General features: G+C 54.1%; 62 protein-coding genes (2 of these 62 cut by a window edge). 21 read left to right on the top strand and 41 right to left on the bottom strand.

All coding sequences use genetic code 11. The features are described 5' to 3' along the window. Positions 1 to 832, bottom strand: partial view of a cystathionine gamma-synthase gene (gene metB, locus AC6HVW_RS23275; RefSeq protein ID WP_021181896.1) — the 5' portion only. The gene continues 329 nt to the left of window position 1, outside the view; the window shows 832 of its 1161 coding nt (coding positions 1-832); the start codon lies at positions 830 to 832; its stop codon lies off the left edge, out of view. Between the two features lie 317 nt (positions 833 to 1149). Between metB and metJ the strand changes: the two genes are divergently transcribed. Then, positions 1150 to 1467, top strand: coding sequence for a met regulon transcriptional regulator MetJ (gene metJ / locus AC6HVW_RS23270; RefSeq protein WP_006317756.1), 318 nt, complete (start codon positions 1150 to 1152; stop codon positions 1465 to 1467). A gap of 72 nt (positions 1468 to 1539) precedes the next feature. On the opposite strand, the gene rpmE is transcribed toward metJ, so the two are convergent. Next, a complete protein-coding gene (rpmE, locus tag AC6HVW_RS23265; protein ID WP_024482871.1) occupies positions 1540 to 1755 on the bottom strand; it encodes a 50S ribosomal protein L31 in 216 nt (71 codons plus the stop codon). A 199-nt stretch (positions 1756 to 1954) separates the two neighbouring features. Here rpmE and priA point away from each other — a divergent pair, with 199 nt between their 5' ends. From priA to rraA, 7 genes are all read left to right on the top strand, one after another. Next, a complete protein-coding gene (gene priA / locus AC6HVW_RS23260; RefSeq protein WP_071683726.1) occupies positions 1955 to 4150 on the top strand; it encodes a primosomal protein N' in 2196 nt (731 codons plus the stop codon). A gap of 280 nt (positions 4151 to 4430) precedes the next feature. Next, the gene (cytR, locus tag AC6HVW_RS23255; RefSeq protein WP_021181893.1) at positions 4431 to 5459 is read left to right on the top strand and encodes a DNA-binding transcriptional regulator CytR; all 1029 of its coding nucleotides are present in this window, start codon (positions 4431 to 4433) and stop codon (positions 5457 to 5459) included. 195 nt (positions 5460 to 5654) lie between these two features. Then, complete coding sequence (ftsN, locus tag AC6HVW_RS23250) at positions 5655 to 6584, top strand: cell division protein FtsN (RefSeq protein WP_497569707.1); 930 nt, start codon at positions 5655 to 5657, stop codon at positions 6582 to 6584. 102 nt (positions 6585 to 6686) lie between these two features. Further along, a complete protein-coding gene (gene hslV, locus AC6HVW_RS23245) occupies positions 6687 to 7217 on the top strand; it encodes an ATP-dependent protease subunit HslV (protein WP_024482875.1) in 531 nt (176 codons plus the stop codon). Positions 7218 to 7229: 12 nt separating this feature from the next. Next, entirely contained in the window at positions 7230 to 8564 is a 1335-nt protein-coding gene (hslU, locus tag AC6HVW_RS23240) for an ATP-dependent protease ATPase subunit HslU (protein WP_024482876.1), read from the top strand. 97 nt (positions 8565 to 8661) lie between these two features. After that, the gene (locus tag AC6HVW_RS23235; RefSeq protein ID WP_024482877.1) at positions 8662 to 9579 is read left to right on the top strand and encodes a 1,4-dihydroxy-2-naphthoate polyprenyltransferase; all 918 of its coding nucleotides are present in this window, start codon (positions 8662 to 8664) and stop codon (positions 9577 to 9579) included. A gap of 104 nt (positions 9580 to 9683) precedes the next feature. Then, complete coding sequence (gene rraA / locus AC6HVW_RS23230) at positions 9684 to 10169, top strand: ribonuclease E activity regulator RraA (RefSeq protein ID WP_021181888.1); 486 nt, start codon at positions 9684 to 9686, stop codon at positions 10167 to 10169. Positions 10170 to 10223: 54 nt separating this feature from the next. On the opposite strand, the gene zapB is transcribed toward rraA, so the two are convergent. Beyond that, positions 10224 to 10463 carry a septal ring assembly protein ZapB gene (zapB, locus tag AC6HVW_RS23225; RefSeq protein WP_021181887.1) on the bottom strand — a complete coding sequence of 80 codons (240 nt, stop codon included), beginning with the start codon at positions 10461 to 10463 and terminating at the stop codon, positions 10224 to 10226. Positions 10464 to 10984: 521 nt separating this feature from the next. Between zapB and AC6HVW_RS23220 the strand changes: the two genes are divergently transcribed. The 3 genes from AC6HVW_RS23220 to glpX all read left to right on the top strand — a co-directional run bounded on the left by AC6HVW_RS23220 (position 10985) and on the right by glpX (position 14514). Next, positions 10985 to 11830, top strand: coding sequence for an MIP/aquaporin family protein (locus tag AC6HVW_RS23220; RefSeq protein WP_059199388.1), 846 nt, complete (start codon positions 10985 to 10987; stop codon positions 11828 to 11830). Between the two features lie 43 nt (positions 11831 to 11873). Further along, positions 11874 to 13382: a glycerol kinase GlpK gene (gene glpK / locus AC6HVW_RS23215; RefSeq protein WP_021181885.1), complete on the top strand. Its 1509-nt coding sequence runs from the start codon at positions 11874 to 11876 to the stop codon at positions 13380 to 13382. Positions 13383 to 13503: 121 nt separating this feature from the next. Continuing rightward, positions 13504 to 14514, top strand: a complete 1011-nt coding sequence (gene glpX / locus AC6HVW_RS23210; protein ID WP_497569706.1) for a class II fructose-bisphosphatase — start codon at positions 13504 to 13506, stop codon at positions 14512 to 14514. A 32-nt stretch (positions 14515 to 14546) separates the two neighbouring features. Here the strand turns inward: glpX and emrD are convergent, their stop codons facing one another. Next, the gene (gene emrD / locus AC6HVW_RS23205) at positions 14547 to 15731 is read right to left on the bottom strand and encodes a multidrug efflux MFS transporter EmrD (protein ID WP_071683730.1); all 1185 of its coding nucleotides are present in this window, start codon (positions 15729 to 15731) and stop codon (positions 14547 to 14549) included. Between the two features lie 308 nt (positions 15732 to 16039). Between emrD and AC6HVW_RS23200 the strand changes: the two genes are divergently transcribed. Continuing rightward, the gene (locus AC6HVW_RS23200; protein ID WP_071683731.1) at positions 16040 to 16663 is read left to right on the top strand and encodes a helix-turn-helix transcriptional regulator; all 624 of its coding nucleotides are present in this window, start codon (positions 16040 to 16042) and stop codon (positions 16661 to 16663) included. A 4-nt stretch (positions 16664 to 16667) separates the two neighbouring features. After that, positions 16668 to 17414, top strand: coding sequence for a ferredoxin--NADP(+) reductase (gene fpr, locus AC6HVW_RS23195; RefSeq protein ID WP_497569705.1), 747 nt, complete (start codon positions 16668 to 16670; stop codon positions 17412 to 17414). 1 nt (position 17415) lies between these two features. Here fpr and AC6HVW_RS23190 read toward each other — a convergent pair whose 3' ends face one another. Then, entirely contained in the window at positions 17416 to 17835 is a 420-nt protein-coding gene (locus AC6HVW_RS23190) for a DUF805 domain-containing protein (protein ID WP_021181880.1), read from the bottom strand. A 195-nt stretch (positions 17836 to 18030) separates the two neighbouring features. Here AC6HVW_RS23190 and AC6HVW_RS23185 point away from each other — a divergent pair, with 195 nt between their 5' ends. Continuing rightward, positions 18031 to 18618: a DUF1454 family protein gene (locus AC6HVW_RS23185; protein ID WP_071683789.1), complete on the top strand. Its 588-nt coding sequence runs from the start codon at positions 18031 to 18033 to the stop codon at positions 18616 to 18618. Positions 18619 to 18745: 127 nt separating this feature from the next. Beyond that, entirely contained in the window at positions 18746 to 19513 is a 768-nt protein-coding gene (gene tpiA / locus AC6HVW_RS23180; protein ID WP_071683733.1) for a triose-phosphate isomerase, read from the top strand. A gap of 65 nt (positions 19514 to 19578) precedes the next feature. Here the strand turns inward: tpiA and AC6HVW_RS23175 are convergent, their stop codons facing one another. The 3 genes from AC6HVW_RS23175 to fieF form a co-directional block, all read right to left on the bottom strand. After that, positions 19579 to 20568 carry a sulfate ABC transporter substrate-binding protein gene (locus AC6HVW_RS23175; RefSeq protein WP_071683734.1) on the bottom strand — a complete coding sequence of 330 codons (990 nt, stop codon included), beginning with the start codon at positions 20566 to 20568 and terminating at the stop codon, positions 19579 to 19581. Between the two features lie 179 nt (positions 20569 to 20747). Further along, positions 20748 to 21710, bottom strand: a complete 963-nt coding sequence (pfkA, locus tag AC6HVW_RS23170; protein WP_021181876.1) for a 6-phosphofructokinase — start codon at positions 21708 to 21710, stop codon at positions 20748 to 20750. Positions 21711 to 21943: 233 nt separating this feature from the next. Beyond that, a complete protein-coding gene (gene fieF, locus AC6HVW_RS23165) occupies positions 21944 to 22846 on the bottom strand; it encodes a CDF family cation-efflux transporter FieF (RefSeq protein ID WP_071683735.1) in 903 nt (300 codons plus the stop codon). Between the two features lie 492 nt (positions 22847 to 23338). Between fieF and AC6HVW_RS23160 the strand changes: the two genes are divergently transcribed. Further along, the gene (locus tag AC6HVW_RS23160) at positions 23339 to 23845 is read left to right on the top strand and encodes a zinc ribbon domain-containing protein (RefSeq protein WP_497569704.1); all 507 of its coding nucleotides are present in this window, start codon (positions 23339 to 23341) and stop codon (positions 23843 to 23845) included. A gap of 75 nt (positions 23846 to 23920) precedes the next feature. Here the strand turns inward: AC6HVW_RS23160 and AC6HVW_RS23155 are convergent, their stop codons facing one another. From AC6HVW_RS23155 to AC6HVW_RS23045, 23 genes are all read right to left on the bottom strand, one after another. Beyond that, on the bottom strand, positions 23921 to 24259 hold the full coding sequence (locus AC6HVW_RS23155) for a hypothetical protein (protein WP_497569703.1): 339 nt from the start codon (positions 24257 to 24259) through the stop codon (positions 23921 to 23923). 847 nt (positions 24260 to 25106) lie between these two features. Next, the gene (locus AC6HVW_RS23150) at positions 25107 to 26804 is read right to left on the bottom strand and encodes a hypothetical protein (RefSeq protein ID WP_497569702.1); all 1698 of its coding nucleotides are present in this window, start codon (positions 26802 to 26804) and stop codon (positions 25107 to 25109) included. Further along, positions 26801 to 27361: a baseplate complex protein gene (locus tag AC6HVW_RS23145; RefSeq protein ID WP_209529630.1), complete on the bottom strand. Its 561-nt coding sequence runs from the start codon at positions 27359 to 27361 to the stop codon at positions 26801 to 26803. Before AC6HVW_RS23145 ends, AC6HVW_RS23150 begins: the two co-directional genes overlap by 4 nt. After that, positions 27358 to 28062 carry a hypothetical protein gene (locus tag AC6HVW_RS23140; protein ID WP_497569701.1) on the bottom strand — a complete coding sequence of 235 codons (705 nt, stop codon included), beginning with the start codon at positions 28060 to 28062 and terminating at the stop codon, positions 27358 to 27360. The genes AC6HVW_RS23145 and AC6HVW_RS23140 overlap by 4 nt, the downstream gene beginning before the upstream one ends. Continuing rightward, a complete protein-coding gene (locus tag AC6HVW_RS23135) occupies positions 28062 to 28823 on the bottom strand; it encodes a tail fiber assembly protein (RefSeq protein WP_497569700.1) in 762 nt (253 codons plus the stop codon). Before AC6HVW_RS23135 ends, AC6HVW_RS23140 begins: the two co-directional genes overlap by 1 nt. Next, the gene (locus AC6HVW_RS23130) at positions 28823 to 30685 is read right to left on the bottom strand and encodes a phage tail-collar fiber domain-containing protein (RefSeq protein WP_497569699.1); all 1863 of its coding nucleotides are present in this window, start codon (positions 30683 to 30685) and stop codon (positions 28823 to 28825) included. The genes AC6HVW_RS23135 and AC6HVW_RS23130 overlap by 1 nt, the downstream gene beginning before the upstream one ends. A gap of 11 nt (positions 30686 to 30696) precedes the next feature. Beyond that, complete coding sequence (locus AC6HVW_RS23125) at positions 30697 to 32466, bottom strand: phage tail protein (RefSeq protein WP_497569698.1); 1770 nt, start codon at positions 32464 to 32466, stop codon at positions 30697 to 30699. Continuing rightward, positions 32459 to 33643, bottom strand: a complete 1185-nt coding sequence (locus AC6HVW_RS23120; RefSeq protein ID WP_497569697.1) for a baseplate J/gp47 family protein — start codon at positions 33641 to 33643, stop codon at positions 32459 to 32461. Before AC6HVW_RS23120 ends, AC6HVW_RS23125 begins: the two co-directional genes overlap by 8 nt. Then, on the bottom strand, positions 33633 to 33980 hold the full coding sequence (locus AC6HVW_RS23115; protein WP_497569696.1) for a DUF2590 family protein: 348 nt from the start codon (positions 33978 to 33980) through the stop codon (positions 33633 to 33635). The genes AC6HVW_RS23120 and AC6HVW_RS23115 overlap by 11 nt, the downstream gene beginning before the upstream one ends. Continuing rightward, on the bottom strand, positions 33977 to 36061 hold the full coding sequence (locus AC6HVW_RS23110) for a phage tail tape measure protein (protein ID WP_497569695.1): 2085 nt from the start codon (positions 36059 to 36061) through the stop codon (positions 33977 to 33979). The genes AC6HVW_RS23115 and AC6HVW_RS23110 overlap by 4 nt, the downstream gene beginning before the upstream one ends. A gap of 5 nt (positions 36062 to 36066) precedes the next feature. Then, on the bottom strand, positions 36067 to 36246 hold the full coding sequence (locus tag AC6HVW_RS23105) for a DUF6890 family protein (RefSeq protein WP_059199375.1): 180 nt from the start codon (positions 36244 to 36246) through the stop codon (positions 36067 to 36069). 41 nt (positions 36247 to 36287) lie between these two features. Beyond that, positions 36288 to 36563 carry a putative phage tail assembly chaperone gene (locus AC6HVW_RS23100; protein ID WP_497569694.1) on the bottom strand — a complete coding sequence of 92 codons (276 nt, stop codon included), beginning with the start codon at positions 36561 to 36563 and terminating at the stop codon, positions 36288 to 36290. A 101-nt stretch (positions 36564 to 36664) separates the two neighbouring features. Continuing rightward, a complete protein-coding gene (locus tag AC6HVW_RS23095; RefSeq protein ID WP_209529644.1) occupies positions 36665 to 37039 on the bottom strand; it encodes a hypothetical protein in 375 nt (124 codons plus the stop codon). After that, the gene (locus AC6HVW_RS23090; protein WP_209529646.1) at positions 37040 to 37378 is read right to left on the bottom strand and encodes a M15 family metallopeptidase; all 339 of its coding nucleotides are present in this window, start codon (positions 37376 to 37378) and stop codon (positions 37040 to 37042) included. Then, positions 37375 to 37668 (bottom strand): phage holin family protein, encoded by a 294-nt coding sequence (locus AC6HVW_RS23085; protein ID WP_497569693.1) that lies wholly within the window; start codon positions 37666 to 37668, stop codon positions 37375 to 37377. The genes AC6HVW_RS23090 and AC6HVW_RS23085 overlap by 4 nt, the downstream gene beginning before the upstream one ends. A gap of 3 nt (positions 37669 to 37671) precedes the next feature. Beyond that, a complete protein-coding gene (locus AC6HVW_RS23080; RefSeq protein WP_065683777.1) occupies positions 37672 to 38127 on the bottom strand; it encodes a phage protein in 456 nt (151 codons plus the stop codon). Further along, a complete protein-coding gene (locus AC6HVW_RS23075; RefSeq protein WP_497569692.1) occupies positions 38124 to 39275 on the bottom strand; it encodes a DUF2586 domain-containing protein in 1152 nt (383 codons plus the stop codon). The genes AC6HVW_RS23080 and AC6HVW_RS23075 overlap by 4 nt, the downstream gene beginning before the upstream one ends. A 5-nt stretch (positions 39276 to 39280) precedes the next feature. After that, positions 39281 to 39967 (bottom strand): hypothetical protein, encoded by a 687-nt coding sequence (locus AC6HVW_RS23070; protein ID WP_497569691.1) that lies wholly within the window; start codon positions 39965 to 39967, stop codon positions 39281 to 39283. After that, positions 39957 to 40481 (bottom strand): phage tail protein, encoded by a 525-nt coding sequence (locus AC6HVW_RS23065; RefSeq protein WP_497569690.1) that lies wholly within the window; start codon positions 40479 to 40481, stop codon positions 39957 to 39959. The genes AC6HVW_RS23070 and AC6HVW_RS23065 overlap by 11 nt, the downstream gene beginning before the upstream one ends. Beyond that, complete coding sequence (locus AC6HVW_RS23060) at positions 40478 to 40930, bottom strand: head completion/stabilization protein (protein WP_497569689.1); 453 nt, start codon at positions 40928 to 40930, stop codon at positions 40478 to 40480. The genes AC6HVW_RS23065 and AC6HVW_RS23060 overlap by 4 nt, the downstream gene beginning before the upstream one ends. Positions 40931 to 41049: 119 nt before the next feature. Continuing rightward, positions 41050 to 41793: a phage terminase small subunit gene (gpM, locus tag AC6HVW_RS23055; RefSeq protein ID WP_497569688.1), complete on the bottom strand. Its 744-nt coding sequence runs from the start codon at positions 41791 to 41793 to the stop codon at positions 41050 to 41052. A gap of 14 nt (positions 41794 to 41807) precedes the next feature. After that, a complete protein-coding gene (locus AC6HVW_RS23050) occupies positions 41808 to 42974 on the bottom strand; it encodes a phage major capsid protein, P2 family (protein ID WP_497569687.1) in 1167 nt (388 codons plus the stop codon). Between the two features lie 82 nt (positions 42975 to 43056). Beyond that, the gene (locus tag AC6HVW_RS23045) at positions 43057 to 44007 is read right to left on the bottom strand and encodes a GPO family capsid scaffolding protein (protein ID WP_497569686.1); all 951 of its coding nucleotides are present in this window, start codon (positions 44005 to 44007) and stop codon (positions 43057 to 43059) included. Between the two features lie 178 nt (positions 44008 to 44185). On the opposite strand from AC6HVW_RS23045, the gene AC6HVW_RS23040 reads away from it, so the two are divergent. From AC6HVW_RS23040 to AC6HVW_RS23030, 3 genes are all read left to right on the top strand, one after another. Beyond that, positions 44186 to 46363, top strand: coding sequence for a terminase large subunit domain-containing protein (locus tag AC6HVW_RS23040; RefSeq protein ID WP_497569685.1), 2178 nt, complete (start codon positions 44186 to 44188; stop codon positions 46361 to 46363). After that, positions 46257 to 47147 (top strand): phage portal protein, encoded by an 891-nt coding sequence (locus AC6HVW_RS23035; RefSeq protein WP_497569684.1) that lies wholly within the window; start codon positions 46257 to 46259, stop codon positions 47145 to 47147. Before AC6HVW_RS23040 ends, AC6HVW_RS23035 begins: the two co-directional genes overlap by 107 nt. Before the next feature lie 62 nt (positions 47148 to 47209). Further along, positions 47210 to 47476: an Ogr/Delta-like zinc finger protein gene (locus AC6HVW_RS23030; protein WP_497569683.1), complete on the top strand. Its 267-nt coding sequence runs from the start codon at positions 47210 to 47212 to the stop codon at positions 47474 to 47476. 33 nt (positions 47477 to 47509) lie between these two features. Here AC6HVW_RS23030 and AC6HVW_RS23025 read toward each other — a convergent pair whose 3' ends face one another. The 9 genes from AC6HVW_RS23025 to AC6HVW_RS22985 all read right to left on the bottom strand — a co-directional run bounded on the left by AC6HVW_RS23025 (position 47510) and on the right by AC6HVW_RS22985 (position 53577). Then, entirely contained in the window at positions 47510 to 50023 is a 2514-nt protein-coding gene (locus AC6HVW_RS23025) for a replication endonuclease (RefSeq protein ID WP_497569682.1), read from the bottom strand. A gap of 152 nt (positions 50024 to 50175) precedes the next feature. Beyond that, entirely contained in the window at positions 50176 to 50781 is a 606-nt protein-coding gene (locus tag AC6HVW_RS23020) for an HNH endonuclease (protein ID WP_497569681.1), read from the bottom strand. Further along, a complete protein-coding gene (locus tag AC6HVW_RS23015; RefSeq protein WP_497569680.1) occupies positions 50774 to 51010 on the bottom strand; it encodes a hypothetical protein in 237 nt (78 codons plus the stop codon). Before AC6HVW_RS23015 ends, AC6HVW_RS23020 begins: the two co-directional genes overlap by 8 nt. Continuing rightward, positions 51007 to 51813 carry a DNA adenine methylase gene (locus AC6HVW_RS23010; RefSeq protein ID WP_497569679.1) on the bottom strand — a complete coding sequence of 269 codons (807 nt, stop codon included), beginning with the start codon at positions 51811 to 51813 and terminating at the stop codon, positions 51007 to 51009. Before AC6HVW_RS23010 ends, AC6HVW_RS23015 begins: the two co-directional genes overlap by 4 nt. After that, the gene (locus tag AC6HVW_RS23005; protein WP_497569678.1) at positions 51810 to 52160 is read right to left on the bottom strand and encodes a DUF3850 domain-containing protein; all 351 of its coding nucleotides are present in this window, start codon (positions 52158 to 52160) and stop codon (positions 51810 to 51812) included. The genes AC6HVW_RS23010 and AC6HVW_RS23005 overlap by 4 nt, the downstream gene beginning before the upstream one ends. A 404-nt stretch (positions 52161 to 52564) precedes the next feature. Continuing rightward, positions 52565 to 52807 carry a phage filamentation protein Fil family protein gene (locus tag AC6HVW_RS23000; protein ID WP_497569677.1) on the bottom strand — a complete coding sequence of 81 codons (243 nt, stop codon included), beginning with the start codon at positions 52805 to 52807 and terminating at the stop codon, positions 52565 to 52567. Continuing rightward, positions 52804 to 53064 (bottom strand): hypothetical protein, encoded by a 261-nt coding sequence (locus AC6HVW_RS22995; RefSeq protein WP_497569676.1) that lies wholly within the window; start codon positions 53062 to 53064, stop codon positions 52804 to 52806. Before AC6HVW_RS22995 ends, AC6HVW_RS23000 begins: the two co-directional genes overlap by 4 nt. Continuing rightward, complete coding sequence (locus AC6HVW_RS22990) at positions 53061 to 53273, bottom strand: hypothetical protein (RefSeq protein ID WP_497569675.1); 213 nt, start codon at positions 53271 to 53273, stop codon at positions 53061 to 53063. The genes AC6HVW_RS22995 and AC6HVW_RS22990 overlap by 4 nt, the downstream gene beginning before the upstream one ends. A gap of 16 nt (positions 53274 to 53289) precedes the next feature. Next, positions 53290 to 53577 (bottom strand): Cox family DNA-binding protein, encoded by a 288-nt coding sequence (locus tag AC6HVW_RS22985; protein WP_065683761.1) that lies wholly within the window; start codon positions 53575 to 53577, stop codon positions 53290 to 53292. Between the two features lie 119 nt (positions 53578 to 53696). On the opposite strand from AC6HVW_RS22985, the gene AC6HVW_RS22980 reads away from it, so the two are divergent. Both AC6HVW_RS22980 and AC6HVW_RS22975 read left to right on the top strand, forming a co-directional pair. Beyond that, on the top strand, positions 53697 to 54005 hold the full coding sequence (locus AC6HVW_RS22980) for a helix-turn-helix domain-containing protein (RefSeq protein ID WP_065683760.1): 309 nt from the start codon (positions 53697 to 53699) through the stop codon (positions 54003 to 54005). 66 nt (positions 54006 to 54071) lie between these two features. Further along, positions 54072 to 55052 (top strand): phage integrase, encoded by a 981-nt coding sequence (locus tag AC6HVW_RS22975; protein WP_497569674.1) that lies wholly within the window; start codon positions 54072 to 54074, stop codon positions 55050 to 55052. Between the two features lie 176 nt (positions 55053 to 55228). Here AC6HVW_RS22975 and cpxP read toward each other — a convergent pair whose 3' ends face one another. Then, positions 55229 to 55364, bottom strand: the 3' end of a protein-coding gene (gene cpxP, locus AC6HVW_RS22970) for a cell-envelope stress modulator CpxP (RefSeq protein ID WP_024482887.1). Its footprint extends 359 nt past the window's final position; only the last 136 of its 495 coding nucleotides appear in the window; its start codon lies beyond the right edge, outside the window; the stop codon is at positions 55229 to 55231.

The raw sequence follows: 55364 nt of genomic DNA, 5'->3' as shown, positions 1-55364 counted from the left end.
GATGATACAGCTTTTTGACCAAGGGTTGCTGCTGTAAATAGCCGACAATCGCCTCGGCATTATGTTGTGCAGCCTTGATACGCGGCGACAGGGTACGCATCCCCCGCAATAACAAATAGCTATCGAATGCCGCGCCGGTGACGCCGATATTGTTGGCCCACCAGGCCAGCTCGACCGCCAGATCTTTATCTTTAGCAATCACCGCGCCCGCAACCACGTCGGAGTGGCCGTTGAGGTATTTGGTACAAGAGTGGACGACCAGATCGGCACCCAGTTCGATCGGCTGTTGCAGCGCCGGGCTGAGGAAGGTGTTGTCTACCACGGTCAGCGCACCGGCTTCGTGGGCAGCTTTACAGATGGCCGCGATATCCACCACGCGTAATAGCGGGTTGCTTGGGCTTTCGATCAGCACCAACTTCGGTTTTTGCGCCAACGCATCGCGCAATGCGGCTTCATTTCCTTGATCGACAAACAGCACCCGATACGCCCCGCGTTTGCTCAGGCTATCGAACAGGCGGTAGCTGCCGCCGTAGCAATCATGGGGGGCCACCAGCAGATCGCCCGGCTTGAGAAATACCGTGGTCACCAGATGGATCGCCGACATCCCGCTCCCGGTCATCACCGCCCCCGCACCTCCTTCCAACTCTGCCAGCGCACGCTGCACGACATCACGCGTAGGGTTACCACGGCGTGAGTAATCATGAGCTCGGGGCTGGTTGAAATCGGTGAAGTTATAGGTGCTGGAAAGATGGATCGGCGGAACGACGCAGCCGTACTGTTCGTCATCATTCAGACCGCTACGTACGGCAATCGTGGCTGGTTTACGCGTCATAGGGTGGCTCGGCTCTCGGAAAGTGGGGGAATGAGGCTTAAAGATTAACCGCAGCGGATATAGACGTCAATACATCTGGACATCTAAACTTCTTTGCGTATAGATTGAGCAAAGGGACAATACCCGCTAAAATTATGGCGGTTTGTAATATTGATAAGATGTCAGCCCAACAATGCATAGGCATAGCCTATTAAATCATCAGATTCAGTGACCCTTATCGCGTAAAGTAGACATTTATTTAGTGAGCACAGTGAAGATCGGGCATAATTGGCCGGTTTTTAGAATTTTGTATTTTTCAGACAATTTTAAGGTGTCCCATGGCTGAGTGGAACGGCGAGTATGTCAGCCCTTACGCTGAACACGGTAAAAAGAGCGAGCAAGTCAAAAAAATCACGGTATCCATTCCGCTGAAGGTGCTGAAAATCCTGACGGATGAACGGACTCGTCGCCAGGTAAACAACCTGCGCCACGCCACCAACAGCGAACTGCTGTGTGAAGCATTCCTGCACGCCTTTACCGGCCAGCCGCTGCCGAACGATGAAGACCTGCGCAAAGAACGCAGCGATGAAATCCCGGAAGCCGCGAAAGTACTGATGCGAGAATTGGGTGTCGACCCTGATACCTGGGAATATTGATCCTGCCTGCACCGAAGGCAAAAACGAAAAAAGGCGCCCGAAGGCGCCTTTTTCATCTGACGATAAGAAAACTTATTTCTTAACACCTGGCACGCTGAAACGCTTGTTGAAGCGGTCAACGCGGCCACCGGTAGCAACATCACGCTGCTTGCCAGTGTAGAACGGGTGGCATTCGCCACAAACGTCCAGGTTCAGATCGTGACCCACGGTAGAGCGGATTTTGATCACGTTACCGCAAGAGCAGTTTGCAGTAACTTCGTCGTATTTAGGGTGAATACCTTTTTTCATGGGAGAACCTCAGTTAAGGCCGTGTCGCTATCCAGCCCTGTTCCGCCAGACACCACACGTGGTTGATAATAGGTTTTGATATGGGATTATACCAAAGGCGGCAAATTATACAGAATAAAATGTAGCGCGCAATCGGATCCGTACATTTGCCAGCCTACCGTGTAAACTAGCCAACACTTTTTTCTACCTGGACAGCCACATGCCTGTTGTACACGTTGCTCTACCGGTTCCCCTTGCCCGCACCTTCGATTATCTGCTGCCCGCAGGCCTGCAGCCGGTCATCGGCGCGCGCGTCAGTGTGCCTTGGGGAAAGCAACGGGCGATAGGCATCATCACCGGCAGCAGCGAGAGCAGTGAAGTGCCGCTGGAAAAGCTCAAGCCCATCGATGGCCTGCTGGATAACAACTCGCTGTTCACCACCAGCCTGTGGCGCATCCTGCTGTGGGCCAGCGAATACTACCATTACCCGATCGGTGAAGTGTTGTTCCATGCGCTGCCCATTCTGCTGCGTCAGGGTAAGCCCGCAGAAGCCGCCCCGCTGTGGCAATGGTTTGCTACCGAGCAGGGGCGCGCAACCCCGCCGGAAAGCCTAAAGCGTGCGCCAAAGCAGCAACAGGCACTGGCGGCACTGCTGCAACGCCCGGTGTATCGCCATCAGGTCAGCGAATTGGAGCTGACGGAAAGCGCGCTCCAGGCGCTACGGGCCAAAGGCCTGATCGACCTGCGTTCGCAAACTGTGGCAACGCAGGATTGGCGGCCAGGCTTTGCCGTGCTCGGCGAACGGTTGCGGCTCAATACCGAGCAGGCCACCGCCGTGGGCGCTATCCGCAGTGAAGACGATCAGTTTGCCGCCTGGCTGCTGGCCGGCGTCACCGGCTCCGGCAAAACCGAGGTTTACCTCAGCGTGCTAGAAAATATCCTGGCGAAAGGTAAGCAGGCGCTGGTGTTGGTGCCGGAGATCGGCCTCACCCCGCAGACCATCGCTCGCTTTCGTGAACGCTTCAACGCACCGGTAGAAGTCCTGCACTCCGGCCTGAACGACAGCGAACGGCTGGCCGTTTGGCTACGCGCGCGCAGCGGTGAAGCCGCCATTGTGATTGGCACCCGTTCGGCGTTGTTCACCCCCTTCTCACGCCTTGGGGTGATCATCATCGACGAAGAACACGACAGCTCCTATAAACAGCAGGAAGGCTGGCGCTATCACGCTCGCGATCTGGCGGTGTTCCGCGCTCACGCCGAAAACATCCCGCTGGTGATGGGCTCTGCAACACCGGCGCTGGAAACGCTGCACAACGTGCAGTTAGGCAAATACCGCCAGCTCAAACTGACGCAGCGGGCGGGCAACGCCAAACCGGCCAATCAGCATCTGATCGATTTGAAAGGCCTGCCGCTGAAGGTCGGGCTCTCTCAGCCTCTGCTGAAAAGCATGCAGCACCACCTCAAGAACGGCAATCAGGTGATCCTGTTCCTTAACCGCCGTGGCTATGCCCCCGCGCTGCTGTGCCATGAGTGCGGTTGGATCGCCGAATGCCAGCGCTGCGACCATTACTACACGTTCCACCAGCATCAACGCCAGCTGCGCTGCCACCACTGCGACAGCCAGCGCCCGGTGCCACATCAGTGCCCGCAGTGCGGTACCACCAACCTGGTTTCCGTCGGCGTCGGTACTGAACAGTTGGAGAACGAACTGGCTCCCCTGTTCCCGGAAACCGCCATTACCCGTATCGATCGCGATACCACCAGCCGCAAGGGATCGCTGGAACAGCATCTGGCCGATATTCACCGTGGCGGCCCACGTATTCTGATCGGCACACAAATGCTGGCCAAAGGCCACCACTTCCCAGATGTCACCTTGGTAGCGTTGCTCGACGTGGACGGCGCGCTATTCTCCGCCGATTTCCGTTCTGCCGAGCGGTTTGCCCAGCTCTATACTCAGGTTTCAGGCCGTGCCGGGCGGGCGGGCAAGCAGGGCGAGGTGCTGCTGCAAACCCATCACCCGGAGCACCCGCTACTGCAAATCCTATTGCAACAGGGCTACGACGCCTTTGCCAAGCAAACCCTGGCCGAGCGTAACAGCGTCTTCCTGCCGCCCTACACCAGCCACATCATCGTGCGTTCGGAAGATCACGATAATCAGCAGGCACCGTTGTTCTTACAGCAGCTACGCAATCTGTTGGAAGCCAGCCCGCTGAAGGATGATTCGCTGTGGGTAATGGGCCCGGTTCCGGCCCTGCAACCCAAACGCGGGGGTCGCTTCCGCTGGCAACTGTTGTTGCAGCACCCGTCCAGAAAGCTGTTACAGCACCTGATAAAAAGCACGTTGCCATTGATTGGCACCCTGCCACAGGCACGTAAAGTCAAATGGACGTTAGACGTTGATCCCATTGACAGTTGATTAAGAAAACTCTTAATTCCACGGTTAAAAGCAAACGTTTACACCACAATTTGCGAGCGAACACGAAAAAACCTTCCTGCGTCACACTTTTCATGCAAATTAGGTAACAAAAGCGGCCCGTAATCTGTTTAGAATGTCGGTGAAGGCATTTTTTCAGCCAGGCAATGGAATGCTTGAATGTGGATGACGCTAAAAATAACACCACCACCACTGCATGCCAGAATTTGTGAGCAAACTGAAGTAACCGCGTTAGCTGGGTGCTGACGCAAGGAGAAAGGCGTTGGAACACAAGCAAGAATTACCCATGGCGACCATGAAAGACGTTGCCGAAATGGCCGGCGTTTCCACGGCAACCGTGTCGCGTGCGCTGATGAATCCGGAAAAGGTGTCAACGCCAACGCGCCAGAAAGTAGAACAGGCCGTGCTGGCCGTGGGTTACTCCCCTCATGCCCTGACACGCAATATCAAGCGCAATGAATCCCGCACTATCCTGGTGATCGTCCCGGACATCTGCGATCCGTTTTTTGCCGACGTGATCCAGGGGATCGAACAAACGGCAGCGCAGCAGGGTTACCTGGTGCTGATCGGCGACTGTGCGCAGCAGAACCAACAGGAACGCACCTTCGTTAACCTGATCATCACCAAACAAATCGATGGCATGCTGCTGCTCGGCTCCAACCTGCCTTTCGACGCCAGCAAGGAAGAGCAGCGCAACCTGCCGCCAATGGTGATGGCCAACGAGTTTGCACCGGAGCTGGAACTGCCAACGGTGCATATCGACAATCTGACCGCCGCGTTTGAAGCCGTACATTATCTGCATCAGCTTGGCCATAAACAGATCGCCTGTATCGCCGGGCCAGAACAGATGCCGCTGAGCCATTATCGGTTGCAAGGCTACATTCAGGCGCTACGCCGTAATGGCATTACCGTCGAAAGCAGCTATATTACCCGGGGTGACTTCACCTACGAAGCCGGTGCGCAGGCAATAGCCTCACTGATGGCGCTGCCAAAACCGCCAACGGCGGTCTTTTGTCACAGCGACGTCATGGCGATCGGCGTATTGTCCCAGGCAAAAAAACTGGGTTTGCGGGTACCGCAGGATCTGTCGATTGTCGGCTTTGACGATATCAAGCTGGCGCAGTATTGCGATCCACCGCTGACCACCGTGGCACAGCCCCGCTTCCAGATTGGTCAGCAGGCAATGTTGCTGCTGCTGGAACAGTTGCATGGGCAAACCGTGAACAGCGGTTCCCGGTTACTGGACAGTGAATTGATCATCAGAGGCAGCACCGCGGCCCCTAAACGCTAGTCAAATATTTTTGGGTTAAGTAACATGGCAGACCCAGCGCCGGCCAAACCGGCGTAATGATCATTGTTGTGGTCATTTTGCCAGAACCGCTCCCCGGAGCCTGCCTACACCTACAGGGCAGTAAGCTGAGGCAAAATGGCCGATAAAATAGCTAGAGGATAGGTTTTAACCTCATCACGACACAGCGGAATTATAGTGGCACAGAGAGACTATGTAGGCCGCGGGCGCTCAGGAGCAGCGCGGCGCAAGACCCCCAGCCGTAAAAAACGCAGTTCTCCAAAGGTATCCAAAACCGTGGTGGCGCTTGCCGTCGCCATTCTGGTTGTCTTTATCGGTGGTCTTTATTTCATTACCCACAACAAACCGGATGAAACGCCGATGTTGCCTACGCATGGCACACGCCCGGGCAACGGTCTGCCACCGAAGCCGGAAGAGCGTTGGCGTTACATCAAAGAACTGGAGAACCGCCAGATCGGCGTCAAGACACCTACCGAGCCAACCGCCGGGGGAGAGGTCAACTCCAAAACGCAGTTGACCGACGAACAGCGCCAATTGCTGGAGCAGATGCAGGCCGATATGCAGCAGCGCCCAACGCAACTGTCTGAGGTGCCTTACAACGATCCTTCACAGCTGCGTAACGGTGGGCGGCCACAACAGGTACAACAGCCGGTACAGCAGCAGATAGCGCCACCGGTACAGCAACAGCAGACCACTCAGCCTCGCAACCCGTTCAACAACGGCGCAGCACCTGCGCAGCAGCAACCGGTACAACAGCCGAAGCCGCAGGTACAGCAACCAAAACCACAGGCCGTGACTCCGCCAGTGCAGACCCGTCAGCCAGAAGTGAAACAAGAAGTAAAAACGGAAGCGGCCAAGCCGGAAACCAAACCGGAGTCGAAGCAGAAGTGGATGGTGCAATGTGGTTCGTTCCGCACAGCCGATCAGGCCGAGTCGGTACGGGCACAGCTGGCGTTTGAAGGGGTTGAAAGCCGGGTCACCGCAGGCGGTGGCTGGAATCGTGTGATGCTCGGCCCATACAGCAGCCGCGCCGCCGCAGACAAAACCCTGTCACGCCTGAAAGGCATTGGCATGTCAAGTTGCATTCCCCTCTCCGTCGGGGGTTGAAAAGCGTCAATCTCCCCCCATCTATAGTCTCAATATGCCTCGTAGTCTCTGCCAACGCAGAGGCTGCGGGGACTTCTTTCCGTCCGCAACGAGGGTCTGCTCGTGACAACAATTGTAAGCGTACGCCGCAACGGCCAGGTAGTGATCGGTGGCGATGGCCAGGCCACACTGGGCAACACGGTAATGAAGGGCAACGTCAAAAAAGTCCGTCGCCTGTATAACGACAAAGTGATTGCCGGTTTCGCCGGGGGTACCGCTGATGCTTTCACCCTGTTCGAACTGTTCGAGCGCAAGCTGGAGATGCACCAGGGCCATCTGGTAAAAGCGGCCGTTGAGCTGGCAAAAGACTGGCGTACCGACCGCATGCTGCGCAAGCTGGAAGCCCTGCTGGCGGTAGCCGATGAGAATGCCTCGCTGATCATCACCGGTAACGGTGACGTGATCCAGCCAGAAAATGATTTGATTGCGATCGGCTCCGGTGGCCCTTATGCCCAGTCGGCCGCACGCGCGCTGTTGGAAAATACCGAAATGAGCGCCCGCGAAATCGTGGAGAAATCCCTGACCATCGCTGGCGACATCTGTATTTACACCAACCATTGTCACACCATTGAAGAATTGCCTTCCAAAGCGTAAGGATCGAATACCATGTCTGAAATGACCCCGCGCGAGATCGTCAGCGAACTGGACAGCTACATCATTGGCCAAAACAAAGCCAAACGTGCCGTCGCCATTGCCCTGCGCAACCGCTGGCGCCGGATGCAGCTCAACGAGATGCTGCGTCACGAAGTGACCCCAAAAAATATTCTGATGATCGGCCCAACTGGCGTCGGTAAAACCGAGATTGCCCGTCGTCTGGCTAAACTGGCCAACGCACCCTTCATCAAGGTAGAAGCCACCAAGTTCACCGAAGTGGGCTATGTGGGTAAGGAAGTGGACTCTATCATCCGCGATCTGACCGATGCTGCCGTGAAAATGGTGCGTCTGCAATCGATCGAGAAAAACCGCACCCGTGCGGAAGAGATGGCAGAAGAACGCATTCTCGACGTGCTGATCCCGCCGGCCAAAAACAACTGGGGCCAGGCCGAAGAGCAGAATGAACCCTCTGCCGCTCGCCAGGCATTCCGCAAGAAACTGCGTGAAGGTCAGCTGGACGATAAAGAAATCGAAATCGATCTGGCTTCGGCCCCGATGGGCGTGGAAATCATGGCTCCTCCGGGTATGGAAGAGATGACCAACCAGCTGCAATCGATGTTCCAGAACCTCGGTGGGCAGAAGCAGAAACCGCGTAAAGTGAAGATCAAGGAAGCCTTCAAGCTGCTGATCGAAGAAGAAGCGGCCAAGCTGGTAAACCCGGAAGAGCTGAAAGAGCAGGCGGTGGAAGCCGTTGAGCAGCACGGTATCGTGTTTATCGATGAGATCGACAAAATCTGTAAGCGCAGTGGCCAGAGCTCCGGCCCGGACGTGTCCCGCGAGGGCGTCCAGCGCGACCTGCTACCGTTGGTGGAAGGCTGTACGGTATCAACCAAGCACGGCATGGTGAAAACCGATCACATTCTGTTTATCGCCTCCGGCGCGTTCCAGACCGCCAGCCCTTCCGACCTGATCCCGGAACTGCAAGGCCGTCTGCCAATCCGCGTTGAGCTGCAAGCGCTGACCACGGAAGATTTTGAACGTATCCTGACCGAGCCAAGCGCGTCGCTTACCGAGCAGTACAAAGCGTTGATGGCCACCGAAGGCGTCACCATCGATTTCACCGCTGACGGTATCCGCCGCATCGCTGAAGCCGCCTGGCAGGTTAACGAAAGCACCGAAAACATCGGCGCACGTCGTTTGCACACCGTGCTGGAGCGTCTGATGGAAGATATTTCGTACGATGCGAGTGAAATTGGCGGCCAATCCATTACAATTGACGCCGAATACGTGCGCAATCATCTGGATGAACTGGTAGCGGATGAAGATCTGAGTCGTTTTATCCTATAATCGCTCTATCACTGTCCTGTCAGTTATCTTTGTGGGAGGCATTGCCTCCCACATTTATTTTTAACGGACACCGTCTTTTGACTTACTGAAGCGAAATATGAGCTCATCAACCACCACCACCCCGGCCAGAGCCTGGCTGGAAAGTTTACGACCACGAACCCTGCCATTGGCCTTTGCCTCCATCGTTGTCGGTTCCGCGATCGCCGCCTGGCAGGGCAGCCTGAAGCCCGGCGTGGCGCTGTTGGCTCTGCTGACCGCAGGTCTGCTGCAGATCCTCTCCAACCTGGCCAACGATTACGGTGATGCGGTAAAAGGCAGCGATAAAGAAGACCGTATCGGTCCGTTGCGCGGCATGCAAAAGGGCATGATCACCCAAAGCCAGATGAAACGGGCCTTGATGCTGACAGTAGTGCTGATCGCCATTTCCGGTTGCTGGCTAATCGCCGTCGCCTGTGAAAAACCCAGCGATGTGGTGGGCTTCCTGGTGCTGGGCGGGCTAGCGATTATCGCAGCCATTACCTACACCGTTGGCACCAAACCTTACGGTTATCTGGGACTGGGCGATATTTCGGTATTGGTATTTTTCGGCTGGCTCAGCGTGGCAGGCACTTACTATCTACAGACTCACACTTTCGATAGCGTCGTGATGTTGCCAGCCACCGCCTGTGGTCTGCTCGCAGCGGCGGTGTTGAACATCAATAATCTGCGCGATATCGAAAGTGACCGCGCTAACGGCAAAAATACCCTGGCCGTCCGCCTTGGCCCACAGAATGCGCGCTATTACCACGCAACGCTGCTGATTGCCGCCGTGGTCTGCTTTGCCCTGTTTACCCTGCTTAACCTGCACAGCCTATGGGGCTGGCTGTTTGTGCTGGCAATCCCGTTTCTGTATCGCCACGGTATGCGTGTCTTACGTGACCCTACGGCCGTCGGTATGCGTCCGATGCTGGAACATATGGTCAAGGCCGCCTTGCTCGCCAACGTGCTGTTTGCGATTGGCGTGGTGCTCAGTTAGCTGAGACTTGCGTACCAGAACGCATCCTGGCACTGATGATTTTGCCAACGGGGCGAATAAAGGGATATACTGGTTATTCCAGCGGCAAACAGACGTAAAATCCTATGAAATACGATACTTCCGAACTTTGCGATATCTATCAGGAAGAGGTCAACGTAGTTGAGCCTCTGTTCTCCAACTTTGGCGGGCGTACTTCATTTGGCGGGCAAATCACTACGGTGAAATGCTTCGAGGATAACGGCCTGCTGTTTGAACTGCTCGAAGAAAACGGCCGTGGCCGCGTGTTAGTGATCGACGGCGGCGGCTCTGTACGCCGTGCCCTGATCGACGCGGAGCTGGCCCGTCTGGCGACTCAGAACGAATGGGAAGGCATCGTGGTTTACGGTGCGGTGCGCCAGGTGGACGATCTGGAAGAACTGGACATCGGCATTCAGGCGATGGCAGCGATCCCGGTAGGTGCCACCAGCGAAGCGATAGGCGAAAGTGATATCCGCGTGAATTTTGGCGGTGTGACCTTCTTCTCTGGCGATCATCTGTATGCCGACAACACCGGCATCATCCTTTCTGAAGATCCGCTCGATATCGAGTAACCGCAGAAAATGACAAAGGGCGCCTGAGGCGCCCTTTTCGTTGGTGCTAATGGATCAGACTTCTTCCATTTTACCCAGCAATGCGCGCAGGCGATCTTGCCACACGTGCTGCTCTTCTTTCAGCTGCTGGTTTTCACGCACCAGTGACTCGTGGTTACCCGCAGCGCTCTGAACTTCCTGAGACAGGGAATTGTTTTTCTCTTTCAGCTCTTCAATTTCCATCTGCAACAGCGTGATGGTATCGATCGCCTGCTGAACTTTTGCTTCCAGTTTTTCAAATACTTCAAATGACATTCTTCAGTCCCCTCATGATAGCAAGGCGTACATCCATAAGTAGCGCCGCAACCTTAGCTGCAGCGACTGCGAATATGCTCGCGTAACCAACAGGCCCAGCGCCTGTTTCGATAAAACCTTTCCCGCAATAAAAACGATTGTAAGTAGCCAGCCCCCCAGTGTCTAGCAACATACCGACCCAACGCGCACTCTGTTGCAATTTTCCTACCCTGGCTATCGGTCAAAGCTGAAAGTCACCGCTGCCAAACGGCAGGGTTGTTAACAAATAGAGACAAAATAACTGGTCAGATCACCGTTTTATGGCGCAGAAAGAACACCGAACAACGCGAATTCGCTCAATTTTATGACGAAGTACACACATTTTGATTTCGCTATTTCTCGTTTATGCTCGTTAACGATAAATTTACATCACATCCTCAACCGATAAGAGGACGTGAAGAAAAACTCTGTAGCTCAAGGCCAAAACGCCAACGCGCCAAGCCTAGATAACCTATAACCGTCGTCTGCAGGACAATAATATTATGAGCCAAACCATCAGTCCGACCTTAAAAGGCCAGTGCATCGCTGAATTCCTCGGCACCGGTCTGTTGATTTTCTTTGGTGTAGGCTGTGTTGCAGCGCTGAAACTGGCAGGTGCCAGCTTCGGCCAATGGGAAATCAGCATCATTTGGGGCCTGGGGGTGGCGATGGCCATCTATCTGACCGCCGCCATTTCCGGTGCTCACCTGAACCCGGCCGTCACGCTCGCGCTGTGGCTGTTCGCCTGCTTTGATGGACGCAAAGTACTCCCTTACATCGTTGCGCAGATTGCGGGGGCCTTTTGCGCGGCAGCACTGGTCTACGGGCTGTATTACAGCCTGTTCTTCGATTTTGAAGCCGCCCACCAGATGGTGCGTGGCAGCAACGAAAGCCTCGAATTGGCCGGCATTTTCTCGACGTATCCCAACGCACATATCTCCGTCGGCCAGGCCTTCCTGGTAGAAACCGTGATCACCGCCATCCTGATGTGCCTGATCCTGGCACTGACAGACGACGGCAACGGCATTCCACGCGGCCCGCTGGCACCGCTGTTGATCGGTATTCTGATTGCCGTTATCGGTGCCTCTATGGGACCATTAACCGGCTTTGCACTGAACCCGGCGCGTGACTTTGGCCCGAAAGTGTTCGCCTATCTGGCAGGCTGGGGCAACGTGGCCTTCACCGGCGCTCGCGACATCCCTTATTTCCTGGTGCCTATCTTCGGCCCTATCGTCGGTGCAGGTTTGGGCGCCTTTGGTTATCGCGCGCTGATCGGTCGCCATCTGCCTTGTGACGTTTGCTTCGAGGAAGAGCAACCCGCCCCTAAACCAGAACAACGTAAAGCGTGATTGGCACGGCTTTAAACGGTTAACCACAGTAGGACTCAAAATTATGACAACCGAAAAAAAATACATTGTCGCCCTCGACCAGGGAACCACCAGTTCACGTGCCGTAGTGCTCGATCACGATGCCAATATTGTTGCGGTTTCACAGCGTGAATTTACGCAGATCTACCCGAAGGCCGGCTGGGTAGAGCACGACCCGATGGAAATCTGGTCCTCACAAAGTTCCACCTTGGTCGAAGTGCTGGCCAAGGCCGATATCAGTTCTGACCAAATCGCCGGGATCGGCATTACCAACCAGCGTGAAACCACCATCGTCTGGGAAAAAGAGACCGGGAAGCCGATTTATAACGCGATCGTCTGGCAGTGCCGTCGCACCGCCGACATCTGTGAAAAACTCAAGCGTGATGGCCTGGAAGAGTATATCCGCCACAATACCGGCCTGGTGGTTGACCCTTACTTCTCGGGCACCAAGGTCAAATGGATCCTCGACCACGTCGAAGGCGCGCGCGAACGTGCCAAGCGCGGTGAACTGCTGTTTGGTACCGTCGACACCTGGCTGGTGTGGAAGATGACCCAAGGGCGGGTTCACGTGACCGACTACACCAACGCCTCGCGTACCATGATGTTCAACATCCATGAGCTGGACTGGGACGATCGTATGCTGGAAGCGCTGGACATCCCACGCGCCATGCTGCCAGCAGTCCGCCCTTCTTCCGAAGTGTATGGCCAGACCAACATCGGGGGTAAAGGCGGGACGCGTATTCCTATCGCCGGGATCGCCGGTGACCAGCAGGCGGCGCTGTATGGCCAACTCTGCGTTCAGCCGGGGATGGCGAAAAACACCTACGGCACCGGCTGCTTCCTGTTGATGAATACTGGCAAAGAGGCAGTACGCTCCAGCCACGGCCTGCTGACTACCATCGCCTGCGGCCCACGCGGGGAAGTGAACTATGCGCTGGAAGGTGCGGTGTTTATTGGTGGGGCCTCTATCCAGTGGCTGCGCGACGAGCTGAAACTGATCAGCGATGCCGCCGACTCCGAATACTTCGCCACCAAGGTCAAAGACAGCAATGGCGTCTACGTAGTGCCCGCCTTTACTGGCCTGGGTGCCCCCTACTGGGACCCGTATGCCCGTGGCGCCATCTTCGGCCTGACCCGCGGCGTCAACAGCAACCACATCATCCGCGCCACGCTGGAGTCTATCGCCTACCAGACCCGCGACGTGCTGGATGCTATGCAGGCCGATGCCAATACCCGTCTGCAATCGCTGCGTGTGGACGGTGGTGCGGTAGCCAACAACTTCCTGATGCAGTTCCAGTCCGATATCCTCGGCACCCGTGTTGAGCGTCCTGAGGTGCGTGAAGTGACGGCGTTGGGCGCGGCCTATCTGGCCGGGCTGGCGATTGGCTACTGGAGCGATCTGGATGAAGTGAAGAGCAAAGCCAACATTGAGCGTGAATTCCGTCCGGGTATCGAAACTACCGAGCGTAATTTCCGTTACAGCGGCTGGAAAAAGGCCGTGGCTCGTGCGCAAGCCTGGGAAGATCACGACTGATTCGTTTTACCCTGCAACAGCGCTGCCTTCGGGCAGCGTTTTTTTTGCCTCGCCCTGCCGCCTCCCCCCTGTGGTAAACTTTGCCGATATTTTCTTCCCTTTTCTCACTGACAGGTTTGCCATGAAACGTGAATTAGCCATCGAATTTTCCCGCGTTACCGAAGCCGCCGCACTTGCGGGTTATAAATGGTTGGGGCGTGGTGACAAAAACGCCGCCGACGGTGCCGCCGTCAATGCCATGCGCATTATGCTCAACAGAGTGGATATCGATGGCCGGATCGTGATCGGTGAAGGTGAGATTGATGAAGCCCCGATGCTGTATATCGGCGAAAACGTCGGCACCGGGCTGGGCGACGCGGTGGATATCGCCGTCGATCCCATCGAAGGTACGCGCATGACCGCAATGGGCCAATCCAATGCGCTGGCTGTCCTGGCGGTAGGCGATCGCGGCACCTTCCTGCACGCTCCTGATATGTACATGGAAAAACTGGTCGTCGGCCCACAGGCGCGTGGGGTGATCGATCTCAACTTGCCGCTAGCCACCAACCTGAACAACATCGCTGCCTGCCTGGGCAAACCACTGACGGAGCTGACAGTGATCACGTTGGCTAAACCGCGCCACGATGCGGTGATCGCAGAAATGCAGCGGCTCGGGGTGAGGGTTTTCGCTATTCCCGACGGTGATGTCGCCGCATCCATCCTGACCTGTATGCCGGAAAGCGAAGTGGATGTGATGTACGGAATCGGTGGCGCACCGGAAGGCGTGATTTCCGCTGCGGTGATCCGTGCGTTGGATGGCGATATGCAAGCCCGCCTGCTGGCTCGTCATCAGGTCAAAGGGGATAACGAAGATAATCACCGTATTGGCGAGCAGGAGCTGGCCCGCTGTAAAGAAATGGGCATCGAAGCCGGTAAGGTGTTGGTGCTGGATGAAATGGCGCGCAACGATAACGTGATCTTTGCCGCAACCGGCATCACCAAGGGCGATCTGCTGGAGGGCATCAGCCGCAAAGGCAATATGGCCACCACCGAAACCCTGTTAATCCGGGGCAAATCGCGCACGATTCGCCGCATCCGTTCGACCCACTATCTGGATCGCAAAGACGCAGCACTGCACGAATTCCTGCTTTAACGCTTAGGGGCGCAGAGCGCGCCCCGTTTCTATCAGGCGGTATGTCCCTGATGCTGCATACGGCTCGATAGCGGCCACCAACACAGCAAAATCAGCAACGCCATGGCAAACATCAGCAAGCCAAGGCTGAACTGCCCGGTTTGCGGCAGCATGGCTGACAACCATGTCGCCAGTCCAGACCCCATATTCTGCATCCCGCCTACCAGGGCACCCGCCGCCCCGGCCAGATAAGGGAACGGCTCCATCGCACCTGTGGTCGCCAAGGGGAATAGCATCCCGGCACCGAAGAAGAACAACGCCGCAGGCACGATCAGCGTCCAGATATTCATCACCCCGAACCAGCCAGGGATCCACATCATCAGCCCGGCCAACAGGCAGCTGATCACCGAATGCCACATCAGGCTGTGGAAGGTTTTTCCGTCACGCCCGGCATACCAGGCACCAAAGAACGCCGCCGGGATCGGCAGAATAAACAGGATACTGACGGTCAAACCGCTCAGGCCCAACACCCCGCCCATCAACACGCCACAGCTGGCTTCAAAAACGGCAATCCCGGCCAGAGCGCCGATCAACATCACCAGATAGCAGCTGAAAGTGCCGTCCGCCAGCAGTTGGCGGAAGCTGGAGAACATGGGGCGTTTTTCCGTCTGCTGCGGCCGGGTTTCCGGCAACCAGCGGAACATGGCAAACGCTACACCGGCGCACAGCACCAGCAGGAAGCCATAACAAGCCCGCCAGCCAAACATCATCGCCAATCCCCCACCAATCACCGGAGCCAACAGCGGGCTGACAAGAATGCCCATATTCAGCAGGCTATTGGCATATCGCAGGGACGTCCCCGCATACAGATCGCGCGGCATGGTTCTGGCCATCACGCCCGCCACGCCAGTGCCCATCCCTTGAACCGCGCTGGCAGCCACCAACATCGATAGGCTGTTGGCCAGCAAAGCGCCCAAGGCACCGAGCAGGAAAATCATCATGCCAGCCAGGATCACCGGGCGGCGGCCAATGCGATCGGAAAGCGGCCCGTAAATCAATTGCGAGAAGCCGTAGGTCAACAGATAAGCCGCCATAACGCGCTGCACGGAGCCGGAGGGCACCGAGAGATCGCGGGCAATATCGGCGATAATTGGTACATAAATGGTTTGTGCCATCTGACCGACGGCAACCAGCAGGATCAGCATCACCAGCAGGTGGAAGTTCTCAACTTTTCTCATTATCTTCATTAACTTATTCAGTATTGCGACACTCAACCCCGCCCAATACCCCAGGGGGAACCACAGAGCAGCTTCTCAGCGACGCATAAGCTAACAAATCTGATTTTTTTAGCGAGTTTCGGGCAAATATAGATCGCCGTCACACTGGCACCTATCGCTACCAGTCTCGTAAATCAAACTGTACGTATCTGTTGTCATAACGGGAAAGAGTTAAAAATGATAAACTTGCATCAGATTAGCTTTAACACTTAATCGATAATTATTTCCATCAACTTGAAATAAGATACCGCCACAGGGATTTGGGTTTTATGAAAACACCAGAGCTGATTTTATTGCAGTTAAAAACCTTGGGTCCTCATTCTGCCAAAATGCTGGCAGAGCGGCTGGAAATCACGCCGATGGGGATCCGGCAGCATCTGCAATCCCTTGAACAACGTGAGCTGGTTTGCTACGAGGAAACGCGCGCCAAAGTAGGCCGCCCGACGCGTTACTGGTCTTTGACCCAACAGGGCCATGCCCAGTTTGCCGACGGACACGATCGGCTTTCGGCTATCTTGCTGGAGTCGGCACATGAGCTGTTCGGTGCCGAAGGCATAGAAAAGCTGATCCGTGCTCGCGAGGATAAACTCTATCACCGGTACGCCGATGAGCTGGCAGAGGAAGAAGACCATCTCAGCAAGCTCAACCGCCTGGTTAACCTGCGCCAGCGTGACGGCTACATGGCGGAACTGTTGGAAAGCCCGCAGGGGATGTTGCTGGTGGAAAACCACTGTCCGATCGGCGTGGCGGCCCATACTTGCAGCAACTTGTGCAACTCCGAGCTGCAACTGTTCCATCGCCTGTTTGGTAAAAGCTATCGGATAGAACGTACCGCGCATGCCATCTCCGGCTCACGACATTGTGCTTATTTGATCCGACCACGGGAGCGTTAAAAGTATGGCTGAATGGGTTAATGGCAAAGTGACAGGGGTACAACATTGGACCGATGGCTTGTTCAGCATCACCGTCAATGCCCCGATCGACAGTTTCACCGCCGGGCAGTTTGCCAAGCTGTCACTGGAAATAGACGGCGAGCGCGTTCAGCGCGCCTATTCTTACGTTAATGCCCCCAGCGATCCTAACCTGGAGTTTTATCTGGTCACAGTGCCAGAAGGAAAACTCAGCCCAAGCCTCCATCAGTTGCAGCCCGGAGCGGAGGTGATGGTCACCAAAGAAGCCGCCGGATTCTTTGTGCTCGAAGAAGTGCCAGACTGCGACACCTTATGGATGCTGGCGACCGGCACCGCCATCGGCCCTTATCTGTCGATCCTGCAAGAAGGCAAAGATCTGGATCGCTTCAACAACCTGGTGCTGGTGCACGCCGCACGATTTGCCCGCGATCTCAGCTACCTGCCGCTGATGCAGCAACTGCAACAGCGTTTTAACGGCAAACTACGCATTCAAACCGTGGTCAGCCGCGAAGAGGTGGCTGGCTCATTGACCGGGCGCGTTCCGGCTCTGCTGGAGGACGGACGGCTGGAAGCGGCGGTCGGTTTGACCCTGGATGCCGAAACCAGCCATGTGATGCTGTGCGGCAACCCGCAGATGGTGCGAGATACCCAGCAAATGCTGAAAGAGAAGTACCAGATGCGCAAACATCTGCGCCGCAAGCCGGGCCATATCACCAGCGAGCATTACTGGTAGTTCAGCGGAATTTTACCGGTTCGGCCTCTGGGCCGAATCGGTTATCCCCAGGGGTGCCAAGAAAAGCCCCCAGGTCGATCGCCATCATCACCACAATCAACGTCGGAATAAAACGCCCCACGCCCCACTGCCAGACCGGCGCCAACATCTGCCAGTTACCGGCTGCCAATATCCACGCAAGGATCAACAGCAACGCCCACCAGCCCTTTTTATTCCGATCGTGCAGGCGCTTGACGAGCACCGCCGCCGTTGGCCACAGCAGCGCCACAATGCAAAAGGCGATGGTCTGGATCGCTACCACATCGTAGTTGGCCAGCGTGAAAGCCACCGCCATCAGCACTACCCAGACAGCCATCCAGATCCAGAAGTCGCGCCGCCCGATACGGCCCTTAAAGGAAAAACACCATTGCTGTAAGCTCATCGATTCATGCACTCTTGGCCTGCCCATATTCTGCGCCGCAGTGTAACATAGGCTATACCGGGTTGAGCTAGCCCCGGAAAAACGCAGACCATCGCACCGCCTTGAGTCAGCAAACGACAATCACGCGGAATTTTTGACAATTCCCCCGGGTTATCGTTTTAATCGGAGTCATCATTGTTACCGATGCCGTATACCATGCTGAAAAAAATCATCGTTATAGCCAGCCTGTGCTCCCCCATCGGCAGTGCTTGGGCCGATCCTCCGGATACGCCTACCGAAGCCCCGGCGAACGCCCCTTACTTGCTGGCTGGCGCGCCCACCTTCGATCTGACGGTGGTGCAATTTCGCGAAAAGTACAACCGCGACAACCCAACATTGCCGATTGGTGAGTTCCGCGTCGTCCCCTCCAGAGAGGATGACTCTCCTTTGCTGACCCGCGCAGCCAGCAAAATTAACGAAAACCTGTACGCCTCTACCGCGCTGGAAAAGGGCACCGGTAAGATTAAAACCATGCAAATTACCCATTTGCTGTTGCAGGATGGCGAAGAAAAAGCGGCCAAAGCCATCGCGGTGAACTACATGGCGGCCCTGAGCCGCCAGTTTGAACCGGCACTCACCGTCGAAGAAAGCATCATCAAGGTGAACAACCTGCTGGAAAAAGGCAAAGGCTCCTACTTCTACCAGCAACAGCTCGGGGCAATACGCTATGTGGTGGCAGATAACGGCGATAAGGGGGTAACCTTCGCCGTTGAACCGATTAAGCTAACGCTATCTGAACCCTGATACCCCAGCAATTAATGACAAAAAGCAAAGCCTTTGCACTGATTCATCTCTATACTGTTGGGCAGGTAAACTGCCTGTCCGGCAGTTGTCATTTAGACTCTCGCATCCCCTTTTTGGAGGAAAACACATGCGTCATCCATTAGTAATGGGTAACTGGAAGCTTAACGGCAGCGTTCACATGGTTAACGAACTGATCGCCGCCTTGCGTAAAGAACTGAGCAGCGTTGACGGTTGTGGCGTTGCCATCGCACCTCCAGTCATGTATCTGGATCTGGCCAAGCACGCACTGGGTGGCAGCCGCATCGCTCTGGGCGCACAGAACGTCGACATCAACCTGTCTGGCGCCTTCACCGGTGAAGTTTCTGCCACCATGCTCAAAGACGTAGGTGCTGAATACATCATCATCGGCCACTCAGAGCGCCGTACCTATCACAAAGAAACCGACGCAGCGATCGCAGAGAAATTTGCCGTGCTGAAAGCCGCTGGCCTGATCCCAGTGCTGTGCATCGGTGAGACCGAAGCAGAAAACGAAGCGGGTAAAACCGAAGAAGTTTGTGCGCGCCAGATCGACGCCGTGCTGAAAACCCAGGGCGCTGAAGCGTTCAAAGGCACCGTCATCGCTTATGAGCCAGTGTGGGCTATCGGTACCGGTAAATCTGCCACCCCAGCGCAAGCTCAGGCAGTGCACAAATTTATCCGTGACCATATCGCCAAGCAAGATGCTGCGGTAGCAGCCGAAGTGATCATCCAGTACGGCGGTTCCGTGAACGATAAGAACGCCGCAGAGCTGTTTGCTCAGCCAGACATCGACGGCGCGCTGGTTGGCGGCGCATCACTGAAAGCTGACGCTTTCGCCGTGATCGTCAAAGCCGCTGCCCAAGCGAAAAAAGCCTGATTTCATCCGGCCTGAAATAACAAAACCCCGGTTTTCCGGGGTTTTTTATGGCCAAAAATTAGCGATCAGCGCTTGCTGATTTCGTCAAAAATCCCGCCGGTGGCAAAGTGCACCTTCTGCGCTTCAGTCCAGCCGCCAAAAGTATCATCCACGGTGAACAGCTTCAGTTTTGGAAACTGCTCGGCGAATTTGGCTGCAACGGCTGTATCACGTGGACGGTAGTAGTTGTTGGCCGCAATGGTCTGGCCTTCCGGTGAATACAGATACTTCAGGTAAGCCGTAGCCACATCACGGGTGCCGCGCTTATCAACGACCTTATCCACCACCGATACCGTTGGTTCAGCCAGAATGGATTCGCTCGGGGTGATGATTTCAAACTTGTCTTTCCCCAGCTCTTTCTCTGCCAGCAAGGCTTCGTTTTCCCAGGCGATCAGCACATCACCGATGCCGCGCTCAACGAAGGTATTGGTTGCGCCACGTGCACCGGAATCCAACACTTCCACATTTCGGTACAGCTCTTTGACGAACTCCTGAGCCTTGGCTTTATCGCCACCGTTCTTGTGCAGAGCATAACCCCAGGCAGCCAGATAGTTCCAACGGGCACCGCCAGAGGTTTTCGGGTTCGGTGTAATAACCGACACGCCAGGCTTCACCAGGTCAGCCCAATCATGGATCTGTTTTGGATTATCCTTACGCACCAGGAAAACGATGGTCGAGGTGTAAGGTGCCGAGTTGTCTGGCAGGCGCTTGATCCACGCTTTATCAATACGACCACGCTCGGCAATCGCGTCCACGTCGTATGCCAACGCCAGCGTGACCACATCCGCTTCGATGCCGTTAATCACCGAGGTCGCCTGCTTGCCGGAACCGCCGTGTGACTGACGCACGGTAACCTTATCGCCGGTCTGCTGCTGCCAATACTTACCAAACGCCGTGTTATATTCCTGGTAGAACTCACGCGTAGGATCGTATGAGACGTTCAGCAGTTGAATATCTTTCGCCATAGCACCCGATGCCAACAGCAGTAAAGTCAGACCCACACCCCATTTTTGCATTGCCGTTCCCCCAGAAAATGACGCAACCTCAAGCGGTTGATTTAGCATCAAAGCCTGCCAGAAACTTCCCTCACAATTAAAGAATAAAAAATGTTGTACTAGACCATTCTGGAATATAGCGGCTACCGATAAAAAAAAGCCCCCAACAAAGGAGGCTATTTCGCGGCGTTCAAGCTGGATTAGTACAGCTTTTTCGCCGTTTCCAACCAGTCACCCTTGAACGGACGCTTCATGTTTTCGATCGCGTCAACGATGTCGTGGTGCACCATCTTCTCGTTCTGGATCCCTACGCAGCGGCCACCGTAACCTTGCAGCAGCAGGTCGATGGAGTACGCGCCCATGCGGGAAGCCAGAATACGGTCGTAGGCAACCGGTGAACCACCACGCTGGATGTGGCCCAATACGGTAGCACGGGTTTCACGCTTGGTTTCCTGCTCGATGTGGCGTGCCAGTTCGTCGATATCACAGATATGCTCGGTGATCGCCACGATGGCATGCTTTTTACCTTTGGCGATACCGGCTTTGATTTCGTCAACCAGATCGTCACGGCTGAATTCGATTTCCGGCAGAACGATAAATTCACAACCACCGGCAATGGCCGCCGCCAGGGTCAGGTCGCCACAGTAACGCCCCATCACTTCCACGATAGAGATACGTTGGTGTGATGAAGAGGTATCGCGCAGGCGGTCAATGGCTTCCACCACGGTTTCCAACGCGGTGAAGTAACCGATGGTGTAGTCGGTGCCTGCAACGTCGTTATCGATGGTGCCAGGCAAACCGATGCAAGGGAAACCCTCTTCGGTCAGGCGCTTCGCCCCCATGTAGGAGCCGTCACCACCGATGACCACCAGCGCATCAATGCCGCGGTTTTTCAGGTTTTCAATCGCCTTGGCGCGCACGCTGTCATCCCTGAACTCTGGAAAACGCGCAGAACCCAGGAAGGTGCCGCCGCGATTGATCATGTCAGACACGCTATAGCGGTCTAATTGCTCCATGCGATCTTCGTACAAACCAAGGTAGCCATCGTAAATACCAAATACTTCCAGACCTTCTGTGAGCGCGGCACGCACAACGCCACGAATGGCAGCGTTCATACCTGGGGCGTCACCGCCACTCGTCAGTACACCGATTTTCTTGATCATGACTACCTCTGAACTGTAGATGCAATTTCTTAAGAATTCTGTATTCGCCGACTCACCGGGTATCTCTCCAACGGCGCAAAACCAGCTTTACGGCTTTTATTGCTGGATATTATAACAAAAACACCCAGCTGAATTGATTCAGGTCACGCAACATCAAGGAAAAAACTTCACATGGCACGGCGTGCTAACACCGTGATTTCTCAATCCACCCAACATTGACCTATGTCAGTTGATTATAGTTCCCAATGCCCCTGTCGGCCCTGAGGAACAACAGAACAGGGATCTTGGTGAATAATCACGTCGGCTCCGGGGAAACGATGCAACAATGCCTGCTCCACCTGTTCTGCCAGAATATGCGCCTGCATCAACGGCAGGGTGTCTTCCATTTCCAGATGCAACTGGATAAACCGCGTTGGCCCAGACTGCCGCGTACGCAGATCGTGCGCACCTTTCACACCCGGCCAAGACGATACCACATCGATAATTGCCTGACGCTCTTCATCCGGCAAGGCGCGATCCAGCAGGGACTGCACCGCCTCGTACCCCATACGCAGCGCGCTATAGAGAATATAAACCCCAATGCCCAGGGCAAACAGTGCGTCCGCACGGTGAAATCCATACCAGCTTAGCCCAAGTGCTATCAAAATAGCACCATTCATCATCACATCTGACTGATAATGCAGCATATCGGCCCGTACCGCCTGGCTGCGCGTTTTTCTGACTACCCAGCGCTGATAGGTCACCAGGATGAGAGTGCTAATCAACGCAATGATAGTTACAGCTACCCCAATACCCGGCGAATTCAGGGGCTGCGGGGAATACAGATGCTGGAAGCCGGTCAAGAACAGGAACAGGGCAGAACCGGAGATAAACATGCTTTGCGCCAGCGCCGCCAGCGACTCGGCCTTGCCATGGCCAAAGGTGTGCTCTTCATCAGCCGGCTGCAACGAGTAGCGCACCACCAGCAGGTTGGTTAACGATGCGGCAATATCCACCAACGAATCCACCAAAGCCGCCAACAGGCTGACCGATCCGGTGAGATACCAGGCAACGATCTTGATCAACAGTAGAACGGAAGCCATTCCGGTGGCGGCTAAAGCAGCGGACTGCACCAGCCGCGCGTATTGCTGTTCCATAAAAAACCCCAACCAAAGTTTATGGGCTTCAGTATAACGGAATGGAGGGTAAAAAAAGTCCCGCCATTATTACGGGATGCTTGTCAGCTAAGCAAAAGAATCTGGCAAAACGTGCAGTAATGTCGCTCTCCTAGATAAGTATTCATAAGGTATCCAGGTTTGAAGGCGCGTCCACGTAGTGTCCACACTCAATGGTTTTTAAAAATCCGAAACCTTTTAGAAAAAAATTAATTCATTGTTTTTTAAGTGGATTTATTTTATCGAAATGAAAAAAAACCCCCTCATCATGAGGGGGAAGACAGGGATGGTGAGGTAATATCTCTGTTAACCTATTGAGATAAAAGGATTTATCTCTTGTTTCGTCCACAAGTTGACTACGCTTCGATTTAAGGCCCTGCTTTGCGGGGCTTTAACTTTTCTTTCCCCCACCTCCCATAATGGCTAGTATTTGAACCGCAACAAAATACCCTTGGGATTTATGGAGTTTTTCATATGGCAATGACTACATGCAAAGAGTGTAAAAAAGAAGTATCTGATCGCGCTAAGGTTTGTCCACATTGCGGAGTTAAAAAGCCTGGTGAGAGATGGTGGCATGCTTTAGCTGGCTTTGCTGTTCTCATCATCGTTGGGACTGGCGCATATTTTTACTTCGGTAGCGGTGATTCTGTAGAAGCTACGGATAAAGCTACTCCACCGAAACAATGTGCTGCTACTGATGGGCAGTGCCTCTTTGAAGCGAATCTGGCTGATGCATCATATCCATGTAAAAGGCAGATCGAGAAAACATCCAAGTATGATTTTGAATGGAACGATGGAGTTTTCGGACTGGCCTTTACTCATTTTCGAAATATACCGGAAAAGGGGCAACTGATTTTCACTGGGGATAAGGTTAAATTTACTAACGGATTCAACGCCAAAGTTAACATGATCTATTCCTGTACCTATGATTTGAAATCGAAATCAGTAGTTGACGTTACCGTTAAAGAAGGTCGCTTGTAAGTGATTTACCGGGTAGTTGAATATAAAAAAGCCAGCCCGTAGGCTGGCCGGTTACTGCGCGGCTTGTCACTTCCATTAATTCCCATTCCGCAGATGCCGGAATAAATCTTCATTTGTCCGGCGATGATAGGATTCTGGCAGGTGCGGCAGTTTGGCCTTGTCGATCTCATTTTCGATATCAAAGAATTCAAAAGGCTCGCAGGCAGCTACCAAGTATTGCAGCCTGTTTGAGTGATTGTAGGTTTCTACCTTGTAAACAATGAATTCCATAGCTTCAGATAGGCCAGGCCCGGCCTCTAAGTGGCGAACCATTGGGAGTGTTGGCGTCATCTGTATAACATCCCTTCGATAATCGTTGACTATCTGGCCGTGGTGCTCACCACCTAACAGCAAATAACTGACGTTACTATCCATTGCCACACCTTCGTTTTGTTCTCGTTGGCTTAATTTATCACAAAGAAAAGCCAGCCCGTAGGCTGGCCGGTTACTGCTTGGCTGGCATCAATGTGCAGCTCTACTTACTTCCATTCCCTGGTATGGCCGCAATGCTCTGCGTTTGTTGCGTGAATTTCAGTCTACTGGCCTATGCTGTTTCTCTCCAATTGGTTACGCAGATCAATTGATGATGAATTGATCGGTTAAAACGATCGTACTGTTTTACGTGGGTTATTATTTGTTCTCTTTTTTATCGCTCGCGCCGAGATCGTGCGCGCCAGGTGGCCGAGTTTTTACAGTTAACGCAATTTCCCACAACTCCCCCGCATGCCGCGCCGCTGCTGGCTTTGCCATTATCTTCCGTAAATTCCCGCCCGGAAATCCTTCGCGCTGCGATCCGGCGTAAAATACATATCCCCCTTTAATATCAATGCAATATATTTTTGTGATCGTTGCGAGATCGTCGCATTCACTGTAATTAACTGAAATCCTTGTCACTCGTTACAGTTGGCGATCCTTTGCAGATCCTCAGCACTGGCGCGGCCTGGCGGGGGCATTTGTAGAATCACGACACTGTAAAAAAGTCTAGAAATATTTTGCGCAGGCTTGGTGGGCGTGTGCGTTTTACGTCGCGAATCTTTTACCTCACCAGATTTGCGCCCTGTGCTGCACAGGCGGGCCTCTGCGGCATTCATCGGTCTGAATCCCGGCACTTGCATGGGTTGTCTGGTGGGCGTCGTGGTGACGCGCTCAGGGCGCGCTGTCTATCATGATGGTGAGGGGGTAATTCAGGAGGCATCAGCGGGGCGCGGCCCCGCCGTGGGTATCAGTCAATGAATGGGCTGTATTTTTCGGTGAGCGCCGTGGTTCGCTTGGCCGTTGTGGTTATTTCACCGCTGTTGGTTGGGGTGCCGGTATTGCTGTGGGTGTGCTGCGCCGTCTGTTGTGCCAACTGATGGAGCACGTCAAGGGTGTCAGTCAACAGGGTTAACACGTTCACTTCCGCACTGCCCAGGCGGATAGAGGGGGCCATTAACTCATGCGCCTTGGCAACACTGCGGCGGATACCGGCTATCTGTTCGGTCAGATTGCCTTTGACCTGTACGTCTTGATTGCCGCCGATCGTGGTCTTGTCGTCCTGGCCAACATCGCCGGTTCTGTCTTTGCTACAGGTGATCACCAGGTTGCCCGATGCGCCGATCGTGTAGTTGCCATCCGCCAGGTGAACCACTGCACCGGCCAACAGCTTGGCGGTACCCAATACCGTGGCGGTATCGTTGCCCTTTACGATTGCTTGGCGCGTTGTGGTGGTGCGGGTTTCGGCGTCGTTGGTCACTTTTCTGGTGCTGCTGGTTTCCTCGATCGCCTGGTCGGTTTCGCGCTGCCAGCTCCCTGCCTGGTTAACTCGCTGGCTCACACCTGCCCGCTGTTGCTGCAACTGCTCGCCGGGTTTGATATCGGGCAAGGTGTGGCCGTCCTGCATCGTTTGCCGGATCAGTGGCTTATCGGGTCGCCCTTCTGCAAATCCTACCTCTACCACGGTGCCTTCGGGCGGGTATTGATACATCCCGCCTTCCGGCCCCGCCATTGGCACCGGCAGCGGTACCGCGTTATAAACCGGCGTATCCTGCGCCGCTGCGCCGTTCTCATCCAACAATTGCAGATTGACGGCATAGCGTGGCCGGAATGGGTCAGACTGATCGCCCAGGGCGGCGGTATCCGTTGGCCCCATGACGCGGGCCAGGCGCGGCAAGTGTAGGCCCGCGCTCAGTTCGGGATAGATTTTATCAATCTGGCGCTGTTCGGGTGACTTCTGCGCCGGTTTCCCCTGGCTGTTAAGTGGCGTCCAGGTTAGCGTCATTTCATCGTCATTGGCGGTGACTTGCGTGATGCGGCGACCGTTGGCAATAACGCCCGGCCGGATGGCGGGGATTAACGGCAATGTCATGCTATTGCCTGCGGTGGCGTTCTGAATAAATTCGGTAGGGATATCGACCGGCGACCGCGCAAAGAGTGAATCCGCATAGCTGCCGACAAAGACGCTACCATCAGCCAACTGATACCAGGTGTAATCCGCAATGCTAAACGCCCGGCCCAGGTCAGCTAATAGCTGATCGCCGGTTCCGCTGTGCGTGAAATGGGGGATTGGCGTATCCAGGTACCCGGCATTTTCTGGCAGTGAAAACACCATGCCGGTGAGCCTGGCAACCTCGGCGGTAACATCGCGTAACGTAGGGTGTTGCAATGATACCGGCCATTTTTGGGCAAACGTGCCGACCAACTCACGCACAAAAAGACGCTGCGCGCCGTTCTCTGCTGGGCTGCTCCGCTCCACATAGCCGGTGAACCAGCGGTAAACCGTGCTGTTGATACCCAGATCCAGGCGCACCAACTGGCCGGTATAGTCGACCGGTGTCAGGGCGGTAATAAATCCCCGACCGCAAGCGGCCAACTCAAGCACGACGCGAAAGGAGGCCACCGCTATGGTTTCGGTGCCGATCCGCAAAGTCACGACGGGTTTCATTGACTTCCCCCTGGGCCGATCGCCGTATCAATTTTTTTAAGCACATTTTCGAACCAGGAAAGCTTTTCGGCTGATTCCTCGGCGCTGCCCGTGCCGCCAGGCGTTTGAGCATTCGCGCTGCCACCAGCACCACCTGCGCCCCCGGCAGCGGCTTGCATGGCTTTTCGCTCAGCAACACTGAAATATTCTTTCAAGGTGAAGTTAACCAACCACACCATGCGGTCAGTCTGGGCCGCTGCATCGACATTGCCGGAAAAAGTCACCTCTCTTAATTTGATGACCTGGGCCAACTCGTTAGCGACACGATAGCGCCTCATTTGCCCGCCTGCGTCTTTGGCTTCGGCCAGGGCATAAAGCCGGGTCAGTCGCTCTTTTTCGGAAAAGGGGATTTTCCCAGACACCCGCAATTCTTTACCCTTGATCCCCTGCTCGGCATTAGCCGTACTGCTTGCTTGCCCGGACTGGTCTTTGTCCTGAATTTGCATTGATGAGGACACAATAATGTCTTTCATCAAAATGGCTTCGCCATCCAGCGCCAGAACAATGATTTCACTCATAGATCCCCCAACATGGCGCGCAGCGGCGCTAAATCCTCGCCGACAAACATCAGCGCCAACGTGAAAACGTTGTCAGAAACAGGTACCGCGTCACGCATCAGCCTGGCAGCGGCCTGGGTGTCGCCGATCGCCGAAACAGCCCACACTGGCACACTACCGGCCTGCAACTGCTTTAACCCTTGCTTTGCCATATCCAACAGGGCCGCACGTTGCTGGGCAAACTCGGCCAGTGCGGCGGTAACACCTTCCGGCGTACTGGGGGCGGCACTCTCGGCAAACGCCTTGATCATGTCTTGTACCCCGGTTGCAAGGCGTGTGGTGCTGACCGATAACGGCAGGGCGGGCGGTAAGCTGTTACTCATGGCCGGTAACTGCATGCGGCTGGTTGCCAGTCCGATCGCCGTGGTTGCCCGTCGCTGAACCTGGGTTAACACCGGGATAGGGAACACCTCAGCGGCAGCGGCCAGCACGGTGGCAAATGATGCCAACGTGGGGGCCGTCAGCATGATCACGCTGACATCTTGGCGCACTGACGCCCCGGCCAGCTTGTTGACCAGGTAGTTAACCGCATTCGGCGGGCTCAGGTAAAAACCTGATTCCTCTTGTTGGCCCAGCCCAAAAACCCACGGGTGTGCGGCCACAGTGGAACACGTCACCGCCTCCAGGTTGTCAGGAATATGCAGTCGCTTTTGCTCCCACATTACGGCATCACCGGCCATTCAATCGCGGGCGCAGTTTGCAGATCAACACGGCCCAATAAAACGCGGTAGGTTTTCCACGCCGTCAGCCGTTCGGCGTCGCCATCCTGCTGCATACCCAGCGCGATCGCATCTTCCAATTCAGTGACCTGCTCGTCAGCATGGCCGCGCAATAACTGGCGCTGGTGTTGGGCCTGTTCAATGGCTTGGTGTAGACGCGCATTCGCCTCTTGGGTCTGGGCCGCCTGTTGCGCCAGAGTATCCGTCACCCACTCGGTGCCGTCCCAATGGTCAAACGGGGTACCCGGTGGAATAAACGTATAACCCTCCGGCAAGATAAACCAGGCATCAGGTACCTGGTGCGCCTCGCCGTCAGCACTGTAGTAGGTGGTGCCGGTCTGGTCAGTCAGTTCTATCCATGCGCCCTCTTTGAACAACAGGACGTTGCCCGGCGCGGGAACGGGCGGTGCTACGGTAACAGCCCAATCCGGCAAGGCGTCGATCAACTCCAAAACCATAAACGGGTTGCCGTAACTATCCCAGTATTCAACCCCGCGCAAATCAGGCACAGTGCGCCATTTCTGCCCATCCCACACCCCGGCCATGCCACTCTTTGGCTGACATGGTACGGTTGTACAGTTTGCAGGCAATCCCGTACCGGGTGGGACGCAGTAATTAAACGTGCCGGTAAACACGCCTTTTTCATCAAAATTGTAGATCCACACAAAACGCGGATTACTGGAAAACTCAAAATTCGTGCTCATTATGCAAGCCTCACAATGTAGTTAAACGCGATGTTATCAACGGTGTTTTTTGCCGCGCCGTAAGCGTCAATGCGCAAGCTGTGACCGTGCCACCCCAGATTCACCCAATGGGTGTGCGCTGGCGTGTCCTCTACCAGACCATGGTCTGCAAATGCGTTGTGGGCCGTAAAAGAAAAGCGCTCACTGGTGCCGCCCTCAAGTGCGGTATTGGAGGGGTAAGCCCGGACTTTTGGCCTAAAATACCCGCCCGCCGTGGTTTCTTTCGAACCCAGATCAGCGCTGCCCACTTCCCCGCCGTGGCCGTGATTTTTAACCTCACCATCGGCCAGTGATAGCGGGGCGCGCCCGATCGGGGTACCCAAAATCGTGCGGTCGCGTGTATCGGGTAAAAAACCAGATGGATAGACAATAGCCAGTTGAGGGTTAGCGACTTTATCAAATGCCTGCCCAACAGCCATGGCGCAACCAGGGGGTGCGATATTTGTCGGCCATGGCAACAATACGCCCGCATTGATTAGCTGACCGGTATCCGCCAGGCTCGCCAGCGCCTGCTTTAGCTGGTCGAAAGTCACCGCATCCGTCCCCAATTCGCCCGGTGCCAGGTTGGCTAATACCCGCTTAAGGGTGCCATGCCCTACAGAGACTTCCTTTGTACGTGTTGTTTTTGACTCGCTCCCAAGTGCCACACTACTGGCATGTTCGGCTGTGGTGTCAGCCCCGATAGCAACCGCATTTGTCGAATTGCCACCATTTGCCGTTTTCCCAATGGCAATGTTATTTACGCCTTCCGCAATAGCCGCATTGCCTATCGCGATATTTCTATAGCCCGACGTTTTGGAAAGGTTGCCGATCGCTACCGCCGAAATTCCGGTGCCTGTATTCGTCACCCCCTCATTTGATGAGGCGTCCCCAGTCACTTTAAGCCCAGCTAATTGGAGGCTTGCAACCGCCGCGGTTTTATTTATCACATCAGACAGGTTACTTGACCGTTGCAAGAATCGACCATCGAGTTGCTCGACGGTTTCATTAGACGGAAACGGCACACGGTTATCGGTCACGGTGGTGCCGTTAACGGTGGCAATACGGGTGACAAAGTGCCGATTACCGGCGCTGTCAACGTAATCGGCCAGGGTATCGGCGGCGCGTAGCGTAAAGCTGTTGGCCCATGCGCCCGTGACTGTACCTTGCCAACAGATATCAACCCAAACGCCGGTTTTACCGGCCAATGCTAACGCCTGGTTATTGGTCAAAATGGCGCGCAGGCCACCGACATACCCCAACCCCACCGCGATAGTGGCCGTCGCACCGGCAACGGTGACTTTGAAGCCATCGCCACGGAATGCCGCATTGCCGTAGTAATCGACGTTAGCCAGGCGGCGGGATTCGTCCATGCTTTGTAGGCGGGCGCTGAAATCAATCATCCAGGTCGCTGGGGTGACGTTGATTTGTGACGCCGTGGCGGCGCTGTCAAACTCCATCGCCAGGTTACGGATCAAGCTGTTGCCCTGCTGGCCGTTCTCGGTCTTGATTTTCTGTTGTTCAGCCAGATGGACAATCATCAGCACGGTGCCGCTGGCACTGTCGACCAGGCCCACCCAGTTATAATTCCAGTTGCCGATCGTGGTATCCAATACAACGGAATACACCACCGCGTTTTCGTTCAGCGCACCATACTGGGTGATATCTGCGGTATGGCGAATCCTTCCCGCTGCGGGCATACCTTCGTTGCGGTCAATCTCGGTGTTTTCATCCTGGCCTGGGATAAGCGCAAAAACCATCTTATCCGGCCTGGCTGGTTCGCCGTTGACCGTTTTGTTAACTAACCAGGCTTCGAATGCCTTGGTGATTGCAGTCTGTGACATACGATTTACCCTTAAATAGTGATCACTGCGGCGACGCACCACAGGAAATCGGCACTAGCTGCCAGGTTGAAGTAATGGCCGTTATTCAGAAAGACCGCGTTTTGTGGGAAATTTTCGCTAGGTTTGGCATTCCAGTAAGTCGCCACATTCGGCGATCGATAGACCGGCCATCCGTATACCGCCATGTCGCCCCACTCACTCCATAAAGCGCCGATTTTGCGGGCATAATAGGGAGTATCTCCCAGCGTCAAATCAATATTCCTGGCATGCGTTCCGCCTGTTGTGGCAAGGAATGCCGGGAATTGGGCGGCAACGATCTGCCCTGGTGACGGAATGAAATATTTTTTCGGGCTAATAGCGTGCGTGATGGTTTCACCCCGGTAATTTTTTCCGGTGATACTGACAGCGCCGGGCCCAGTGATGGTGATCCAGCCATCGGCCGTGATAGTTGCCGGGCCGTTCACTGTCCAGGTGATCGGCTTACCGCCATGCCCGACGACGTATAAACGGTACCTGGCCCCCGCAAACGAGGTGGTAGGGGTAAAGTCAGTGTAAAACCATCCATTGACGCCGTACCCTTTGAGAGCAAACGAGGTAGTTGTGTCCCACACGGCCACCCGCCTAAATTCATTCGCATTAGTGAGTAGAGTCGATGCTAAAGTGCCGTTGCTGCTATATTCTTCTACGCGGTCATGCTTACCCGCTAAAACAGGTATCCAAACGCTAAGAGGGCCATTGTCAGAAGGGGACAACGTTGTCCACCAATCCGCCCACATCGTGCCTGGCGCAGGCGCTCCCGGCCAACCATACGCGGCCAGATCACCCCATTCCGACCACAGCGCACCCAAATTACCGCGCCGGGTATCCTTTCCAGACATTGGCCGCCCATAGACCAACTCATCAACTGACGGCACACGCCCCCACATCGTGATCGCCCATTGCTCAACGTTCTTAATCAGCCCTTTCGTGCCGTCCTGAACAAACCACAACACCGGGTTAATGGCGTGGATGACCGTCCGATCCCGTGCATCGGTGCCGGTCACCGTCACCGGCCCAGGCCCGGTGATCGTGACCTGGGCGCTACTGTCCATTGGCGCAACTGTTGCGGGGCCGTCTACCGACCAGGTGATCGCCCCTGCGGCCCCTTGTGCGTCAATCATGTATGTCGCACCGGCAAAGCTGGTAACCGGCTGAAACTCGCTTGTCATCCAGCCATTGACATGAAAACGGACGATTTCGAAGGTAGGAACATAAAGCGCATCATGATAGCCCGCGACCAGGTCGAACCGGCCCGCCCGTACTGAAAGCGGCCGCTGGTTCAGCACATCAAAGAAATAGCGGCGGCAGGTGCGGCCGTACTGACGGATCAGATTCATCATCAATGCGTTATTGCGGCTCAACTGTTCATCGTTGATACGCAATAAAATGACGTCCCAATCTAGCCACAATTGGCGCTCAAGCTGTTGGATTTGGCCGATCTCCAGCCGTTCGAAAATCCGCGCAAAACCGGCCTTGCTGCCCGCGTCTTTGGCGTTCACAAAGGCATATTTCACCCGCAAGCGAAACAGCGCCAGGGACTCACCAGGGAAGCGATCAATATCCCGCTGGTACGCAAGCAGGGTTAATAGCTGCTCGTCACAGGTGTCGACGTCGATCTGGGCCAGGGGGAAGGTTAGCCAGGTATACACCCGCTCCCACCACACTTTTGAGGCATGGGCCAGGGTGAGCGGTTCGCCCTTGTTCATCCACACCGGTAGGTTGATATCAGGTAGCTTACTCATCGGCTGGCACCATCTTTAAGGTACGCAGGCGCGGCACATTCAACCCACTGATAATGTCGCCCAGAGAGAACACTACAGAGGCAATATCGGGGAACGTGTCGTGCAATTCTTCGCCCAGGCGTGACATAGAAAACCGGCTGAACGGCCAGGTTTTTTGAACGTCATAATCGGTATTTTCCCGAAACGCGGCGCGCACCAGGTTACCGGCGTTACCCATCAACGTGGCCGTTTGCTCTGCGGTCAGGTGACTGGCGGCATACAGATGCACGGTGACGGTGAGGTCATGACGGGTTTCCGGCAGCGGCAAGCACAACACATCATCGCCATGCCCGTGGTTGCCTTGGGCCATCACGTAATCGTTGACCATGTCGATAAATGGCTGGCTGGCAATGCCGGAATCAAGCAGCAAGTAAACGTTGGCGGTGCCTGGCCCGCGCGGGGCGTCGTGCTCGAAAAAAATGCGGTCGGTATTCAGCCCGGCCAGCCCGGAAATCATGCCACGATAGACGGCATCAATATGGTATTGGCCCACAAGGTTGAATTGGTTTTTCACCCGATCCCGCAAGTCATCATCACTTTCCTGATCTGCGCCGGGGGCAGTTAACCAATCATCCTCATTGACGGCGGCGGCAATACCGTCGACTGCCACGGGCAAGATACGATAGTAACCTGGTGCCAGGTTAAACCCGCTGCCCTCCAGCTCAGCCGTGACGGGTACCAGGGCACTGGCTGTGCCTGCGGGGATGGTCATATCAACCGTGGTTAACAGCCGGTAAATCGTGCCGTTAATACGTTCAGTTTGAATGACGGTACCCACCGGCACGGTGATTTCCCGGCCGATCTCCACCTTGGTGAATCGGACAGCCCCTACGGCTGCGGTGGCGTCTTTGCGCGCCACGTTGACCGCCCAGGCGAACAGGTCAACAAAGGTATTCCCGGCCGTTGCCAAGAACAGATTGCGCATGACGACATTGACCAGGGCATCCGTCAGCCACAATACCGGCGCGGTGATGATGGCTGTGATCAAGCGCCAGAACGGTGACATGCGCGACGTGTTAGTGATCAGCCCTTCTTCCCGCGCAATGGCGGTGAATTCGGTCTTGATCTGCGCCTCGGTGGTTGGCATGCCCTGTTCGGCCAGAATGGCTTTATAGTCTGGGTTAGGTTTATTGTTCATTGTTAATTAACCTGTTGGTCACTGAGAGCGGCCCGAAATCATAGGTATCCGCCGCAATAAAATAATCCCCGTTGCCGCCGTCTTTAATGCTGACCGTACCCGGCACTATGCGGGTGTCCGTTTCAACCAATAATTCTATTTGCATCATGATGTCAGCCCGCAAAACCGGGCTGCGTTCGGCGATCAGCTCTTTAACGATCCCGGCTTCAATAATCATATGGACAACGTCTTGCGCGATGCTTATGCGGTTGTTGCACAGCACCGGCTCATTGCCGGAATCCAGCGTGAAGTTTTTCCCGGTGATCAGCAGGTCGATATATTTCAGGTCTGTGCTCATCCTGCGGCTAGCTCCCTGGACTCCATCAGCGAATCGAACGTTTGCTGGTTTTGTGGGTAGATATTGACCTCACCGTAATGGCGGCTGTTATCGGTTACCTTGTTGCCGCTGCCGTTCGAAATGGCTTTGCCGATGCCGCCGCGCTCCATCTGCGGGGCATTAAGGCCAGCCGGTGCAGCTACACCGGAAACATTCGACGCGGCATCACCGATCGGCTTCAGGTCGATATTGACGCCGGGAATTTTGTTCAGCTTGGTGATAATCCAGTTGTACGTTTTGCCAAAGGATTCCAGCAGGTAATCCCATAGCCCGCTAAACACGTTGCCGATCGTGTCCACAAAGCCGGTGAAGGCTTCGACCGGCGATAAGCCAGAAAAGTATTCAACCACCATTTTCCAGCCCACACGGATCACCTGCCAAAGCACAGAAAAGACTCTACCGACCACCTCCGCCGCGTCTGCCACCCATCGAAATGCTTCGGTATCCATCAGCGCGGCTTTCAGTTCATCCCAGTATTTAATGGCATACCAGACGCCCGCGACCAATGCAGCGATACCAAGAATAATCAGGGTGATCGGACTCATCAGCAGTTGCATAGCCACGCCAGCAAACGCAGCCGCGCCGCCGAATGCCCACATCGCAACGGTGGAGATCACCATGCCCGCACGCTGCAACAGGGCGGCAGCGGTGGAGGTACGGAAAGCCAGCGCGCAAGCCAGTAACGTGGCCCGGACAAAGCGCATAACGCCGTTGTAGGCAACGGCAACAATCCCCGCTAACTGCAAGGCGCGGGCCTTCAAATTAATCACCCACAGCAGCGCCTTAGCCGTCACCGTGGCAAGCTTCCAGATCCCTGTCAGCCCCAGCCAGATAAATTTCGACACCCCAACCACGATATTGGCGGCAGCACCGGCCGCGCCGAGCGCCAAGGTACCGAGGGCGATATAGCCAATCCACCGGGCAATATTGGGGAACATGTCCAACCACTTGGCAAATGTCTCCCCGGCCTTAATAGCGTAATCAACCAAAGGGGTAATAGCGGGGATCAGGCGCATGCCCACGGCAACCCGGATACGCTCCCAGACTTTATCTACCCGTTCCCACATTTTCGCCATTTTCGCCGCCATCTCGGTGGCACGGTCTAGCCCCTGGGTGTTGCCCATATCGCGCATATGCTTTCTAAGGGCATCAGCCTGGCCCCAGGCGGCGGTCAGCGCCTGCGCACCATCGCCAAAGGCTTTATTCAGTGCGGCCTGTGCCTTCACATTGCCTTCGATGGTGTCGCCAAATTTGGCTTGCACCTTTTGCAGAATGTCAGGGAATTGCAGCATTTTGCCCTGGGCATCGGTGAAGCTCAGGCCCAGTTGCTTGCCGCCTTCGATCGCACCTTTTAGGAAAGCATCATAGATGCCGCCCGCCTCAGTGCCTTTGGTCTGACTCAATAGCCCCATGACGGATAATTGTTCATCCATCCCGGCGCCGTACTGGGTGCCGGTGCCCTTGCTGGACTTCACCAACTCTCGGATCTCATCAATGCTGGCGCCAAAGTTTTGCGCCATGTAGGCCGCTTTTGACGCCATCATTTCAACAAAGGGCACGTTGCCGATCTGGCGCACCGTCGACCGGTAATTGTTCGCCATATCGCTCATGTAGCTAGCCGCCTGGGCGGCGCTGGATTTGGTCGCCACCGCAAGGGTGTTGATCGCTACGGCGGCGCGCGGCAACTCCCCGTTGGTTAACTCGGCCAACTCGCTCTTAATGATGGTGCCCGATGCGATGAATTCAGCCGCCGATTTACCGTAAGCAGTGCTGAACCGCTGGGCGGATTGATACATTTTATCCAGGCTGTCGGTACTCACGTTGCGGGTAGACAGTTCATCTAAGGCGGCTTGTACCTGGTCAGCCGGGCCCAATAATCCCTTAACCCCTTGCACGACACCCCATAACCCGGCAGCACCGATCGCTACCTGTTTAAAAGCGCTGGCTGATTTCTTGGCGAAAGCCTCAACGGATTGCTGGGCCTTGCCGAGCGGGGCGCTCAGGTTGTTTTTGAGACTCAGCAGAAAGGCTAATTCTTTCATCAGGGTTATGTCCTGGTTCCGTTAAAGGCAAAGGCGATGCCCGCCGCGACGCTGTTGATATTGCTTTCGTGGAAATACTCGGCCAGCCAGAGGGCACGGGCCAGATTCATGACGCTGTCACCCTGTTCGTCCTCGCTGTCACTGTCAGACGGTGAGGGCAAATAGTGACGCCGTAGCGCCACCATCTGTTCATAATGGCTGGCCCGGATATGCTCGACTAACTGGCCTATTCCTTTACTTCGATCTCAATGGCCGGTGCATAAATCTTGTTGATTTTTTCAGCCATCTGGGCCCCCACACCAGGCATCAGCAACAGGGTAGCCAGGGCTTCACGGGATTCCGGGGTAACGATGCGTTTCAAGTAGGTATTGACCGCGCCCACCACATCCTCAGCCCGTGCGGATTCATTCAGACATTTGTTATAGGCTTGCAAGGTAGGGGCAAATTTCAATTCACTGCCGCCCACGCTCAGGGTGATGATGCCGCTATTTTCTTTGCTCATGACTTAAATCCTTTCTCTGTTGAATTTCAGTAACTAACTGGTTATGCCTGGCGGCACAGGGCACATACATGCCGCTGTATTGCTTTAACACCAGATCAAAATCATTTCCCGTTGTCCCCGCCAGGCGTGGCAGGCTTTCCGGGCACTTCGCTAACAGGCTTTCCTGATAAGATTCGCTCGGCACGTTCAACACCTTGGTTGAACAGCCGCACATACTCATCAGTAGCGCACACGTTAGTAAAAACCGGCTTGATGATTTCGGTGTGGATCTCGCGCTCCGTGTGGATTTCATTGCTATGAATGTCCTGTAATTTGGCGTCTAGCACCCTGGCCGATTCAGAGGAAACCCCCTGAACCACCTCGCGCAACTCGTCGCGAAAATTAGCCTCACGGGTGGCGGCTGATTCACTGATCACGGTGTTGAACCAGGCACCGGCCGCTACCCCAATGCAAAACCACACAACGAGCGCTTTCATTTAGCGAACCCCTTCATGCTCAAGGCTAAAGTGATTGCCATCGGGCCGTTTAAAACGCCCGCCCCAGCTCCCGCCGAGTGACTCCCAATAGACGCCCAGCGGCTCATATTTGGCGCTGTCGGTCTGATACACCCCATCAATAAACAGGTTGAAATCCACCGCCAGGCGCTTGGTGTGCAAGCTGTTGCTGATACCGGCCCCGGTCTTGGCATTTAATGCCGCTTGCTCCGGGGTGCGGTAGGCTTCGCCAAAGGTCAGCCGCATGCCGTGGTCACCGGCATAGGTGATCAACTGGGCAATCAACTGGGTAAAAAGTTGCTGTTTCTCGCTTAATTTCATGATTCATCAGCCTCTTTCGTTTTCGTTTGCAGGTACCGCCTAAGCAGTGTCTCGATCACGGTATGCCCCAAAATCCCCAGCGCCGACGCGATACCGATCAGGCTGATTTCTTCCAGGTCAGGGAAGTGGATCAGCGCCAGCCCTGCCATCATCGACACTGCCGAACCCAGCAGAATGCGGCCAATCAGCAAGCGCCAAGTCAACTTTTGCTCATCCAACAGGACTTTGCCCAAACCGATCACCGCACCAATAACAATCAGTTTAAAGAGCGTGGTTTCTCCATTTGGCATAGGTCACCCGATCAAGTCGCGAACATCGTTTTCGGACAACATCGGTACACCGTCGATGTGAACAAAATCGGGGCTCGTCACAATGTATTTAACCTTGTGGCTGGCGGTTTCCCCGCCCTTCGGGTCGAAGGAAAACGGGCTGGTGATAATCAACTTGCAGCCGAATGCCTCAACTTTTAACTCCTCATCCCCCGTATTGGCATACCAAAGAATGTCAGTGGTTGGCATGGCGCGATAACTTCCGGCCGCACGGGCAACCGCGCCGATTTTCTTGAAATTCTTGGTATCCAGTTCCATTTCACCTTCGGCCGCGACGTCACCGGCTACGTGCCCATCAGGCACCCCGCGCGTTTGCGCAGCGGCAGTGTTGTCCGTCACATCCAACGTAGTGGTTTTTACATGGATAATTTCGGTGCCCAGGGTGATATCAAAGTCCATGCCCCCGATACGAGCAGTCATGATTGTGCCTCCAGTGATGTATCTAACATGATGCTGACGGTGATCGCTTTCGGGCTCTCATACGGGCGAACAATGAGATAAACGCTCACCGTATTGGCATCGCTCCACACGATTGCCACATCGCCTTCACGCGGCGGTTTTACCTCGCCAGGGAAGGTGACGCCGTTGATTTGCGCGCTGCGTGACATGTCACGCATGGTGCGGCTGAAATAAGTCTTATGGGCGGCAATGCTGCCCGGTGTGCTGTTCAGCGACCGATCGCCGATTTTGGCAATGGCTTGGAGGCGCACCCGGCGCGCGGCTTTGTCGACAATGCGCAGGTATTCGATCACCGGATAGTCACCGCCTTTAACCTCCAGCGTTAACCCGTCTGACCAATACATGCCCTCATAATCCGCGTACCACATTGGCACGGAATAGCGCAGGTCATGCATAGCGCGCAGGTGAGCCAGGCTCAATTCTACCCCGGCACTGTCTACCGGCAGATCACTGGACAGTCCCACCAATGCGCCGGTTTTCACCCTGGCTGGGCTGTCAGCAATGGTGACACTGCGATGACACAAGCGGCCCGCCAGTGCGCCCACTTCGTTGCCCCACAGCGCTGGCACCAGTTGCACGGCGTGTGCCGCCTTGCCGGTGGCGTTGGTTGACAGTTTTTCAAGGTATTGCGCCCAGGATTTATCGGCGCCGCCCTCAAGCGGGCCAGGTACCGCCAACATAAACCACACCCAACGGCCCAGCTTGCTGATCAGTTCCTCACGCAATGCGCTGAAAATGCCGATATCAGCGGCGGTGGTATCGGCACTGAGATCGCCGATACTCACAACACCTTCAACGGAAATCATCGGTTGCACGTTGCGGATAGCGTCGACTTTTGCCGCTGCATCAGCGCCAGCGGGCACGATCAGGGCATAAGCCTGCCAATTCTGGCCCGCGTTCAATTGGGCCGCGCGGAGGTTCTCGCGCAAGATATCGCTGGCGTCGGTCAATTCCACGTCAATATCGGACTGGGAATTGAGCATAACCAGATCGCCCACCGTGGCCGCTCCGTCATGCGCGTGGCCGATGAATAAAACGGTGCGCTCAATCTCATTGATTACGCCCTGGCGCTGGTTTAGCTGGTTAATCGTTACATTGGGCCATGTCATTATTGCTATCCTCTTACGTCCTGGGTTCGCGTTCTCCAGCCGAAATTAATCGCCTGAAGCTGGCGCACCAGGATCTTGTTAAATTCATCGTCACTCACGGCTAGCCATTCGCGACCAGGTAGGGTGATAGTCCAATTTGTTGCGGCGCTTTTGCCTTCCATGCCGCGAATAATGGCCCCGGCTTTTTGCTTGCTAAGGCTGTTCATAATTTCGCTAAGAGAAGGCTTACGCGGGGCACTGGTTGGGAATTCGGTATACCCCAACTCCAGCAACCGTTTAGCCTGGCGTAATGTCGCCGACTCGCCGTTCTTCCTGCTTGCCTGGGCGGCTTTTGCTGCCGTCATCTGGGTAGAAAAGCCCGTTTGCTGGATTCGGCCAACGACGCCAGGCGGTACTTTTTTCTGTCCTTTCAGGTAAATCCGTGCTGACTCTTTCGCGGGCAACTCGCTGATCGCCATCATCTTGGGTAACTGGCTAATCATCTTTCCCTTGAATCCGCTTTTCCTGGCGGGCCACTTCACCCCCTCGGCATTTTCCTGGCGCTTTTGGTGGCGGCGCGCGGCAACCATGACGCCCAGCTTCAAGATGCGCCATAACAGGCGCTTTCGTTTAGCGGGCGGTAACTCCGCCGCCCTTAGCTCCCTTCGAAGCGCTGCCCATTGCTGGGTGTTGAGCGTGAAATCAACTTGCATCGCCGGTAACCTCAACAGGCGCACCCGCCTGGCCCGCCCCATAAATCCAGCCACGGGTTGCCACGCTCACTTGCGCAGGGACAACGCTGTAGCGCTTACCCTGCAAGGGGATCACGCCGTTCTCGTCCTCCACCAGATCGATATCGTCGGCCAGGGGCACGGTGATGGTGATAATGGCGTTGCCGTCGTCCATCAACTGCACAAAGACCGAGGGCGGATCTAACTCCAAGTGGTTGTAATGTTCGTTTGGATGCTCAATCAGCCAGGCAGCAACCAGGGCAAACAACACATCAGGGTCATACTGGCGATAGGGCCAGCGCTCCCAGGCCAGGGTTGCGTTATAGCGGCGAACCTGAACACGCCGTTGATTTTTTCCCTGCTCATTGAGCCCCTTGGCTTTGGCCGCGTGGATCAACTCAATGTCATCCATCCAGGCATCGGCCCCGGTGGTATCCATCAGCCGGTCAGGTAAGTTGCTATGCACAAAGCTGTAAAGCTCATCTAGTTGCGTCATACCAAACGCACCCCCACCCGCTTAAGCCCCTTAATGCTGCGGATCACCACGGCGGCTTCGGCCAGCAAAGACGCCTTGGTCTGCGGGGCGTCCTGGTTGGTGTTATCTTCACGGCGGCTGACGGCGGCAAATTCGCCCATCAAGTCGGCTTTGGTGCGGGCATAGACCGCTTTTTTATACTGGGCCGTTAAGGCGTTCTCCCCGTCCATTATTGGCCCTGGCACGTCTTTGGCCGTGGCGTAGCCCTTGCGCTGTTGCATGCTGACAAAGTCAGACAAGGACGGGTTAATCTCTGCAACGGCGGCAAGCATGGCCTGGATAACCGTGGCTTGGTTGATGGTGGGCGGAATGCTGCGCTGGCGCTGGAAATCATCCAGGGCCAGGTCAGGCCAAAACCCATCATTTGTGAGCGTGGCCTTTTGAAATCCATCATCACCAGGTCTAAACATGCTTGCCTCTCGTTACAGGGTGCGGGCTGACGAGTTTCCACGGCCCGTGATGCGCAAGCGCTACGGCCTCCACTCCGCCCGCCCCGGCGGGCCGGGTGTCGGTACTGCCCCCCGATAACTCAGGGAGCGGTGTCAGTTTCCGCCTTTTCGGCGGCTTGTTTTTCCAGGGCGCGAATGCGTGAATCAATGCGCTTTCGCAACGTTTCCACCCCGATTTTTTTATGGAACCCTTCCGCCTGGGCCAACAGTTCATTGGCTTTTTTCAGCGTCGAAATGTCATTAATCGCACTGGCTACGGGCTTGCCGTCCTTGTCCCTTAGCAACAGTTCCCCAGCGAACTTGAACCATTTGGCGGTGATTTTTTCGTGTAAGCGCCAGTTTTCACGCACGTTGGTAAAGGTGCGGGAAAAATAGGGCTCGATGTTGTGGCCCGCCTGGGCCTCAGACATGGCCCATTCCAAGACGTAGTCAGCAACGAATGCCGGAAACATGCGCTTGATGTTGTCAGGGGTTGGCTGTTGTTGCTTAATGGCAATGTCAGCCCACGCCAGTGCCTTATCAATGTCGCCAGTATCAAACAGCCATACCACGCAGTAGCCGAAAACCGGGTAAACGTAGGCGCGTTCAGCCGCTAGATAGCGCTCGGCATAGGGCAACCACTTGGGCAATAGTTCGGTGGCTTTGAGCTCAACCCGATCCGCCGTGCGCGGCAAGGCGCGCAGGCGTTGAATATCTTGCTCAAGGCTCAATAATTGAAGGTGCAGGCTATCGGCATTACCCGCGACCAGTTCGCCCGTGGGGGCTGGCCTGGCTTTTGCCTGGGCCAACATCTGGGCACGAAATCGCAATGGATTGAATGTCATTAGCCTGCCCCCGGTTAGACTTCGGTTTTATCCAGCGCGCCTTCGCCTTCACTATCCACACCAGGGATCAGCCCCATCAGGCGGGCGGCGTCGATATCCGCTTCGGCTTCGATTTTCACAGACGATTCATCAATCGCGCCGTACATCATCGGGTGCCCCAGGGCATAACCCTGGTTACGCCACCAGGCGTTTTCGAAGCCCATGCGATCCTGAACGTGCTCCGCACGGCGGTACTGGTGCCCACGCTGGGAATAAACGTGCAGGTTTGCCAGGGTGGTGGCAACCATGCGTTTGCCCGGCAGGAACGGCGCGACATACACGCGGCGACCGGTCACGGTATTTGCCAACATCTGGGCCGCAATGTTTTCGGTCGGCTTGCCCGCCTCTTGGAACAGGCGGAATTGCTCGGCCGCGATCAGGTCAGAACCGATCAGCAGCACCAGCGCCGGGTCATTCTGGAACTGTTGCGGGATAGTGGTACTAATCAGCCAGGACGCCATTGCATCAAGGGTTTTAAAAATGCCGTTTTCGCCCAGGGTCAATGTATCCGGCCCCGGATTAATCACACGTTGGGTAAAGCCTGGGATGCGATCTTCTTCCGGGGTGGCCGGGTTGGCGTGCAAGGTGTCAAAGTTTTTGGCGATCTGGTGCCATCCGATGTTGATATCTTCCCCATTCGGGTAAGCGACCAAATCAGTCTTAGGCGCGGCTTTGATACCGTTGAAGCCCACGCGGGCGATATCGTTCGCGAACGTCACCAGGGTGAATTCCGCCACCATCTGGATAAATTCTTCGTCAGTGGTGCCAGAATGAATCCAGTCAGATAAGGTTTCCCAAGGCAAACGCGCACAGGAGTCGGTGGCATACAATTGGTAAACGTTGCCAGAAACGCCCACATCCTTGGTAAAGCGGCGATCGGGATCACGGCCGGTGAACACCCCAGGGTTGCCCACGTCAATGACTTGCCCACGGATTTGGGTCACGTCACGCATGGTGATCATTGGCAAGAACCAGTTGGATTCCATCAACGCCAGGCGTAAGGCGGTTTCCTGCGGTGGGCTGATACTGAATCGCCCGATCCCATTGGTACCCAGAGGCAGGGAATTGATATTAGCCCCGCTGGCCTCGCCGATTTTCTTGGCATAAGCGTGGATTAATTCATAAAGTCTGTTCATTGACATGGCGAATAGTCTCAGTTATTTGTCATTGCGTTTACCGCAATGACGATTTAATTCATGCTGTTCCGGCTTTATTAAGCGCAAATCAGAATGCGTAGTTTTTACCGCCGGTTGCACCAGGGGCGGGATCAGGCAATTTGGTGGTGACCTGGTCGAGTTTGTTAAATTTCTTGTCGGCATCTTTCAGCTTTCCTTTCAGCTTGCTGAATTCCCCGCCCGTCACTTCTTCTTTAATTTCGGTGACTTCTACCTGGACGGTTTCAAGGTCGCTTTGGACTTGTTCTACCGCCGTTTGAATTTCCGTTACATCAGTGACGTTTTCTTGCAGCGTGGTAATAACTGCCGCTTGTTCTTCAATCGTTGCGGCCTGTTCATCAACCTGATCTTGCAATTCTGCAACCGCTTCAATAATCACCTGCACATCTTCTTCGGAAAACTTCCGACCAGAAAATAGGCGGCTTTTTGGTTTTTCCGTTTTCTTTTCATTCCCTTTTTCGGGAATATTAAACAGGCTACGAAATAGCGTTTTTTTAGGCTTCTCATCTTTATTTGACATAGTAAATTCCTTGGTGTCGGCAACATCGCTAATTACTAAAGGCTCCCAGGAGCCATAGGTGCGGCCATCGCGTTTAGAGTTAAACCGCAGGCGCTCGGTGCCAATACTGGCGGGGGAACTGGTCACGCCCAGCCCTTCAAGATAGGGCTTGCCGGTACCGCAAAAATCTAGGGTTTCGGAGGGTTCGATAGAGCAAAACAGTAGCTGGCCGTTCCGGTTGGCATACATCAGATCCATACTGGGACAAAGCCGCGCATACAGACGCATTAACCCATCTTCTTCCTCTGCTTTGAGTTCCTGCACTTCGCCTTGATTGCCCATCCAGCGTTCATGCTCAGGCCAGATCAATGCCGTATACACGTTGGGGTCGTAACTTTCCGCCATATCAATAAGCCATTGCGCATCAATTTCGCGGCCATCAACGGTTTTACCCTCTGTGGCAATACGGATAAAACTGGTCGTCAGTTGTGAACCGGTCATAATTAACCTTCTAATTAATTTGGCTGGCGTGGTGATAGTATTAATGTCATTCAGTATTGCGGAATGAATCTATAATTTCATTCGTTCATGTTCTGATTGATTCGTAATAACGTATTATTTCGAGTCATTCCGATATTTACCCCTGAATTCAATTAAGCAAAGCCGCCATAATGGAGGCATGACCAGAAAATCAAAGTATCCAGAGGAATTAATCGGCGTTGCCCGTTCGCTCTACTTGAAGCGATGGACAGCCCAGGAGATCGCCGCTGAATTAAATCTTAATTCAACGCGGGTGATTTACTATTGGGCGGATAAATTCGGGTGGCGCAGTCTACTGAGTGAGGAAGATTTAGAGTCTGTCATTAATCGCCGGGCGGCGGTGTTGGTCGACAAGCCCAATAAAAATGAGGCTGAACTTAAAGAACTTGATAAGTATATCGACCTGCATGCGAAATTGATTGTAAGCCGCCATAAGCATGCGGAAAAAATCCACGCCATGAATCTGGAAGCCGCCGCGCGCGGTATCCGGGCCGAGGGCGCGGGCGGGGTTATCGAAGCCATCGCCGACGAGGGCAACGAGGACGGCCACACCAGCAAGCGCCGCCGCAAGCGTAATGACATTTCGGGGATTGGTGAGGCTGATTTTGCCGAGTTCGTCAGCGGGCTGTTTGGCTATCAGAAAACGCTACGTGAGGCAAAACAGCACCGCAACCGGATATGGCTCAAGTCTCGCCAAATCGGGGCGACCTGGTACGCAGCATTTGAAGCATTAGAGGACGCGATCCTAACCGGCAACAACCAGGCGTTTCTTTCCGCCTCTCGGCCTCAGTCGCTGATTTTCCGACGTTACATTGTGCGCTTTGCCTTTGAGATGTTCGGCATTGAGTTGAAGGGCGATCCTATTGTGTTGAGCAACGGGGCGGAATTGCATTTCTTATCAACCAACAGCAACACCGCCCAGGGCTTTTGTGCCAACGTCTACATTGACGAAATTTTCTGGCAGCGTGGCTTTACTGAACTGAAAAAGGTTGCAGGGGCGATCGCTACACATACCCACCTACGCCGCACCTACATTTCTACCCCTAGCGCGAAGACGCACCAGGCTTATCCGTTCTGGACGGGCGACGAATGGCGCAAGGGCAAAAAAGCACGGGAAAACGTTGAATTCCCAACTTTTGAGCAGATGGAACAGGGGATCATGTGCCCGGATAACCACTGGCGCTATATCACCACCGTGGAAACTGCTGTCCGTGATATGAAGGCAGTGGCCCAGGCCACGGGCGATCCCACCAGGGTACTGATTGACCTGGAAGAAATAATCGAAGAAAACGGCGCAAGTGCCTTTAATCAGCTCTACATGTGCATGTTTGTCGATACCGGTGATTGTGTATTCCGCTTCGACCAGCTCGAAAAATGCCTGGCTGACGTGTCGACCTGGGACGATCACGACGTCAGCGCCCTGCGACCTTTCGGCAACCGTGAAGTGTGGGCCGGATATGATCCAGCGCGCACCGGGGATACAGCCTCATTTGTCCTGGTGGCCCCGCCACTGGTTGAAGGGGAGCCCTTCCGCGTCCTGCACGTCGAAACCTGGCACGGCTTTAACTTTAAATACCAGGTTGGCCGCATCAAGGATTACATGGCCCGCTACAACATTACCCACATTGGGATTGATACCACCGGCATCGGCGGGCCGGTGTTTGAAATGGTGCAGGAGTTCGCGCGCCGTGAAGCCACCGCCATCCATTACAGCCTTGAAAGCAAGAACCGCCTGGTCATGAAGATGATCGACGTGGTCGAGCACAAGCGCATTGCCTGGGATAACCAGGATAAAGGCATCGCCGCCAGCTTTATGGCTATCCACCACACCACCACCAAGAGCGGCGGGGCAATGACCTTTGTCGCCGATCGCAGCGCCGATACCGGCCACGCGGATAAATTCTTCGCTATTGCCCACGCGGTGATTAACGAACCGATCAACAACGAGCGCAAGCGGAAATCCCGCTGGGCCAACCGATTCACAGGAAATAACGATGAGCAAACGCAAGCGGCAGCACAAAAGCACCCAGCCGAAAACCAGCAATGCGCCAGCCGTTCCGGCGCGCCGTGGCACGTTCAGCATCGTGACCACCGATGTACCCATGCCGGTATTAACCCAGGGCACCCAGTATCACGAAATCTGGTACGACAACGCTTACGACCATTGGCGGCAACCGATCGACCGGCTGGCACTGGCCCAGCTTGCCAACATGTGCGGCACACACGGAGGGGTACTGTATGCCCGCAAGAATATGGTCATCAGCGACTATATCGGCGGGGGGCTCAGTCTTGGGGAAATGGGGCAAGCGGCCTATGACTATTATTTATTCGGTGATATCGCCATTTTGAAGGTGCGCAACGGGTGGGGGGACGTGGTCGATCTGGTACCCCTGCCCGGACTCTATTTACGCCGCCGTAAAGACGGTGATTTTTCCATCCTGCAAAAAGGGCCATCGTTAATCTATCCGGCCAGTGACGTGATTTTTTTAAAACAATACGATCCCCAGCAACAGGTTTACGGACTGCCGGACTACATCGGCGGCATGCACAGTGCATTGCTGAATACAGAGGCCACCATTTTCCGCCGCCGTTACTACCACAACGGGGCGCACACCGGGGGGATTATCTACACCACCGATCCCAATTTAACCGATGAAATGGAAGATGATATCGCCAAGAAAATCGAAGAATCCAAGGGCGTCGGCAACTTTAAAATGATGTATATCAATATCGCTGACGGTGGGGAAAAAGGGGTGCAATTTATCCCGATTGGTGACGCTGGCGTTAAAGATGAGTTTGCCAATATCAAAAACATCAGCGCCCAGGACGTGCTGACCGCTCACCGGTTCCCCGCTGGCTTGGCAGGCATCATCCCCACTAACGGGGCCGTTATTGGTAGCCCAGAGGTGGCCCGCGACACATACCGACCAGATGAAGTGATCCCGGTTCAACGTATGTTCGCCAGCGCCATTAACCACGATCCCGAAATCCCGCCACGGTTACACCTGCAATTCAACGGCATCGATAGCCGCGGGCTTCCTATCACGCAACCATCGCGCAATGAAGTGGTTATCACGCCAGGTGAATCGGGGGTTGCATGAGAAATAAGCGGCGAAAAGTGCTAAAATCCTTGCAAGATAGGCGCAGTTTTGAGGATTTTGGCATGGCGCAACTAAAAATCACCTGTAGCAAATGCGGCGCGCGGATGCACATCCGCAAGTCAGTATGGAAAACGACGCAATTTGCTGACCTGTATTGCACCTGCACCAACGTAGAATGCAGTGAAACCGGGGTATTTAATGTGACGTGGTCGCATGCAATCAGCCCCAGCGGCTTGGAAGGCAAGGGACTGATTAAGGCACTGTTGGAAAGGTTACGGCCGGACGAACGGCAGATGGCGCTAGACCTGTTGCAAGGGCATGCCGGATAACAAGCCCCCCGCCAGATAAAGCGGGGGTTTCTTTTATCGGGCATACGGCCCAATCCACACGATCGGATCATCAGGTAACGTTTCTTCCTGGCTGCACTGACTGTCAACCTTGCGTTTCCTAGCCATCTGTTCCGCCGCCTGTTTCTTAAGACGCTCAAAGAGGGCGCTTTCTTTCTTCTCTGTTTTCTTCACTGGTCTGTTTTCGATATAAAGCGCCCCGTCTTTACCCGCCCGGTACCGCTGCCCCTCCACCACTAACACCGCCCCCGATGCCACTGATTTCACCTGTGCCCTGGTTAGTGTCAACCCAATGGATCGAGCAAAATCTTCAAGTTGGTTTTCTTGTGGGGTCAACGCACGGGCCTGCATGATTTCCCCCACCGTTTTCTGGTGAGTCTTACCCCGCCGTTGCTCCTCCCACTGCAATGCAACCTTATGGTAAGCCCGTGCGGAGGCTTCGCGCTCGGCTGCAACCTTGGCGGCCCAGACGCCAGGCGGGCTACTGCTCGCTTTGAGTGGCGGCCAATCCTCATCCGTCAGGGGTATAGATAATGACTGCACGACTTGCATCAGTGGATTCTCCCCTTTTTCCGGTGTGCAGCTACGCAAACGTTGGAGCATTGCCCGCCGTTCCTGTGGAGTCATGCTATCGACGTCAGGGTTAAATGGCGGGGGAGTTCTGTCCATACCTTCCGGGGCTGAATTGTTAATTTTTTGTTGCCCCGTACAGTTAATGACAGAACTCCGAGGGGGCACGGGGGTGCCCCCAAGGTCAACAACCAAATCAACGGCCACGTCAACGGCCAACCCCGGCACCTTGCCAGCATCATCGGCCCGCTTCTTAAGGACGATTTTGTATTCCTTGGTATGGGTGATAATGGGGCAACCCTCGCCGATCTCCGGCATGTACACGCCGCGAATGCGCTTGACGACTTCACCATAATCATTTGGCTGTTCCCGCTGCTCATACCAGGGGCGAACGGTAAGATCGGCACGCTTCACGAATGGGCCACCCTGGGCCATGACATAACCGGCCCAATCGGGTTTATTGGCAGCATCATGGACAATGGCGCATTCCACGCTAAGACCCATCGCCACGTCGTGATCATCCAGTTGGCGGAATTCCCGCCAGGGTGAAACCGGCACGCAGCCCAGAAATTGGAATTGCTTGATACCCCAGAGAGAAGCCCACGCGCCGATCGCCCTGGCGCTTTCTGTCATTGGCTTGTGTGTCTCATCGTCTAGCAGATCATCAAGGGCGTAACCGTCGATATTCTTTGAAATGTATTTAGCGATGTAGCCGGTGGCCGAGCCCTTTTTCTTGTCGATAACTTCACAATGGAAACGCGCTTTGCGTGCCCGCTTGCTGGTCAACTCGTGGCTATCCTCATCCCGTGCATAGTCCTCAAAAATTTTGAGGATCGCCGCGCGGTCATCAGGCTGGATGAAAAGAAGCATATGCCAATGTGGCGTGCCATCGTGGTGGGCCTCGGTCACACGGACACCAAAATAGCCCAATTCCTTCCGGCCTAACTTGGCGCGGATACGGCTCCACATACCAGTAAAATAAACCTGGGTTTCATTGGGCAGCGCCCCATTCCATTTGTGGTTGTTGTAACCGTGCCGGGTAGTAGCATGGTATTTAGAGGGCGCGGTGATCGTCAGGAAAAGCCCTTCATAACCCATCGAGTTGGCTACATCTTCATAGCCGCGAACGCGAACCATCAGTTCATGCCGCTTGATCGTCGGATTGGCAACGCTGGCATACACTTTATCAATCAGGGAAAAACGTTCGCCGGTATCTTTATCTTCCAGTTCCATCGCTTCTAAAAACTCACGGTTACGCCGTCTTTGTTCCCGGTGATTGCACCGGGCATCATGGCTGGCGTAAGCCGTCTTACCCTTTTTCTTGCTGACCTCGGCCAACGCGATAAAAAGCCCCTCACGCCAGCGTTTGGCATGGGTAGTCAGTTGGTTAAGCCACCATTTTTCGCTGCACATTTTGAAGGTGTTACTAACCAACTTGTCGAGAATATCGTTGATATTTTCAGCATGGATATCGGCATTATCAAAGGTAGCCTGACCGGGAGGAATGCGACGGAAACGCCGGGTGATCTCCGCCGCCCGGCTATAGGCATCACGTAGCCGCTGGGCGTATACCGTGTTGGGTACATCGTCAACGCTGGTAAGGGCGAATTCATCTTCATCAATGATCAGCCCGATTTCGCTACGGATAAAATCGGTGATTGCACGGGCCAGGGTTTCGGTACTTTTGCGGCCACTGCTTGGCAGAGCGTTGAAAGCCCTAGCCAACAGCGCGGTATCCATAACTTGAACAGATACCGCCATGCGATCGTGTACCAGGCTAAGGCGCGGCAATACTCTCTTGATGAATGTTTTCACCAAAAAGTTATTGGCTCGCCGTATCCCTTCAACTTTGGTTTTCGTGCTGCGTTCTATCCAGTCCATCTTTCCACGGATCAGGCGCTGCACAAGGCCAGGCTGACGGCTAAGCGTTTCCTGAGCTTGTGATAGCTGTTCGGCCATTTGCAGCCGTAGACGCTCGTCTTTGCGGATCAGGTATGGCGGTGGCTCAATAGCCGCGCGGGGTGCATTCCACGCATGAACCCCGGTAAACGTTTCAGCGTTTCCGGGGTATGGGTGCGGCGGAGTTGGCGCACGTCGGTGCGTGTGCGTACTCATTCGTATTGTTGAATTTGATGCTGTAGGGCACTCACCGCGATGATAGCCGCTTTAAATTCACGACTACCCCCTATTGGTACGTTACGCCCCACCTTTGTACTTGCGGAGTTAACAGCAGATCGAGGGATCGCTTTAAGATTTTCAATCCGGTAATTGCCGGAATTACCATCAACGAAAATAATCGCATGATCGCCAGGCAAAGGGCCGTTCACGCACTCCCACACAAACTGTTTCAAAAGTATATTTTTACCACCAATCATGATCCGACGACTTACAGCCCCCCCATCCCTTTCACCAAGTAAGTGATGCAATCTATCCCCAATGCTTGAGGCCGCTCTATTTAGCCCAAATTCTTTATTAAACTCTGAGCAAATTTCTTTAACTGTTGGCAACCTGCACCGCAATAAAAAATCATCCTGTGATTTTGTATACCGCCCCCTTGCTGGGGACGATAAGCGAGAACCATAGACAATTGAATTAAGCGCATGGATACTTATAAAAAATGAAAACCTCTCATTAAAGAGCGCAAGTAGCTCTTTTCGTGGTAAATGCAAATTATTACGCAAAAAATTCAAATGAATTTTAGTGTATTTCTTATTCATTATTATCAACCCCCAAAGCTTTAGGGATACTACTTGCATACCCCTCATACACTTGCCGGTTAGCTTCTAGCACGGTGTTATAACCACTGATAATCACGCCGGAAACTTCCGCAATTGCTTTCGAGCGAGTAACCTCAGCCTTGATATCATCTATGCTTAAATCCTCTTGATTTAAGCGTTCCAGCGCTGCGAAATTGTGATTAATCAAATCAATGAATTTGTTTTTCATACGACCGCCCCTAGCGTTGCTACTAACTCCTGTACGGACTTACGCCCCCCAGCTTTACAACTCACCGAGCGGGGAGCGGTTATGGTGTGATGCACAAAGCCTGGGTAAAGGGCGATTGACTCCATTGTGTAATCGTTTGACACGGTCACATTGCAGCCCCGGCCAGACGCCGCCCGCAACTCTGTAACAAGGCGCAACTGTGCATCTTGATTAAAACCATCGGTGTGGTACTGCGTGAAACTGTCCACATAAGGCGGATCACAATAAATGGCGTCACCTGGTACGCTCATGGTTAACGCCTCTTCAAAGTCGCAACAAATAAAAACGGCTTTTTTATCATTGGCTTTTTCAGAAAACTGGCGGATCTCTTTTTCAGGAAAGTAAACCCCTTCGCGCTTTCCCCATGGGGTATTAAATTTTCCGTTACGGTTGTAACGCGTCAGGCCGTTATAACAATGACGATTGAGATACAGGAACATGATCGCGCGATATTCTAAATCGCTTTCAAAATTGAAATGATTACGCGCGACGTAATAAGCATATTCTCCTTGCATATCTTCAAAGTAGCCTTTAGCCCTTCTGATAAATGACTCAGAATTATGCATAATGACATTGTAGAAATTAATCAGATCACCATTTACATCTGCAAGCAAATACTGGTCATAATCAGTATTCATGAATATCGCACCACTACCCATAAAAGGCTCAACCAGGCGGCGACCTTTTGGTAATAGCGGGTGCAAGGCTTCCATAACACGCACCTTAGAACCGACCCATTTAAGCGGAGTGTTATAAACGGTCATTTCCTCACCTCGTTGCAATCAGGTTCAATACTTAACATGACGTAACCCGGTGCATAACCGCTAAGGTCGGTAATGTGCGTTATGATTCTGTAGACATCCCTGCCGGTATATCCATCCTGCACAGTCCATTCTCTAAGCCACAATTCATCCCCAACAGAGAACAATCTGTCAGCCTGTCTTATCTCAGCCTTTTTATGCCCTGATATAACCGCTTTGAAAAACCCCGGCAGAATCTTTAACTCATGCGATTTTGTTTCGTGAATCATGTTAAACCATGCCAACGACAAAGAGTCGACCTTACGAGGCTTAAATATGGTTACCCCGGATATCTTCGTTAAATGATTCATATATTCCACTCCTAATTCAGATAATAGAAATCCCGGCGCAATATAAAAAGCGCCAGTTAGCCCACATCAACCGCATTGAAATAAATGCCGGGAACTACTCATGCCCGGCGCATGTTTCCGTAGTAACTTTATCTCGTCTGATGCTGTCCATTCTTGTAAGGACTCAGACGAAACCAACTACCTGGAATCCCCTATATGTGAGCACATCCCCATTGACGCCCCCGTCACCGTTAAAGGAAAGGGATGCACTCACATATAGGGCCGGGCTTAACCCGGCTACGCTATATATGAGAACAACAACACGCCCAAACTTGCGACAAGATCATAAAGAGCACTAGCCAAATTCCAGGCATAGGCGCACACAAAGGCGGGCCAAAAAAACGTTGACGTAGCTTTCATAAGCGTCATGCGAATATACCCATAATCCGGGCGAACCAGCGACGCTGTTTTTTTGGCTTGGGCATATGTGGCAATGCCTGTTCTTTAAGAAAAAGCACCTCACTAGGTTTAGGCTGGTAGGTTTTACCGTTTGGTAACTCTAGCCAGCCATGCGCGTGGATACGCTTGGTTATTTCCTGGCTATGCGTCATTCGGTTGGATTGACGGCGCAACATTGTAGATATTGACGGGCATTGTGTTGTAGTCATGCCGATACCCCTGCACTTTCAAGAGGGAAAAATTCAGGTGATTTCCCCATAGGCCAATCACTTGTTAGTTGTAGTATTTCTATAGCCTCGTCTGCATGCGCTGCATACGCGGCAGATAGAGCTATATCATTGAGGGCTTTACACACTAAATGGATCTCGCTCTTAGAGTGCGCCGGACATTTCTCGCTGGCATGCTCTTGACGCCAGGCATACATTTTAATCACTGCGTTTGCAGCTTTATAAAATGGCTTATTCATGCTGTTCCCTCGCGTTGCTGATACAACTCATCTATATAGCCAGTGGCCTGGGCCTGGGCGTCAAACTTGCCGTAGGACTGATCACCCTGGCTGACGTGGTATCGCGTGACTGGCTGGGTTTTATTCCTGGGTAAACGGGTGATCCCGAACCCCCGATAAATGCTGGTATGTTCGCTGACCTTGGTCAGCGCGTGGACTTGCTCATCCATGCTGCCGCCCCCGTCCTTACAGACCAATCCACAGCAACCAGGCATCACGTTGTTCCTTCGGCCGGTTGTAGAAAGCATCACGCATAGCGCGGTTAAACTCAGGGATGTACACCCAGTTTTCGGATCGGGTGTTTGGGCTTTTGGCTTCCGGGTTTGTCCACGGGATGATCGGCAACTTGCCAGCGTCAATCATGCTTTTGACGGTATCCGCTTTCTTGCCGATCATCTCGGCAAACTTTGGGTAAGGCACTGCGTCAACTGCGTGACGTACCTCTACGAATCCCTCCAACTCTTTTTTAGTCATATGTCATAATCCCCTTGGCGCTATACGCTTAATTCGGCCTGTAACTGCTTATACAGGCGGTTGCTTACGTCCATAAAGGGATTACATGTAATCCCAATAACGGGGAGTTTAGATTAGATATGATCCAAAAGGCAAGTATCGGGGAGAAAATTTTTCTGATGAGGAAATCCGAGGGATTATCCCGCAGAGAGATGGCAGAGCTAACCGGAGTCTCTGCTAACAACCTAAAAAACTATGAATCAATAGGCAGGCAAATACCTGGAGACTACTTAGCGATGATTCTTGAAAACCCACGATTTGAGAAGTACACGCTTTGGCTGATGACTGGCAACACTGCACCAGAAGCCGGACAAATTGAACCGGCTCTCTCTCTTAGTGGGCCAGAGGTCACGGCAACGTCGCACCGCTCCGGTCGCAAGACTGGCTAACGTTACATCATGATTTTATTGACTGGATAGATTCACTATCACTCTGCCACACCGGAGGGCTTCGCAATGACTATTAAGCGGCTCGAAGGTGGTCAATACGAAGTGGACTTATACCCGCGTGGGCGTGATGGAAAACGCATCCGTAGGCGATTCGATAAGAAACAAGAGGCCGTCCTTTTTGAACGCTATGTAATGGCAAACGTAGACAAAAAAGAATGGTTAGGGGCCAGCGTAGACCGCCGAACCCTCAGTGAATTACTAGATACCTGGTGGCTGCTGTACGGCCAAACGCTGGAAAATGGCGTAATAGAAAAACGACACTTGAAGAAAACCATTAAGGCTTTGAGTGATCCAGCCATCAACCGGCTAAGTAAGCGAACGATCGCTGAACATCGCAGCGCCCGCCTGGATGATGGGATAAGCGCTGCAACGATTAACCGCGATATCTATCGTCTATCGGGCATGTTCAGCACTTTGATTAAGTTTGATGAGTACCGGAAAGAGAACCCCTGCCAAGGTTTAGCCCCGCTGGCAGAAGTACCGCCAGCAATGACTTACCTAAGCAAGCCGGAAATAGGCAGGTTGCTGGAAGCATTGAAAGGGGATGATCGGCGGGTAGCGTTACTGTGCATGAGTACCGGGGCAAGATGGGGGGAAGCTTCAACCCTTCGGGCTGAACAGGTGATTCATGGGCGTGTAACGTTCCTGAAAACGAAAAACGGTAAAAACCGTACCGTTCCGATTTCGGATGAATTGGAGGTGGAGATAAAAACCACTGAGAGCGGGCCACTGTTCAAAGTCGACTATGAAAACTTCTGCGAACGACTCAAGCTAGTGAAACCCGATTTACCACGCGGGCAAGCTACACATGTGCTTCGGCATACGTTCGCTAGTTGGTTCATGATGAACGGGGGCAATATTATTGCGCTACAGCAAATCCTGGGGCATGCCAGCATACAACAGACGATGGTTTACGCTCATCTATCCCCGGATTTCTTGCAACACGCGGTCACGCTCAACCCACTTGGCGGAGGGCTAACGGTTTGACTACATTGACTACAAGTTGTCTACACCTATAAAGCCAGCTACCACCTATAGCCGCTTATAGCGGTTATAGAGTGAGTTGATTTATAAAGGTTTTTGTCTAAGTGACTGATAAAAAAAACCCCCGCATCATGCGGGGGAAGACAGGGATGGTGTCTATGGCAAGGAAAAACAGGGGATTACTCAGTCATACTCAACTTCTGGGCAGAAGTTTGCTGCAAACCAGAAATCTGTTGCTTCATCAACTGCACACGCTGCTGATGCTTCTGGTCTAAAACACTTTTTTGCTCTGGCGTCAGCAGGTTATACATTTGG

The sequence above is a fragment of the Serratia sp. NCCP-200 genome (assembly GCF_059697885.1).
This window is presented reverse-complemented; position numbering and strand designations above follow the sequence as displayed.

Excerpts from the sequence above, each read along its gene's own strand:
- metJ (WP_006317756.1), top strand. The coding sequence starts at position 1,150 with ATGGCTGAGTGGAACGGCGAGTATGTCAGCCCTTACGCTGAACACGGT.
- rpmE (WP_024482871.1), bottom strand. The coding sequence starts at position 1,755 with ATGAAAAAAGGTATTCACCCTAAATACGACGAAGTTACTGCAAACTGC.
- priA (WP_071683726.1), top strand. The coding sequence starts at position 1,955 with ATGCCTGTTGTACACGTTGCTCTACCGGTTCCCCTTGCCCGCACCTTC.
- hslU (WP_024482876.1), top strand. The coding sequence starts at position 7,230 with ATGTCTGAAATGACCCCGCGCGAGATCGTCAGCGAACTGGACAGCTAC.
- AC6HVW_RS23235 (WP_024482877.1), top strand. The coding sequence starts at position 8,662 with ATGAGCTCATCAACCACCACCACCCCGGCCAGAGCCTGGCTGGAAAGT.
- rraA (WP_021181888.1), top strand. The coding sequence starts at position 9,684 with ATGAAATACGATACTTCCGAACTTTGCGATATCTATCAGGAAGAGGTC.
- zapB (WP_021181887.1), bottom strand. The coding sequence starts at position 10,463 with ATGTCATTTGAAGTATTTGAAAAACTGGAAGCAAAAGTTCAGCAGGCG.
- AC6HVW_RS23220 (WP_059199388.1), top strand. The coding sequence starts at position 10,985 with ATGAGCCAAACCATCAGTCCGACCTTAAAAGGCCAGTGCATCGCTGAA.
- glpK (WP_021181885.1), top strand. The coding sequence starts at position 11,874 with ATGACAACCGAAAAAAAATACATTGTCGCCCTCGACCAGGGAACCACC.
- glpX (WP_497569706.1), top strand. The coding sequence starts at position 13,504 with ATGAAACGTGAATTAGCCATCGAATTTTCCCGCGTTACCGAAGCCGCC.
- emrD (WP_071683730.1), bottom strand. The coding sequence starts at position 15,731 with ATGAGAAAAGTTGAGAACTTCCACCTGCTGGTGATGCTGATCCTGCTG.
- AC6HVW_RS23200 (WP_071683731.1), top strand. The coding sequence starts at position 16,040 with ATGAAAACACCAGAGCTGATTTTATTGCAGTTAAAAACCTTGGGTCCT.
- fpr (WP_497569705.1), top strand. The coding sequence starts at position 16,668 with ATGGCTGAATGGGTTAATGGCAAAGTGACAGGGGTACAACATTGGACC.
- AC6HVW_RS23190 (WP_021181880.1), bottom strand. The coding sequence starts at position 17,835 with ATGAGCTTACAGCAATGGTGTTTTTCCTTTAAGGGCCGTATCGGGCGG.
- AC6HVW_RS23185 (WP_071683789.1), top strand. The coding sequence starts at position 18,031 with ATGCTGAAAAAAATCATCGTTATAGCCAGCCTGTGCTCCCCCATCGGC.
- tpiA (WP_071683733.1), top strand. The coding sequence starts at position 18,746 with ATGCGTCATCCATTAGTAATGGGTAACTGGAAGCTTAACGGCAGCGTT.
- AC6HVW_RS23175 (WP_071683734.1), bottom strand. The coding sequence starts at position 20,568 with ATGCAAAAATGGGGTGTGGGTCTGACTTTACTGCTGTTGGCATCGGGT.
- pfkA (WP_021181876.1), bottom strand. The coding sequence starts at position 21,710 with ATGATCAAGAAAATCGGTGTACTGACGAGTGGCGGTGACGCCCCAGGT.
- fieF (WP_071683735.1), bottom strand. The coding sequence starts at position 22,846 with ATGGAACAGCAATACGCGCGGCTGGTGCAGTCCGCTGCTTTAGCCGCC.
- AC6HVW_RS23160 (WP_497569704.1), top strand. The coding sequence starts at position 23,339 with ATGGCAATGACTACATGCAAAGAGTGTAAAAAAGAAGTATCTGATCGC.
- AC6HVW_RS23155 (WP_497569703.1), bottom strand. The coding sequence starts at position 24,259 with ATGGATAGTAACGTCAGTTATTTGCTGTTAGGTGGTGAGCACCACGGC.
- AC6HVW_RS23150 (WP_497569702.1), bottom strand. The coding sequence starts at position 26,804 with ATGAAACCCGTCGTGACTTTGCGGATCGGCACCGAAACCATAGCGGTG.
- AC6HVW_RS23145 (WP_209529630.1), bottom strand. The coding sequence starts at position 27,361 with ATGAGTGAAATCATTGTTCTGGCGCTGGATGGCGAAGCCATTTTGATG.
- AC6HVW_RS23140 (WP_497569701.1), bottom strand. The coding sequence starts at position 28,062 with ATGTGGGAGCAAAAGCGACTGCATATTCCTGACAACCTGGAGGCGGTG.
- AC6HVW_RS23135 (WP_497569700.1), bottom strand. The coding sequence starts at position 28,823 with ATGAGCACGAATTTTGAGTTTTCCAGTAATCCGCGTTTTGTGTGGATC.
- AC6HVW_RS23130 (WP_497569699.1), bottom strand. The coding sequence starts at position 30,685 with ATGTCACAGACTGCAATCACCAAGGCATTCGAAGCCTGGTTAGTTAAC.
- AC6HVW_RS23125 (WP_497569698.1), bottom strand. The coding sequence starts at position 32,466 with ATGAGTAAGCTACCTGATATCAACCTACCGGTGTGGATGAACAAGGGC.
- AC6HVW_RS23120 (WP_497569697.1), bottom strand. The coding sequence starts at position 33,643 with ATGAACAATAAACCTAACCCAGACTATAAAGCCATTCTGGCCGAACAG.
- AC6HVW_RS23115 (WP_497569696.1), bottom strand. The coding sequence starts at position 33,980 with ATGAGCACAGACCTGAAATATATCGACCTGCTGATCACCGGGAAAAAC.
- AC6HVW_RS23110 (WP_497569695.1), bottom strand. The coding sequence starts at position 36,061 with ATGAAAGAATTAGCCTTTCTGCTGAGTCTCAAAAACAACCTGAGCGCC.
- AC6HVW_RS23105 (WP_059199375.1), bottom strand. The coding sequence starts at position 36,246 with ATGGTGGCGCTACGGCGTCACTATTTGCCCTCACCGTCTGACAGTGAC.
- AC6HVW_RS23100 (WP_497569694.1), bottom strand. The coding sequence starts at position 36,563 with ATGAGCAAAGAAAATAGCGGCATCATCACCCTGAGCGTGGGCGGCAGT.
- AC6HVW_RS23095 (WP_209529644.1), bottom strand. The coding sequence starts at position 37,039 with ATGAAAGCGCTCGTTGTGTGGTTTTGCATTGGGGTAGCGGCCGGTGCC.
- AC6HVW_RS23090 (WP_209529646.1), bottom strand. The coding sequence starts at position 37,378 with ATGAAATTAAGCGAGAAACAGCAACTTTTTACCCAGTTGATTGCCCAG.
- AC6HVW_RS23085 (WP_497569693.1), bottom strand. The coding sequence starts at position 37,668 with ATGCCAAATGGAGAAACCACGCTCTTTAAACTGATTGTTATTGGTGCG.
- AC6HVW_RS23080 (WP_065683777.1), bottom strand. The coding sequence starts at position 38,127 with ATGACTGCTCGTATCGGGGGCATGGACTTTGATATCACCCTGGGCACC.
- AC6HVW_RS23075 (WP_497569692.1), bottom strand. The coding sequence starts at position 39,275 with ATGACATGGCCCAATGTAACGATTAACCAGCTAAACCAGCGCCAGGGC.
- AC6HVW_RS23070 (WP_497569691.1), bottom strand. The coding sequence starts at position 39,967 with ATGCAAGTTGATTTCACGCTCAACACCCAGCAATGGGCAGCGCTTCGA.
- AC6HVW_RS23065 (WP_497569690.1), bottom strand. The coding sequence starts at position 40,481 with ATGACGCAACTAGATGAGCTTTACAGCTTTGTGCATAGCAACTTACCT.
- AC6HVW_RS23060 (WP_497569689.1), bottom strand. The coding sequence starts at position 40,930 with ATGTTTAGACCTGGTGATGATGGATTTCAAAAGGCCACGCTCACAAAT.
- gpM (WP_497569688.1), bottom strand. The coding sequence starts at position 41,793 with ATGACATTCAATCCATTGCGATTTCGTGCCCAGATGTTGGCCCAGGCA.
- AC6HVW_RS23050 (WP_497569687.1), bottom strand. The coding sequence starts at position 42,974 with ATGTCAATGAACAGACTTTATGAATTAATCCACGCTTATGCCAAGAAA.
- AC6HVW_RS23045 (WP_497569686.1), bottom strand. The coding sequence starts at position 44,007 with ATGACCGGTTCACAACTGACGACCAGTTTTATCCGTATTGCCACAGAG.
- AC6HVW_RS23040 (WP_497569685.1), top strand. The coding sequence starts at position 44,186 with ATGACCAGAAAATCAAAGTATCCAGAGGAATTAATCGGCGTTGCCCGT.
- AC6HVW_RS23035 (WP_497569684.1), top strand. The coding sequence starts at position 46,257 with ATGTGCGGCACACACGGAGGGGTACTGTATGCCCGCAAGAATATGGTC.
- AC6HVW_RS23030 (WP_497569683.1), top strand. The coding sequence starts at position 47,210 with ATGGCGCAACTAAAAATCACCTGTAGCAAATGCGGCGCGCGGATGCAC.
- AC6HVW_RS23025 (WP_497569682.1), bottom strand. The coding sequence starts at position 50,023 with ATGGCCGAACAGCTATCACAAGCTCAGGAAACGCTTAGCCGTCAGCCT.
- AC6HVW_RS23020 (WP_497569681.1), bottom strand. The coding sequence starts at position 50,781 with ATGAATAAGAAATACACTAAAATTCATTTGAATTTTTTGCGTAATAAT.
- AC6HVW_RS23015 (WP_497569680.1), bottom strand. The coding sequence starts at position 51,010 with ATGAAAAACAAATTCATTGATTTGATTAATCACAATTTCGCAGCGCTG.
- AC6HVW_RS23010 (WP_497569679.1), bottom strand. The coding sequence starts at position 51,813 with ATGACCGTTTATAACACTCCGCTTAAATGGGTCGGTTCTAAGGTGCGT.
- AC6HVW_RS23005 (WP_497569678.1), bottom strand. The coding sequence starts at position 52,160 with ATGAATCATTTAACGAAGATATCCGGGGTAACCATATTTAAGCCTCGT.
- AC6HVW_RS23000 (WP_497569677.1), bottom strand. The coding sequence starts at position 52,807 with ATGACTACAACACAATGCCCGTCAATATCTACAATGTTGCGCCGTCAA.
- AC6HVW_RS22995 (WP_497569676.1), bottom strand. The coding sequence starts at position 53,064 with ATGAATAAGCCATTTTATAAAGCTGCAAACGCAGTGATTAAAATGTAT.
- AC6HVW_RS22990 (WP_497569675.1), bottom strand. The coding sequence starts at position 53,273 with ATGGATGAGCAAGTCCACGCGCTGACCAAGGTCAGCGAACATACCAGC.
- AC6HVW_RS22985 (WP_065683761.1), bottom strand. The coding sequence starts at position 53,577 with ATGACTAAAAAAGAGTTGGAGGGATTCGTAGAGGTACGTCACGCAGTT.
- AC6HVW_RS22980 (WP_065683760.1), top strand. The coding sequence starts at position 53,697 with ATGATCCAAAAGGCAAGTATCGGGGAGAAAATTTTTCTGATGAGGAAA.
- AC6HVW_RS22975 (WP_497569674.1), top strand. The coding sequence starts at position 54,072 with ATGACTATTAAGCGGCTCGAAGGTGGTCAATACGAAGTGGACTTATAC.